This is a genomic window from Serratia sp. CY55921, from assembly GCF_052167655.1.
In the GTDB taxonomy this organism is placed as follows: Bacteria; Pseudomonadota; Gammaproteobacteria; order Enterobacterales; family Enterobacteriaceae; genus Serratia; species Serratia ureilytica.
Genome location: NZ_JBJNMU010000001.1, coordinates 1,133,672 through 1,191,342 on the forward strand (window position 1 = coordinate 1,133,672; position 57,671 = coordinate 1,191,342).

Consider the following 57,671-nt stretch of genomic DNA (forward strand, 5'->3'; position numbering starts at 1 on the left):
AAGGGATAGTTTCACCATGGAAATCAACGTTAATGGCCGGGTGGTTCCACTCGGCAATCTCGCGCCCGACACGCCGCTGCTGTACGTTTTACGCAACGATCTGCACTTGAATGGCCCCAAATATGGCTGCGGCCTGGGGGAGTGCGGCGCCTGCACGGTGCTGATCGACGGCGTCGCCGCGCGTTCTTGCTCAATGCCGCTGGCCGCCGTAGGAAGCAAGTCCGTCACCACGCTGGAAGGCCTGGGCACGCCGGAGGCGCTGCATCCGGTTCAGCAGGGGTTTATCGATGAGCAGGCGGCGCAGTGCGGTTACTGCGCCAACGGCATGATCATGACGCTGGTCGCGTTGTTCGAACGCGAGCCGGATGCAGATGAACAAACCATCAAGAAAGAGCTGGCCTACAACCTGTGCCGCTGCGGCACCCACCTTGAGATCTTCCGCGCCGCCGAGCGCGCCCGCGATCTGCTGGCTGCGCGGAGGCAAGCATGAGCCGCCTCGAACTGACCCGCCGACAGTTGTTGCAAGCCGGCGGTGTGGTGATGGTCAGCAGTCTGCTGCCCGCGCCGTTTAACGCCTTCGCCGCCGAGACGGTTGCATCGCCTGCCGATCTGCCGCTGGATCGGGTGGACAGCTTTATCAGCCTCACCGCCGACGGCCGGGTGACGGCCTTCAATGGCCATGTCGATCTCGGCACCGGCATTCGCACCGCGCTGGCGCAGATCGTCGCCGACGAAATTTGCGTGCCGTTCGAGCACGTCACGATGATCCTCGGCGATACGCAACGCACGCCGGATCAGGGGCCGACCATCGCCAGCGCCACCATCCAGGTCACGTCGGTGCCGCTGCGGCAGGCGGCGGCGCAGGTGCGACATATGCTGACGGCGCTGGCGGCCAAAGCCTTCGAACTGCCGGCCGACCAGCTGACGGCGGCGGCGGGACAGGTGTTTGTGACCAAGCACCCGGGGCGTTCCTTGAGCTATGCGCAGCTGGCGAGCGGGCAAAATCTGCATGTGACGCTGGATAAAAACGTGCCGCTGAACGGTGAACAGCAGGGCCGCTATGTCGGCCGCGCCGTCGCCCGGGTCGATATTCCGGCCAAGGTCAGCGGGGGGCTGACCTACGTGCACGACCTGCGCTTGCCCGGCATGCTGCATGGCCGGGTGGTGCGTCCGCCTTACGCAGGCGCCGACAGCAGCGCGCCGCTGGGCGGTGGCCTGTTGTCGGTGGATGAAAGTTCGATCGCGCACCTGCCGGGCATCGTGAAACTGGTGGTGATCAATGATTTCATCGGCATTGTGGCCGAGCGCGAAGAGCAGGCGATCGCCGCCATGCGCCGGCTGAAAACCGAATGGAAACCCTGGGCCGGCCTGCCGGACCTGTCGCCGGAGGCGCTGCCCGCCGCGCTGGAAGCCAACCCGAAAACCGACCGCGTGCTGCGCGATGATGCGGGCACGGACGAGGCGTTGGCATTGCTGCATACCGAAGTGCAGGCGGACTATGTCTGGCCTTACCATCAGCACGCCTCAATCGGCCCCTCCTGCGCGGTAGCGGAGGTCAAAGACGGGCGGGCGCAGGTGTGGTCCGGCACGCAAAACCCGCACGATCTGCGCAAAGATATCGCCAGGCTGCTCGAGCTGCCGTCTGAGCAGGTGCACATCACCCGCATGGAAGCCTCCGGCTGCTATGGCCGCAACTGCGCCGACGACGTCTCGGCGGACGCGGCGCTGTTGGCGCGGGCCACCGGCCGCCCGGTGCGGGTGCAGCTGATGCGTGAACAGGAATCCGGCTGGGAGCCGAAGGGCACCGGCCAACTGATCCGGGTGCGCGGCGGCCTAGACGCGCAAAATCGGGTGGCGGCTTACGAGTTGAAAACCAGCTATCCCTCCAACAATGCGGTGACCTTGCCGCTGGTGTTGACCGGCAAGGTGGCCAACCGGGCCGACGTGCAACAGATGGGCGATCGCACCGCCATTCCGCAATACGCGTATCCGCACATGCGGGTGATCTGTCAGGACGCCGCGCCGATCGTGCGGGCGTCGTGGATGCGCGGCGTTTCGGCGCTGCCCAACGTGTTCGCCCATGAATCCTGGATCGACGAGCTGGCCTGGCGCGCCGGCGAGGACCCGATCGCGTTTCGCCTGCGTTACCTGAACGATCCGCGCGCGGTGGCCTTGATTGAGGCCCTGAAGCGCCAGGCTAACTGGCAAGACGGCCCGGCGCACCGCTCGCGCGCCGCCGGGGCCGAAGTGGTGAGCGGCCGCGGCTTCGCCTATGCGCGCTATTTCCACAGCAAATTCCCCGGCTTCGGCGCCGCCTGGGCGGCCTGGGTGTGCGATCTCAGCGTCAATCGCCTTTCCGGGCAGATCACGCTCAATAAAATCTTCGTGGCGCATGATTGCGGCCGGATGATCAATCCGGCCGGGGTGCGCCATCAGGTGCATGGCAACATTATCCAATCCGCCAGCCGGGTGCTGAAAGAGTTTGTGACCTTCAACGCGTCGGGCGTGACGTCATTGGACTGGGGCGGCTATCCGATCCTGCGCTTTGACGAATTGCCGCAGATCGATATCCAACTGATCGACCGCCCGGACGAAGCGCCGATGGGCGCAGGAGAGTCCGCCTCGGTGCCGAGTGCGGCGGCGATCGGCAACGCGCTGTTTGACGCCCTCGGCGTGCGCCTGCGCGAGGTGCCGTTTACGCCGGCGCGGGTGCTCGCCGCGCTGCGCGCTCAGGCCGGCCATTAACCCCCCGTAACGAACAAGGACAGCAAAGATGAGTAAGATGAAAAAAATCGTCGGGTGGGGCGGCGTCACGGTGATCGCCGTTGCGGTCGCCGGCGTGGTCGCCAGTTGGCAGCCGGAAATCGCGCCGCTCGCCGCCGATGCGACCCACCGTTTCAGCGAGGCGCAGATCGCGCGTGGCAAAACGTTGGCCGATCTCGGCGACTGCGCCGTGTGCCACACCCGTGCGGGCGGCGAGCGCAACACCGGCGGGTTGGCGATGGAGATCCCCTTCGGCACCATTTACACCACCAACATCACGCCGGACGTGGAAACCGGCATCGGCAGCTGGAGCTACGCGGCGTTTGAACGCGCCATGCGGCACGGCGTTGATCGGCAGGGGCGCTACCTTTATCCGGCGTTTCCTTATACCGCCTTTACCCGCACGAGTGACGACGATCTGCAGGCGCTGTACGCCTACCTGATGTCGCAGCCGCCGGTCAAGTACCGGCCGCCGGCCACCGATCTGCACTTTCCGTTCAACATTCGCCAGGGCATCTTTGCCTGGAACCTGCTGTTCCTGACGCAGGGCGCGATGCCGGAACAGGCGACCCAAAGCGCCGACTGGAACCGCGGCGCGTACCTGGTCGAAGGGCTGGGGCACTGCAGCGCCTGCCACTCGCCGCGCAACGTGTTGTTCGGCGAGAAAACCGGCGGCGAGCACCTGGCCGGCGGCGTGGCGGAGGGATGGACGGCGCCGGCGTTGACCGGCCGCTCGCCCGCGCCGCTCGCGTGGACGCAGCAGGATCTGGTCGATTTCATGCGCACCGGCTACTCGGCCAACCACGGCGTCGCCGCCGGCCCGATGGCGCCGGTGATCGAAGAAGGGCTGTCGCGCTTGCCGCAGGCCGATCTGCAGGCGATCGCCGTCTATCTGCGCAGCTATCATCCTGAAACGGCGGCGGGCGCTACGGCGACAACGTTAAACGCTCAGGCGGAGCGCCAGGTGGAGCCTCTGAGTTCGGCAGGGGCGCGGCTGTTTTCCGGCGCCTGCATGGCTTGCCATGCGCAGGAAAAAGGCGCGCAGATGGCGGGGGTGCGGCCGTCTCTGGCGCTGAACACCAACCTGTTCGCCGACGCGCCGGACAACGCCATTCGCGTGGTGCTGGACGGCATACAGCGGCCGGCGAACGCCGAGCTGGGCTATATGCCGGGCTTTCGCCATAACCTGAATGACGCGCAGATCGCCATCCTGCTCAACTACCTGCGGCAGCATTACGCCGGTCAGGCGCCGTGGCCGGAATTGGCGGCGCAGGTCAGCCGTTTGCGCGCCGAAACCGCGCAGAAATAGCCGCCTGGGGCTGGACAGCCGCGCCGCGTTGACGACAATAGACCTTTTCACATGGACAGAGGCAGTAAAATGAATACGTTAGACGCGATCCGCCAACGCCGCGCCACCAAGCAGTTCGATACGCAGCACGTGATGACGCTCGAAGAGAAAAAAGCGCTGTTGAACATTGCGCTGCAGGGCGCTCCCAGCGCGTTTAACCTGCAGCACTGGCGCCCGCTGCTGATCGAAGATCGCTCGCAGCGCGAGAAAATTCGCGAGGCGGCGTGGGGGCAGGCGCAGGTGACCGACGCGTCGATGCTGGTCGTGCTGTGCGGCGATCTGTCGAGTTGGGAATCGAAGGTAAAAACCGTTTGGGCCGACGCGGCGGAGCCGGTGCAGCAGTTCATGATCCCGGCCGTCGATCAGTATTATCGCGGTAAACCGCAGGTGCAGCGCGACGAAGTGATGCGCAGCAGCGGCATCTTCGCCCAGACGTTGATGCTGGCGGCCAAGGCGCAGGGCTACGACTCTTGCCCGATGGACGGTTTTGATTTCGACGCGGTGGGAGAGATTATCAATAAGCCGGCGCATTATCAGATCGCGCTGATGGTCGCTATCGGCAAGGCGGCGGGGCAACCTTACCCGCGCATCGGCAAGCTGCCGTTCGACGAGGTGGTGAAAACCGATCGCTTCTGAGCTGAACGGTGAATGACAAAAGGGAAGGCTTGCGCCTTCCCTTATTTTTTTATGACGCACAGTTCGTTCCAGTAACTGAAACGGATGCGCCGTTGCAGGCGGTGATGCCACATAGAACACTCCTTCTACCCTACACGGTTTAAATAAATAACACCGCGCCGGACACAAGGCGAATGCCTTATTGTGCATAGCTTGCCCGTCGGACGGGATTAACCGATTTTACCGGCCCGGTGCGCGGCGGGCGCCCATCGCCAGCCGAAGTTCATGCCCGCGGCCGCGCCGAGAATGGCCAGCGTGCCCAGCAGCTGCAACAGGCTGAGACGGTGCCCGAACGCCGCCCAGTCCACCACGATCGCCACTGCCGGGTAGATAAACGACAGCGCGCCAACCAGAGCGGTGGGGATTTTCTGGATAGCGCCATAGAGCAACGTGGACATCACCCCGGTATGCACCAGGCCGAGGGTCGCCAGCAGCAGCCAGTCGAGCGGTTCTGCGGGAAGGCGGGCCAGACCGGCGAACGGCGCCATCGCCACCGCGCCAACGGTCAGTTGAATCAACACGATGAGCTGCGGCGGCAACGCGGCCAGCTGTTTGACGATCGCTGCCGCCAGGGCGTACATCAGGGCCGCACCGAGCGCCAGCGCCACGCCCAGCAGATAGTCGCCATCGCCGCCACCGCTCTGCCGGCCGGTGACGATCAACACCATCCCGGCGAACGCCAGCAGAAGCCAGCCCAGCCGATTAGCCGTCAGTTTTTCGCCGAACAGCAGCGCTCCCAGCGCCACCAACATAAACGGTTGAACATGGTAGGTCACGGTGGCGACAGCGATCGAGGCATGCGCATAGGCGGCAAACAATAGCGTCCAGTTGAGCACCAGCGCGAGGCCCCCCAGGACGGCGAAAGCCAGCTGCCGCCGGTTGATGGCGCCTGATTTCAGTTGCCCAAGCGCGGCGCAGGTGGCCAGCATCGCCAGCGCGCCGAACGCGCAGCGCCAAAACACCACCGTGGCGGGCGGCTGCCCTAACACGATCACCGGCCAACCGACGGTGCCGGAGATCGTCATGGCGAGGATCATTTGCACTGCGCCGCGCGTTTTCGTTTTCATGTCGTTTCCCTCGCGGCCTGACCGTGCTTGTGGTGAAGTCGCTTAATCATTAAAATGAACAATCGAACATTATGATGAACATGGTTGACGGTGTTCGTCAAGTCGAACAAATGAATGGTATAACGAACAATGAGCGAGAGCCTAATGCAGAACATCACGCCGATCGGCCTCTTGTCGGCGGCAATCCGCCGTGAGCGGGAGCGATTGAACCTGTCCGTCACCGAACTGGCGAAGCGCGCGGGTATCGCCAAGTCCACGTTGTCGCAGCTCGAAGCCGGCAGCGGTAATCCCAGTCTGGAAACGCTGTGGGCGTTGGCGATGGCGCTGGATGTGCCGGTCAGCCGACTGATTTCGCAACCCAGCAGGCAGGTGCAAGTGATCCGCGCTCATGAGGGGACCGCGGCGGTGTCAGAGCAGGGCAACTACGCCGCCACGTTGCTGGCCACTTGTCCACCGGGCGCGCAGCGCGACATTTACCGGCTGCGGGTGCAGCCCGGCGAAGTCAAACTTTCCCGGCCGCATCCGCCGGGCACCGTCGAGCATGTGATCATCAGCAGTGGACGGGCGCGCCTTGGCCCGGCGGATCAGCCGCAGGTGCTGAGCGCCGGGGATTACATCAGTTACTCCGCCGATCGCGAGCACGTTTTCGAGGCCCTGGAGCCGGAGACCACCGCTGTGATGCTGATCGAGCAGGGCTAGCACGGCGTTGACGGTTCGTTTATTGAAAATGATTCTCAATTATATTAGTGTGCCCGCCTGTTTTGACGCCGGGGCAGACGCGTAGCCCGGCGTCGCCGTTTGTTGCCCTTCAAGGACCGAAGATGAAAATCGCTATTCCTTCCATACTGTTACTCGCCGGTTTGACGGCGACGCACCCGGCCACCGTGTTGGCCGCTGCACCGCCCGCCGCGGCGGATCAGGGCCAGAACGACACGGCCAACAACGATTTCAGCTTCGTGCGCTATCGCGCGGATTACCGCGTTAACGCCAACGCCACCAACGTGAAGACGGAAAGCTACGAAGTGCTGCTGAAAACCAAGGCGGCGGTCGAAAAATTCAGCCAGATCCGCCTGAGCTACAGCGAGAAAATGGAAACGCTGGAGGTGGTCGCCGCCTATACGCTGACCGCCGACGGCCAGCGCCACGATGTGGCGCCCGATCGCATTTATACCCAGGAAAGCTATTCCAGCGCCACGGCGCCGCTGTATGCCGATCGCAAGGTGCGCGTCATCGTGTTCTCCAACCTGGCGCCGGGCTCGCGCGTGGTGTACGAACTGCGCCGCACGCAGAACACCCCGTATTTCCCTGACTATTTCGGCCTGTGGGAGACGTTCAGCGTTTTCGAACAGTTCGACGACGCCGAAGTGACCCTGCAGGCGCCGGCCAAGCTGCCGATGCATATCTTCACGCGCGGCGTCGAGGGCGGGGACCAACCGCAAATCCGCAACGGCCAGGCGCACTGGCGCTGGCATTATTCGCGCAGCGCGCCGATGAAGGCGCAAAACTGGGCGGCGGACAGCTGGACCTTCAGCCCGACCATCATGGCCAGTACCTACCGCGAGTGGCCGCAGTTGGCCAAGGCCTACCAGCTGAAGGCCGGCGCGGCGGCGAAGGTGACGCCGGGCATTCAGGCGCTGGCGGACAATATCACCGCCGGTATCAGCGATCGGCGCGAGCAGGCGGAGGCCCTCTATCGCTGGGTGGCGCAAAACATTCGCTACGTGGCGGTGTACCTGGGCAACGGCGGGCTGGAGCCGAATTCGGCGCAGAGCATTCTCGATAACCATTACGGCGACTGTAAGGATCACGTGGTGATCCTGGAGGCGCTGCTCGCCGCCAAAGGCATTGAAAGCTCGCCGGTGCTGATCGGCATGGATGAAGGCCCGATCCTGCCTAAAGTGCCGCTGCTTGGCCGCTTCAATCACGCCATCACCTACGTGCCGGAATTCAAACTGTACCTCGATTCCACCAATCCCTGGGCGCGTTTCGGGCAACTGCCGGAGGGCGATTTGGGCGCGCCGGTGCTGCTGACACGCGACGCCAGGCTGGCGCGCACGCCGGGCAGCGACGAGCAGCCGGTCAAGAGCGCGCTGAACGTCGATTTCGTGTTCGACAAGGCGGGCAATCTGCGCGGACAGACCGAGCGCCGGCTGAGCGAAGTGGAAGAAATTGACCTGCGGGGCTACTTCTCGCAGATCAACCGTCAGAATCGGGCGCAGGCCGAAGCGACAATCATGTCCGCTTCCGGCATCGACGGCAACGGCGAAGTGGCGATGAACAGCGATCCGCTGGATCTCAAAAAGCAGTTCGGCTATCGCTTCCGCTTCAAGGCGGACGACTACGTCGATTTCGGCGTGGTGGGCGGCATGACGTTGCCCAACCCGCCCGGCGGCAAATCGTTCCGCACGCTGTATACCACCACGGCGGCGCCGGGCAACGAAACGCCGTTCTACTGCACCGCGCAGCGCTATGACGAAACCTACCGTCTGCAGCTGCCGGCCAACGTGCCGATCATCGCCATTCCGAAAGATCGGCAATTCCGCAATGCGGCGGGCGACTATCGCGTCGAGTGGCGGCGCGACGGGCAGCAGGTGACCGTCAATCACCGCCTGCAGGTGAATGCCATTCGCGGCAAGGAAGCGCTGTGCCAGGCGCAGGATTACCCGGCATTCCGCGAGCTGTTCCAGCAGGTGCGGCGCGGTTTCCGCGGCCAGGTGGTGTACGGTGAATTGGCCAACGGCAAATAGGCCGCTGCCCCGCCGCGCCAAGCGGCGGGGCGCACGCCTCAGTTGAACTCGCTCGCGACCTCGGACCACAGGCTGACGCGGCAGCCGCGCGCCGCGAAAGCGTCCATCTCGCGTTTGATGCCGCCGCTCTCTTGCCAACCCGGCAAGTCGAGCACGATCAACTCATCCATCGCCGCCATGAACAGGGCGTCGATCGGCGCCCACAGCTTGCCGATGGCGGTTTTGTCTAGCTCTTGCAAACACTGGTTGATCGGATGCGACATGCTGACCTGGCTAGAAACGGCGCTGCCGGCTCGCACGATAGCGGCGGCGACGTCGTTGCAGGCGATAAAGCGTTGCTGCACGACGTTGGCGTCGGTGTGGCTGTAGGGGCAGGCTAAAAATATTTTTCTCATTAGCGTTTGTTCTCTCAATAATTGTTGTCAGGGACGAAAAAAGGGCGCAGCTTCCCCGTGAGGCGGCGCCCCGTTTATTTTTATGGCTTAGGGGTAAATTTAACGAGCGGCGGCGGCGATGGCCGTCGATTGCCTTTGCGTCTGTTCTTTTTCCAGCAATTCAGCCTCCGGCACCGAAATTTTTATGGCGATCAGCACGGCGATCATGCCACCGAGGAATTTGCCCATCATGATCGGCAACACCAGCGAAGGTTGGAAGTTGGCGGTAAACGCCAGGTGATCGCCCAACGTGGCCTGTGCGCAGATGCCGAAGGCCACGCACAGCACCTTATCGCGGGCGCGCATGCCTTTGAACAGGTGATAAACGGCGATGATATTGGCCAATACCATAATAAAGCCCAGCGCGCCGGTATCCGATAAACCGAGCTTTTTACCGATAAAATGCATCGGCTTGCGGCAATAGCGCTGGAATAAATAACAAATGGGGAATGTGCCCGCCAACATAATGCCGATATAACCGGCGATCTCGATAGCGCGGAATAATTCGTCTTTGTCGGCAAATAATGGATCGAATACCCAGCCGCCGAACACCTTTTTAAACACACCGGTGAAATGCTCGATGATGCACAGCGCCAATACCAGCTTGATAAAGGCATCCGCCGCCTTGCCGAAGATCAGGAATCCTTTCACCATCGCCGCCGGCCGCAGCTTCAGCCCCAGCGCCAACAGGAAGCACAGGGCGAACAGCGGGGACAGCAGCCGCAGCGCCTGCAGCAAGTCCAGCTGCAGATAGTGCGCGGCAGGTGACGTGGTGGAGATAATCTCCCTGACCGGCAGGTTATTGAAGGTGATGGTCACCAGGGCGATCAGCACGGCGAACGGAATGCTGATCAGGCCTGCCATGGCACCCAGCGCCAGATATTTATGGTCGTCGCGGTTCAGCATGATAAGCCCGACCGGGATCAGGTACACGATGCTGGCACCCGAGGTGTAACCCACCAACATGGCGACGATCCACATGTCGCGGTTGGCGGCAATGGCGTCGGCCAGCTGATAGCCGCCCATGTCCACGGCGATCACCGCCAGCGCCGCGATCGAGGCGTCGGAGCCGAGCGCCGAGAAGAAGGGGCCGATGCTGTACATGATCAGGTAAGAGATGATCGGGATTGCGGCCATGATGCCAGCCTGGGCGAGAAACACCGGGCCGATGGCGTGAATGCCGTTGACGAATTCGCGTCCCAGCTCGCCTTCCGGTTTGACGATCGACGCCAGCGCACCGATCAGAGTGCCGGCCATGATGATATAGATGATGAAATTACCGAACTCAGCCATGGTGTTCCTCCTGCAATGAACGTAAGCCGCGCGAGCGCGCGATGATTTCCTGATAGCGGGCAAACCAGCCCGCCATATCGACCTCGGCGGGTTCCGTCACTTCATAGCGGTTGAGCACCTTGAGCGGATGTTCCACCCCCAGTCCTTTACGCGCCAACAACGCAACGCCTTGGGCGGTGATCTCCTTATTGGTGGGAGAGACGATGCGCTTTTGGATCAGGTTGGCGAGAAACTGCGTGAAATAGCGGTTGGCGGACAGGCCGCCGTCCACCGAAATGCTGTCGCCGATCGGTTTCAGTTTATCCATGGCGTTGATCACCTCGGCGGAACGCATGGCGATGCCTTCGAGGATCGACTGCAGCAGATCCTTGCGCTCGGTCTCCAGCGACAGCCCGGCCCACATCCCGGCGGCGGAGCGGTCCCAGTACGGGCAAGCCAGTCCGGAGAGCGCGGGCACAAAGGCCAGGCCGCGCGCGATGGCCGGCTGAGAGGGGAAGTCGCCGAATTCATCGAAATCGTTGAACAGGCTGATCTTTCTCGCCCAGTTAATGGCGGAGGCGGCGTTATAAACGCCGCCGTCCAGGCCATACACCGGCTCGCTGTCGGGCAGCTTCCAGCACAGCGTGGGCAACAGGCCGGACTCGCCGGCATCGATCGGGCGCGGCCCGGTGATCGCCTGTAAAAAGGCGCCGGTACCGAAGGTGATCTTCATCTGCCCCGGTTGATGGCAGCCGTGGCCGTATGTACCGGCAAACTGGTCGACGATGCAGGCCGTCAGCGGCACCGGTTTGCCGTTGAGCGCGACGTCGCCGAAGTGGCCGATGTTGTCTCTGACCTCGGGCAGGCTGTCGATCGGCACGCCGAACAAACGGCACAGCTCCTCATCCCACTGCAGGGTATGAATGTTGAACAACGAGGTGCGCGAGGCCGAGTTATAGTCGGTAAGATGCCGGCCGCACAGGTGGAACAGGAAGAAGGCGTCCATGGTGCCGAGCCGCAGGCGGCCGCGTTGCGCCAATTGCCTGGCGCCCGGGGCGTTGTTCATCAGCCAGCCCATCTTGCTGGCTGAGAAGTAGGTATCGAGCGGCAGACCGGTTTTCGCCGTCACCAGCGGCTCAACGCCTTCGCGTTTCAGCCGCTGGATCTCCGGCTCGGTGCGCTGATCTTGCCAAACGATGGCGTTGTACAGCGGCAGGCCGCTGTCGGCGTCCCAGGCCAGCAGGCTTTCGCCCTGATGCCCTAAACCGATGGCATCCACCATGTCGCACTGGCTGAGACAGCGGCGGATATTCGCCAAAATCTCCAGGGCGTCGTGTTCCACCCAGCCCGGATTGGGGGTGATCTGCTTGTGCGGCATGCTGGCCGGTGAATGGTGCCTGCCGTCTTCGCCGAACACCACGACCCGGGTGCCGGTGGTCCCCTGATCAATCGCGGCATAACGTTGATTCATCATTGCTTCGCTCTCTTATAGGTTTTGTTTTTTTATTGTGCCTGGTGTTGGTTGTGTGACTGTTTTAATAATCTATCTTCAATTTCACACATAAAAGCAACATAAATCACAAGATAAAATAACCCCGCGTGATCGACCTCATACTTTTTGCTTATCACCGCCTTTTGCGGCTTTTTTTTGGGAGTTATGTTGTTTTTGTCATTTCAAATGCGGTTATTGTGTGGTTTTATTGTGGTTATCACATCAAAACGGGACATCAGCATGATGGAAGAACAAACGGGTTGGGACATTGTCGTGATTGGCGGCGGTGTGGTCGGGTGTGCGGTATTCCGCAAATTCTGCCTGATGGGCGCTCGTACGCTGCTGTTGGAAAAAGGGGGCGATATCCTGTCCGGCGCCAGCAAAGCCAACAGCGCGCTGCTGCATACCGGCTTCGATGCGCCCAGCGGCAGCCTGGAACTGCATTGCATGCAGGCCGGGTACCGGGAATTTATCGCCATCCGTGAACGAATGAATCTGCCGCTGTTGCCCACCGGCGCGCTGGTCGTGGCCTGGGACGAGCAGCAGTTGGCGGCGCTGCCCGCGATTGTGCAACAGGCGCACGACAACGGCGTGCTGGACGTGGCGCAGATCGACGCCGCCGAGCTGTATCGCCGTGAGCCGCAGCTGGCGCCCGGCGCGTTGGCGGCGGTAGAGGTGCCGGGGGAGAGCGTGATCGATCCCTGGAGCACGCCGCTGGCTTACCTGACGCAGGGCGTTAAACACGGCGGCGACTATCGCTTCAATACCGAGGTGACCGGCGCCGAACGCTTGCCGACCGGCTGGCGGCTAACCAGCAACCGGGGCGAGTTTCACGGCAAAATCGTCATCAACTGCGCCGGCAATCAGGGCGACCGGGTAGAAAGTTTCTGCCATCAGCCCGAGTTTGAAATTCGCCCGCGCAAAGGGCAGTTCCTGGTGTTCGACAAGGCCGCCGCCGGGCAGGTCAACGCCATTATCCTGCCGGTGCCGACGGCGATCACCAAAGGGGTGCTGCTGTCGAAAACCATCTTCGGCAATTTGCTGCTCGGGCCGACCGCCGAAGAACAGCAGGATCGCGAGACGGCGACGGTGGACGAAACCAAAATGCGCGAGCTGATCGAACAGGGGACGCGATTGCTGCCCACGCTGGCGAATTACAGCGTCACCGCCAGCTATGCCGGATTACGCCCGGCGACTGAACAGAAACACTACCGCATTCAGCACTATCCCGATCGGCAGTGGATCTGCGTGGCGGGCATTCGCTCCACCGGCCTGACGGCGGCGCTGGGCATCGCGCAATATGTGGAACAGCTCTATCGCGACCACTTTACGCCGTGCTTCACGCCAAAAACGCCGGAGACCGTGTATTGGCCGCAAATGCCGATGCTTGCCGACTACGCGCTGCGCGATTACGCGCGCCCGGACAACGGCGGCATCGTTTGCCACTGCGAGCTGGTGACCCTGCGGGAGATCGAGGCGGCGTTCGATTCCGCCGTGCCGCCAGAGTGCATCGGCGGGCTGCGGCGCCGCACGCGCGTGATGATGGGGCGCTGCAACGGGTTTTATTGCAGCAGCCGGGTGGCGGAAATGGTAGGCGATCGTTTTGGCCAAACGCTGGCCGTAGGGAGCATTGATGAAAACTGAGTATCAGGTGGCGATTGTCGGCGCCGGGCCGGCGGGGATCGCGGCGGCGACCGCGCTGCGGCAAGCGGGGATCGAGGATGTGGTGCTCCTGGAACGGGAACGGCAGGCGGGCGGCGTGCCCAGACACTGTCGGCACCCCACCTTTGGGCTGCAAACGTTTTATAGGCCGATGCTGGGATCCACCTATGTCGATAAAATACTGGCGCGCGCCGGGCAGGTGGAGATCCGTACCGGCGTGACGGTGCTCGCCATCAAGCCGGACGGCGAGCTGACCATCACGGACTGCCGCGGCGTCAGCACCTTGAAAGCGCAGCGGGTGATCCTGGCGACCGGCGTGCGCGAGACGCCGCGCCATCCGCGACTGGTGAGCGGGCTGCGGCCGCAGGGCGTACTCACCGCCGGTGCGCTGCAGCAGTTCGTCTATCTGCGCGGGCTACAGCCGGGCAAGGCGCCGGTGGTGATCGGCACCGAGCTGGTCAGTTTCTCCGCGCTGTGGACGCTGCGTAACGCCGGCGTGCGCGCCGTCGCCATGATTGAAAGCGGCGGCAGACCCGTCGCCTGGCGTCTGAGCGCGCTCTATGCGCGTCTGATGGGAGTGCCGATCCACTACTATTCACGTGTGACCGATATTGCCGGCCGCGATCGGGTTGAATCCATAGAAGTGGAAAATCGCCAGGGGGAGAAACGGCGCATCGCCTGCGACAGCCTGATCTTCACCGGCCGCTTCACCGGGGAGTATACGCTGATCCGCCAGAGCCACCTGGCGCAGCGGCCGGACAGCGGCTGTCCGTTGACCGATCAGTTCGGCCGCTGTTCCGACGCCGCCTATTTCGCCGTCGGCAACATGTTGCACCCGGCGGACATGGGCGACCAGTGTTATCAGGAAGGGCTGCGCGTCGGCGAGGCCGTTGCCCATTCGCTGCAGCGCACGCTGCCGCCGGCGCGGCAAATCCTGCCGGTGCGGCACGACGAACGGATACGTCTGACTGCGCCCGCCCGTGTGGCGCTGATCGGCAATCCCGCCACGGTCACGATCAATATGCGCGTGGAACAGGCGGTGTCCGGTTCGGTGGTGGTGCGGTTGGGGGAGAAAGTGCTGTACCGCAAAACGCATCGTTGCCTGCCTGAACGGCGGATCCTGCTGCGCAATATCGTCTTGCCAGCCGAGGCTGAGCGTGATGCGCTGCACATCAGCATAGAATCCGCCGGGTGAACGACGGCAACGGCTTGCGTCTAACGCCCTGAAACCCGTAGTATTCCGTCAGTTAACGCCGCAAGTCTCGGCGGAGGCAGTCACTCTTACTAAAGGCAGCGAGTGTAATGTGAATGGATATCTCTAATTCCGTGGAAAGGCGCAATGAAATACTGGCGCTGATCCAGGCCAACGGCCGGGTTTACGTGAATGAGCTGGCGGATAAATTCCAGGTTTCGCAGGAAACCATTCGGCGCGACCTGAACAAGCTGGAAGACTATCGGCTGATCAAGAAGATCCACGGCGGCGCGGTGAGCAGCCAGTTTAAATTCGAGCATGAATTCAACGAGCGGGCCAAAATCGCCGAGGCCGAGAAGCGCGCCATCGCGGAGAAAGCGGCGACGCTGCTCCAACCGGGCGATACGGTGTTCGTGGATTTCGGCTCCACCACGCTGGAGTTTGCCCGGCAGTTGGCGACGATCGATCAACTGACGGTCATCACCAACTCGCCGCTTATCGCCAACGTCTGTCTGGAAAATGACTCCATTGACGTGGTGCTGATCGGCGGGCAGTTCATCGACTCCAAAATGGCGTGCCTGGGCGCGATCGCATTGAATAATATCGAGGCGTTTTTCGCCGACTACGCCATCATCGGCGCCGGCGCGGTCAATCTGCAGACCGGCGTGATGGATCAGAACGTCAATGAAGCGGCCATCGCGCGCAAAATGATTGCCCAGAGCCGCAAGTGCATCGTGCTGGCCGACGAAAATAAGCTGCGCGGACATGCGATGACGCTGGTGGCCAAATGGCCCGAGGTCGATTATCTGGTGACCTCCGACAGCGGTAACGCATTAGAAGGCTTGGTTTTCCCCGCCAACGTTAATGTGTTGGTGGCGCAGGTCTAGTGCCGACATCCATTGCCGGTTCTGTTTACCAGGACAGTGTCCGGCAATGGCGTTTTAGCTCATCGATGAACACCCTGACTTTTTTCGGCACGTATTTTCTGTTGGCATAATATACCCACATCGGCGGTAGGGGCCGGCAAATCCCGGGCATGATTTCTACCAACGAACCTGCATCAAGCTCCTGTTTTACCCGGTGACGCAAAAAGACGTGTGCAATGCCAATTCCGGCGCGGGCCGCCTCAATAATCGCTTCCGTATTATCGGTAATGAAAATGCCGGGCATATCGAGATCTTGCGTTTTTTCGCCATCGCGCAGTGACCATTTATGTAAAACGCCGCGATCGGGAAAGCGAAAGCGTATGCAGCGATGTTGCTGCAGCTCGCCAATATTATTCGGCGCACCATATTGTGCAATATATTCCGGTGTAGCGATTAATGCACATGGCAGAGCCGGTGTTATTTGCACACCGATCATGCCCGGCAGCAATTTGTCTGCCAGACGAATGCCGATATCAATGCGTTCCTGAATAATATCCACCAGATGATCTTCGTAATTTATTTCCAGCGATATCTGTGGATAGCGACGATTGAATTCCGCCAGGAAAGGGGCTTTAAGCAATTCCTTCGCCATCTGCACTGCAGTGATGCGCAGATGCCCTGACGGCATGTCCTGGCTCTGATTCAAGCCTTCGCGAGCATTAAGTATATGTTGATAAAAGGGCGCTACGTTGTGATAAAACCATTCGCCGGCTTCGGTGAGGCTGACGCTGCGGGTCGAGCGGTGGAACAGCTTGACCGCCAGCTCGGTTTCAAGCTGGCTAATTCTCTGGCTCACCGCGGCGGGTGTCACGCTCAGCATCGCAGCCGCCCGTGAAAAATTGCCGGTTTCTACCACGGTGAGGAACAGGTGAATGCCATTAAGTGGGTCTTGTCTATTCATTAGATAAACTAACAACTGTTGTCAGAAGAGTGGGCATTGTTCATATCCTAACGCAACTTTATAGTTTTCCCCACTTTCGCATTAATGGGGTTTCCGCCATGTCAGTCTCGTTATCGTTGGATCATGCCCAGCGAATTATCGCCATCGGGGTCGCGACTGCACAGCAGTTGGGAGTGGCAGTATGCATTTCCGTCTTTGATTCCGGTGCCAACCTGATCGCCTTTGTACGCATGAACGATACCCCGCTGGGGGCCATCGATTTGGCCCAAAGAAAAGCCAAAACCTCGGCGTTGTTTCGCATTCCCAGCGCCGATTTGGGGCTGCTTTCCGGCTCGGGACAGGAGCTGTGGTCTATTGAACACAGTAATCAGGGGCTGGCTTCTTTCGCCGGCGGGATGCCGATTTATTCATCCGAGGGTGAATTTATTGGCGCAATAGGTATTTCAGGAGCCAAATCATATGAGGATGCACATATCGCTGAAAAATGTCTGCAATAAAAACGTCGACACAACACATTATTAATTACGCCATTCATTATTGACTGCTAACCATTCTGCTTCGGCAGAAGGAGGGCGCATGCATGAAATAACCCGCAGGAAATTTATTATCGGCAGCGGCGCACTGGCGGCGGCGGCGGTATTGCCGACGACGACAGACGCTGCAAATAGTATCAAGATGAAAAGAGGAAATAATTCCATGGTAAAGAAAACAGTATTAATTACGGGCGCGGGATCAGGTTTCGGCCAGTCCGTTTCACTGGCGCTGGCTGCCCGAGGGCATCATGTGATCGCCGGAGTGCAACTTACGCCGCAAGTGACCCAGCTGTTGGAACTCGCCAGGCAGCACGGCGTTTCGTTACAGGTTGAAAAACTGGATATACTGGAGCCCCGCGATCGTGAATATGCCTGGCAATGGGACGTCGACGTATTGTTCAACAATGCCGGGATCGCCGAAGCCGGCGCGGTTGCGGAAATGCCCATTGACGTGCTTCGCTCTCAGTTTGAAACCAATGTGTTTTCCAGTATGGCCCTGACACAAGGCTTCATTAAGCGGATGGTCGCCCGCAGAAGCGGTAAAATCGTGTTCGTCTCTTCGGTGGCGGGGCTATTAACCGGCGCGTTCACTGGCGCTTATTGCGCCTCCAAGCATGCGCTGGAAGCCATCGCCGAGGCTCTCCACATGGAATTGGCTGAATTTGGGGTGAAGGTCGCCACGGTGAATCCGGGGCCTTATCTGACCGGTTTCAACGATCGCATGATGGAAAGCTTCAGGAAATGGTATGACCCAAAGGTGAACTTTATCGATCACAGCAAGCTGAAATTTCCTTTCGACCAGTTTGATCCGCAGGAAATGGTAGACAAAATGGTCAGCGTAATTGAAGAAGATGATGGACTGTTCCGCAATCTGTTGCCGGAGTCTTTCATCCAGGTAGTGAAGGATGATCAAAGCAACGGCTGGACACGCAAGCAGTGATGAGGGATGAGGGCCGGCTATCGCCGGCCTCTTTTTTAATTCACCACCAGCCCCACGCCGCGGCCGCGCGGATCGGACGCGGTTTCCGGCGTGCGGCCATCGACGCGTATGACCTGAATATCCCCCATGTTCCAGCCCTGGTCTTCGAGGGTGTAGCCCATGGCCTTCAGCTCGTCCGCCGGTTTGCCGGTCAGCGGCGCAAAGCTGTCATAGTAGACGGTGTCCTTCGGCAACAGCTGATGGTGCACGCGCTGGGCGGCCACCGCCTGCGCCAGCGGCAGATGGTAATCGTAGAGATTGTTGATCACCTGAAAGATCGAGGTGAAGATGCGCGATCCGCCCGGCGTGCCGATCACCAGGGTGACGTCGCCGTCGCGGGTGATGATGGTCGGGCTCATCGAGGAGAGCATGCGTTTGCCCGGCTCGATGGCGTTGGCGTCGCTGCCCACCACGCCAAAGGCGTTGGCGACGCCGGGTTTGGCGCTGAAGTCGTCCATCTCGTCGTTGAGCAGGAAGCCGGCGCCTTTGACCACCACGCCGCTGCCGAAGTCCCAGTTGAGCGTATAGGTGTTGCTGACCGCGTTGCCGGCCGCATCGACGATCGAGAAGTGGGTGGTTTGGTGGCTTTCCAGCCCCGGCCGCACCTGCTCGGTCGGCGAGATCGCCGTCGGGTTGATCTCGGCGGCGCGTTTTTGCAGGTAGTCAGGGGCGATCAGCTGCGCTTCCGGCACGTTAGTGAAATCCGGGTCGCCGAGGTAGTCGGCGCGATCGGCGAACACGCGTTTTTCGATTTCCGCCAGCAGGTGGATATAGCGCGCCGAGTTCAGCGGCACGCCCTTGAAGTCGGCGGCGCGATCTTCTTTTATCCCCAGCAGCTGCGCCAGCGCGATGCCGCCGGAGCTGGGCAGCGGGGCGGTATACACGGTGTTGCCGCGCCAGCTGATGCGCATCGGTTCACGCCATTTCACCCGATAGTCGGCCAAATCCGCCGCGCCGATCAGCCCGTTATCGCGCTGCATTTGCGCCACCAGCAGGCGGGCGGTTTCGCCGTGATAAAAATCGTCGGCGCCCGATTTGGCGATGCGCTCAAGGGTGGCGGCCAGCTCCGGCTGTTTGAACACCGTGCCGGGCTTCATGGCGCCGAAATAGTCGCCGAAGTTGGTTTTACCGGCAAACAGCTTGTTGGCGTCTTCGCGGTACTGATACTGCTGATCCGCCACGGTGAAACCTTGCCGGGCGTAGCCGATCGCCGGCGTCAGCAGTTCGGCCCACGGCAGCTTGCCGAAACGCTTGTGGGCTTCCCACAGCCCCAGCACGGTGCCCGGCACGCCGGCGGCGCGACTGCCCACCAGGCTGAGATTCTCGATCACTTCGCCTTTCTCGTTCAGATACATAGTTTTGCCGGCGGCCTTGGGCGCCACTTCGCGGTAGTCGAGGAAATAGGGTTTGCCGTCGACGTACAGCGTCATAAAGCCGCCGCCGCCGATATTGCCGGCTTCAGGGTAGGTGACCGCCAGGGTAAAGGCGGTGGCGACCGCCGCATCGACCGCATTGCCGCCGGCCTGCAGAATGTGCGCGGCGACTTTTGCGCCATACTGATCCGGAGCGGCGACCGCGCCGGCGGTCAGATCGGCGGCAAAGGCGGCGGGAACGGTGCAGGCCAGGGTCACACTCAGAGCTATCGTTTTCAATAAACCGGCAGACATAGAAGATCCTTTTAGCGATGTTCAGTTATCAGGTGAATTCAACTAATTATTTTTGAAACAGCGGGTTAGCGCGTTTTATTCGGGCTGTTGCGGCGCTTTATTGAAAGTAGCAGCGGCCAGGCGGGGCCGCCTGACCAGAGTAGCAAATCGTGATATGGCGCGTTATGCGTCGGCCGGCAGCGTCGATTGCAGCCATTGGCAGAAGTGCCGGGCGAGCGGATTGTGTTCGCTGTCGCGATGCAGCAGCCACGCCCAGTTGGCGCCGCGCACGCGTTGCTCGGTTAACGGATGCAGCAACCCGGCGTCACGCGCTTGCTGCGCCAGCAGCTGACTGACCAACGCGATGCCCAGCCCCTGGCAGGCGGCATCCAGCAGCAGGCCGGGATCGGAGAAATTCAGCCCGCTGTCGCGCTGGCCGACGTGCGCGCCGCCCGCCACCGTCCAGTGGCTCCAGTCCATTTCGCGTTCGCCGTGCAGCGTGACGCGCTGCTCCGCCGCCAGCGCCAATAGGCTGGGGTGGCAGGCGGGATAAAGCCGGTCGGTGCAGAGAACCTTAAAGGTGCAGTCCGCCTGCGCGCTGAGATCGTCGCGGATCGCCAAGTCGATGCTGTCCGTCGCCATATCCGGTGGCTCGAAGCTGGTGAAGAGCCACAGATCTATCTGCGGATGCCGCTGGTTGAACTCGCCCAGCCGCGGCGTCAGCCAGTGGCGGGCAAAGGCCGGCGTCGTGTTGACGATCAACTGATTGGGTTTGCGGTATTGGTCCAGACGACGAATGCCGACGGCCAATTGTTGCAGCATCACCTGCGCGGTGCTGAACAGATCGTGGCCGGCATCGGTCAGCGTTACGCTGCGGCCGGTGCGGAAAAACAGCGGCTGTTCCAGAAACGCCTCGAGGCTGCGGATCTGCTGGCTGATCGCCGACTGGGTAAGGTGCAGCTCTTCGGCGGCCTGATGAAAACTGCCCAGACGCGCCGCCGCTTCAAAACCGCGCAATGCGCTTAACGGGGGCCAGTGTTTTAACATTATCAATAAGCCTGTCTAATCAGATATCCACTAAATATATCGTTTGTCGCAGCGGCAGGGGAAGACTAGCATGAGATTCAATTCCCGGAGAGCGAAAAAACCGGTTAACCAGTTGAATTTAAATTAATTAAAAGAGGGCATTTATGTCAACGCGCCGCACCTTTATCAAGCAGCTTTCGGCGGTGGCCGGCGTTGGCTTGACGGCATCATTGGGTATTTCGTTACGCGGTCACGCAAAAGCTGCGCTTAATCCGACCTGGCGCTTGCCGGATGAAGGGGAACCGCAGCAGAGGGCGTTTATCGCGTTCGGCGCGCAGCGCGCGATTTGGGGCGACTTCACGGCGGACGTGCGGGCAGCGCAGGGGCGTATCGCCCGCGCCATCGCCGAATTTCAGCCGTTGACGGTTTTTTGCCGCGAGCGTGAACGGCAATTGGCCGAGGCCACCTGCGGCAGTCACAACGTCAGCTATGTCGTCACCGAGCTGGATGATATCTGGATGCGCGACATCGGCGCCAATTTCGTCGTCAATGATGCCGGCGAACTGGGCGCGGTGGATTTCAATTTCAACGGCTGGGGCGATAAGCAGCAACATGCCAGGGATGCGCGTCTGGCAGGGTTTGCCGCCAGGCGATACGGCGTCCCTCAACCACGCCGCAGCGCACTGGTAGGCGAAGGCGGCGGCATTGAGGTGGATGGGCGCGGCACCGGCATCATGACCGAGAGCAGTTGGGTGAATGCGAACCGCAACCCTGGCTGGAGCAGGGATCGGGTTGAGCAGGAGCTGAAGGCGATGCTCGGCCTGCGTAAAATTATCTGGCTGCCGGGCATTAAAGGCCGAGACATCACCGATGCCCACGTCGATTTTTACGCCCGTTTCGTGCGGCCGGGCGTGGTGGTGGCCAATCTGGACACCGACCCGGCCTCTTACGATCATGCGGTCACCCAGACGCATCTGGCGATCCTCAAGACGGCGACCGACGCCGACGGCCGCACGCTGCAGGTGCATACGCTCTCGCCGCCGCGGGCACCGCGCGACAGCCGTTTCAGCCGCCGCAATCCCGATTTCGCGGCGGGCTACATCAACTATTTCGTTATCAACGGCGCGGTGATCGCCCCGGAGTTTGGCGACCCGCAGGCGGACAAGGCGGCGTTTGAACTGCTGTCGGCGCTCTATCCGCAGCGCAAGGTGGTGCAGTTGGAGATCGACGCGATCGCCGCCGGCGGCGGCGGCATTCACTGCGTGACCAGCCAACTGCCGGCGCCTGGCAAACCAGACTAGTGAATGTTCAAAAAATGCGCACGCGGTTGTTTGTCGCCATAGGCTGTGGTTGGCTGAGTGGAAACAGAAGGAGGCCATAATGAACGACTCATCCTTGAGCATTCCCACCTGGTATCGCGATCCGCACGCAGAGCAGGCCATGGCCGAAGGCCATGCGCCCATCTGGCGGCATCTGCTGAGCCTGGTGCCGGAACGCGAACTGTCCGGCGTCAGGGTGCTGGACTTCGGCTGCAATCAGGGCGGTTTTTTGCGCCTGTTGCATCAAATTCGGCCATTTAGTGAGGGGATCGGCGTTGATATCGCCCGCCAATCCGTCGAACAAGCCAACCGCCTGAAAGGAAACCTGCCGATCGTTTATCAGACCGACACGCGGTTGACGGGTTATGAGAACCACTTCGATATCGCCTTCAGTCATGAAGTCATCTACCTGATTGAAGATATCGCGCAGCATGCCGCCGATATGCTGCGGGTGCTGAAGCCGGGCGGCGTTTATTATGCGGTGACCGGTTGCCACACCGACAACCCGCTGTGGCCGCAATGGCGCGAAAGGGTGGCTGAACAGACGCATACCGTGGTGCAGGATCGTTCTCTGGACGATTATGCGCGTATTTTCTCCGCCGCGGGGTTCCAGGTCTCTGCCCGCAGGCTGGGTTTTTCCGGCTTCGTTCCCTATGAGCCGGACGGCTGGATGCCGACTATTTCGGCAGCGATCGACTACTATTGGCACACCAAAACGGTGTTTAGACTGGTTAAACCCTAAAAATCCCACGCGGCGCTCGGTACGCCGCCGCTGACGAGATAAGATGACGAAATTTATGATGGACCAAGACGCTAAAACAATGGACTTTCGTTTAATCACACGGTTGTCCCTGCTTATGGGGGCGCTCTTGACGCCTGTTGGAGGGGCCACTGCGGCCATGCTTACGCTCGAGAATCAGGATCCGGCGGCGGTGTACCTTATTCAGGATGCGAAGCTGATTCAGGAGCGTGAGGGGGTGAAGATCGCCGAGCGCTCATACCGTTATTTCGAACTTAAGCTCGCCGACAATCTCCAGTATGAAGGTTATATCACCCGCTGCGCCGACGACTATGCCGATAAATTGAATGAACAAGATCGGCGTGAATTAAACCGCTGCACTGAGCAGGTGATCGACGACCTGGATCGGTTGATGGAAAAGACCGCCAACGTGACGTTCTACGATGGCGGCACGCAAAACGTTTATCGGGGCGAAGAACATTCAACGCCTTATTATTACTATTCGTTCGCCCGCGTGGCCAATTATTATCAAACCGACGATGGGCGCCATCCCCTGTATGGCCTGGTTTATCGCTGCAAGCAGCCGGCGAGCGATGCTCATCGGGAGCAAGAGCCTGATACAACTGAAGCGGCGCCGCCCCCGGCTGAAGTGGAACGCTTTATTGCATTGGCTAAAAACCGCTGCGCCAATGTGCTGAAACCACGCTGAACGAGATTGCGCCACCGTTTACCGCTTCGAAAAGATTTTACGCAATCCTTACGCAACCCTTTCAGAAGCGCATTCCGGCATTCGATATATTGAGAATAGTCATTCTCAATAGGATCGTATTGCAATGCAGAGGAAAACGCTTTTGGCGCTGGGGCTTTCGCTGTCGCTGGCCGCCTGCGATGGGCAAAACGCCGGCGCGCCGACGGGCGCAGGCGGTGAACGGGAGGTCGGCGTCGTCACGCTGCGCGGCCAGTCTGTAACCCTGAGCAGCGAGTTGACCGGCCGGGTTAACGCCACCATGACCTCCGACGTGCGGCCGCAGGTCGACGGCATCATCAAGCAGCGGCTGTTTACCGAAGGGGCCGAGGTGAAAGCCGGGCAGGTCTTGTATCAAATTGACCCCGCCAGCTATCAGGCCAGCTACGATCAGGCCGCCGCCCAGCTGAAAAACGCTCAGGCCACGGTGCAATCCACCCGGCTCAAATCGCAGCGCTATGCGGCGCTGGTGAAAGAGAACGGCGTTTCCAAACAGGACGCAGACGACGCCAAAGCCGCGTATCTGCAGGCCGTGGCGTCGGTGGCGCAGTATCAGGCGGCGCTGGAAACGGCGCGCATCAATCTCGCCTATACCCAGGTGCGGGCGCCGATCGCCGGCCGCATCGGCATTTCGTCGGTGACGCCGGGCGCGCTGGTCACCGCCGGCCAGACTGATGCGTTGGCCACCATCCGTGCGTTGGATCCGATCTATGTCGATCTGACCCAGTCCAGCGCCCAGTTGCTTAAACTGCGCCGTCAGCAGGCCGCTTTGCAGCGCGGTGCGGTCACGCCGGTCGCCATCAAGCTGGAGGACGGCACGCCTTATGCCCACGCCGGCAAGCTGGAGTTGAGCGAGGTGGCGGTGGATGAGGCCACCGGTTCGGTCACGCTGCGCGCGGTGTTCCCCAACCCCGAACATGAGCTGTTACCCGGCATGTACGTCCACGCCACGGTGGATAACGGCGTCGATCCCAAAGCCATCCTGGCGCCGCAGCAGGGCATCACCCGCAACGCCAAAGGGGAAGCCACCGCGTTGGTGGTAAACGAGCAAAACAAAGTGGCGCAACGCACCGTCAGCGCCGAACGGGTGGTGGGCAGCAACTGGCTGATCGACAGCGGGCTGAACGACGGCGATCGCCTGATCGTCGAAGGCACCAGCAAGGTGACGATCGGCGCCGCGGTGAAGCCGGTAGACGTCTCGGTCGACAAAACCCAACGCGGGGAGCAATGATATGGCGCAGTTCTTTATCCGGCGTCCGGTATTCGCCTGGGTGATCGCCATCATCATCATGCTGTGCGGTCTGATGTCGATCAATTCATTGCCCGTCTCGCAGTACCCGGACGTCTCACCGCCGCAGATCGCCATCTCCGCCACCTACCCGGGCGCGGACGCGGAAACGCTGGAAAACAGCGTCACCCAGGTGATTGAGCAGCAGCTCACCGGCCTGGACGGCCTGCTGTATTTCTCGTCGACCAGCAGCGCCAGCGGCTCGGTCAGCATCAACGTCACCTTTGAGCAGGGCACCGATCCGGATATCGCTCAGGTGCAGGTGCAAAACAAGGTGCAGCAGGCGGAAAGTCGTCTGCCGAGCGCCGTTACCGCGCAGGGCGTGACGGTCAAAAAATCCCAGAGCAGCTTTCTGCTGATCGTCGGGCTGTATGACGAAAGCGACAAGGCGACGATGGCCGATATCTCCGACTATCTGGTCAGCAACCTGCAGGATCCGCTGTCGCGCATCGAGGGCGTCGGGGACGTGCAGGTGTTCGGCTCGGAATACGCGATGCGCATCTGGCTGGATCCGACCAAACTGGCGAGCTTTTCGCTGATGCCTTCCGACGTGCAGACGGCGATCGAGGCGCAAAACACCCAGGTGTCCGCCGGCAAGATAGGCGATCTGCCGGCCGCCGCCGACCAGCAGCTGACCGCCACGGTGAAGGCGCAGTCGCGGCTGCAAACGCCGGAACAGTTCCGCAATATCATCCTGAAAAGCGACAGCAGCGGGGCGCTGGTGCGGCTGGGCGACGTGGCACGGGTTGAGCTGGGCAACGAAGACTACTCCGCCAGCGCGCACCTCAACGGCCACCCGGCGGCGGGGATCGCGGTCAAGCTGGCGGCGGGCGCCAACGCCCTGAGCACCGCCAAGCTGGTAAAGGCAAAGGTGGCGGAATACCAAAGCGCCATGCCGCAGGGCTACAAGGTGGCCTACCCGAAAGACAGCACCGACTTCATCAACATCTCGATCGAAGAGGTGGTGAAAACGCTGTTTGAAGCGGTGGCGTTAGTGGTGGTGGTGATGTTCGTGTTCCTGCAAAACCTGCGCACCACGCTGATCCCGACCATCACCGTGCCGGTGGTGTTGCTGGGCACCTTCGGCGTGTTGGCGGCGTTCGGCTATTCGATCAATACCCTGACGCTGTTCGGCATGGTGTTGGCGATCGGGCTATTGGTGGACGATGCCATCGTGGTGGTGGAAAACGTCGAACGCGTGATGCGGGAGGATAAGCTGCCGCCGCGCGAGGCGACGGAGAAATCGATGCGCGAAATCACCGGCGCGCTGGTCGGCATCGCGCTGGTGCTGTCGGCGGTGTTTCTGCCGATGGCGTTCTTCGGCGGCTCCACCGGGGTGATCTACCGTCAATTCTCGATCACCGTCGTCTCCTCGATGGTGTTGTCGGTGGTGCTGGCGTTGACGCTGGCGCCGGCCTTGTGCGCCACGTTGCTGAAACCGGCGCACGATGCGCAGACCGACAAAGGCTTGCTGGGCAAATTCAACCGCGGCTATGACCGGCTGCAGGAGAAGTACGCCGACAAAGTCGGCGCAGTGATCCACCGGCCGACGCGTTATCTGCTGCTGTACGGCCTGCTGTTGATTGCCGCGGCCGTGATGTATCTACGCTTGCCGACCGGCTTTCTGCCCAACGAGGATCAGGGCACGGTGATGGTGCAGTACACCTTACCGGCCGGTGCCACCAACGCGCGCACCTCGGCGGTGAGCGAGGCGGTGACCGCCTATTTCCTCGACCAGGAAAAGGCCAACGTCAGCACCATTTTCACCATCAACGGTTTCGGCTTCAGCGGCAGCGGGCAAAACGCCGGCATGGCGTTCGTCAGCCTCAAGGACTGGAGCCAACGCAGCGGCAGCGAAAACACCGCCGACGCCATCGCCAAACGCGCCATGGCGCACTTCGCCTCGCTGCGCGACGCCCAGGTCTTCTCCATGAGCCCGCCGGCGATCGACGGCTTTGGCCAGTCCGACGGCTTTACCTTCGAGCTGCAGGCCAAAGGGGCGACCACCCGCGCCGAGCTGCAGGCGATGCGCGACCAGATCGTCGCCGCCGCCGGCAACAATCCGGCATTGCTGGCAGTGCGCGCCAACACCTTGCCGGACACCCCGCAGCTGCAGGTGGAGATCGACAACGGCAAGCTGCAGGCGCTCGGTCTGAGCGCCGCGGACGTCAACAGCACCCTCAGCAGCGCGTTCGGCAGCACCTACATCAACGACTTTATCGACCGCAACCGAGTGAAAAAGGTCTATATGCAGGGCGACGTAGAGTACCGCGCCAAGCCGGAAGATCTCGACAAATGGTTTGTGCGCGGCACCAACGCGGCGGGCGACAGCAGCATGACGCCGTTCTCCGCCTTTGCGTCTTCGCACTGGATCTACGGCCCGGAAAACCTGTCGCGCTATAACGGGCTGTCGTCGTTCGAGATCACCGGGCAGGGCGCCGCCGGTGTCAGTTCCGGTACGGCAATGAGCGAGATGGAGAAACTGGCGGCGAAATACTCCGCCGGCAGCAGCTACTCCTGGAGCGGGCTGTCCTATCAGGAACGGCTGACCAGCGGCCAGGCGTCGTCGCTGTACGCCATTTCGCTCATCGTGGTGTTCCTGTGCCTGGCGGCGCTGTATGAGAGCTGGTCGATTCCATTCGCGGTGATGTTGGTGGTGCCGATGGGCGTGGTGGGCTCACTGCTGGCGATCACGCTGCGCGGGCTGGAAAACGACATCTACTTCCAGGTGGCGCTGCTCACCATCATCGGGCTGTCGGCAAAGAATGCCATTTTGATCGTCGAGTTCGCCGAGGAGATGCACCAGCGGGGGGAAACGCTGATTGGCGCGGCGGTCCACGCGGCGCGCATGCGCCTGCGGCCGATCCTGATGACCTCGCTGGCGTTCACCGCCGGGGTGCTGCCGCTGGCGGTATCCAGCGGCGCCGGCGCCAACAGCCGAATTGCCATCGGCACCGGCATTATCGGCGGCACGATCACCGCCACCGCCTTGGCGATCTTTTTCGTACCGCTGTTTTATGTGTTGGTGCGCCGCATGTTTACCCGTCGGCCCGCCAACTCGCCGTCGCAGGCAGGAGAATAACGTGTTGCAACGAGTCATGATGTTAACTTTACCGCTGCTGCTGAGCGGGTGTCTGTCGCTGGATCCGCACTACCAGCGCCCGGCGGCGCCGGTGCCCGCCAACCTGCCGCAGGGCGAGGCCGCCGGCAAGCAGGCGTTGAGCTACCCGGACGTCGCCTGGCGCGACTATGTGCAGGACGCCAGGCTGCGGCAGGTGGTGGCGATGGGGCTGAACAGCAGCCGCGATCTGCGTGAGGCGATCGCCAATATCGCCTCGGCGCGCGCCCTGTACGGTGAGCAGCGCTCGGCGCTGTTCCCGACGATCAACGCCACCGCCGACGGCAGCCGCGGGCGTTCGCTGAGCGGCAACGGCAATGCCACCGCCATCAGCCAGAGCTACGAAGCGCAGGGCGGCGTCAGCGCGTTCGAGCTGGATCTGTTCGGCAAGAACGCCAGCCTGTCGCGGGCGGCGTTCGAAACCTATCTGGCCAACTCGGAAGCGGCGAAAAGCACCCGTCTGACGCTGATCGCCGATATCGTCACCGACTGGGTGGCGGTGGCGGCCGAGCGCAGCAATCTGGCGGTGGCGCAGCAGACGATGGAAAGCGCCAAACGTTCGCTGGACGTGACGCGCAACAATCAACAGCACGGCATTTCGTCGCTGGTCGACGTGGCATCGGCGGAAACCGTTTATCAACAGGCGCGTTCGGACGCCGCCAGCTACGCCACCCTCGCCGCGCAGGCGAAAAACGCGCTGGATTTGGCGGTGGGGCAAAGCGTGCCGGAAAACCTGCTGCCCGGCGGTATCGATGCGCTCGGCGAAATCATGCGCAATCTGCCGGCCGGGGTGTCTTCGCAGGTGCTGCTGACGCGGCCGGATGTGCTGCAGGCCGAGCATAACCTCAAATCCGCCAATGCCAACATCGGCTCGGCGCGTGCGGCATTCTTCCCGTCGATCAGCCTGACCGCCAGCGGCGGCGTGGGCAGCGGTGAACTCTCGTCGCTGTTCAGCCACGGCGCCGGCGTCTGGTCGTTCGCCCCGAGCATCAGCCTGCCGATCTTCAGCGGCGGCTACAACACGGCTCAGCTCAACTACACCCAGGCGCAGAAAGACCTGTATGTCGCCACCTATGAGAAAGCGGTGCAGACGGCATTTCAGGAAACCGCCGACGCGCTGGCGCGCAAAGCCACGCTGCAGGAACAGCTGGCGGCACAGACCGGCTATGTGGCGGCGGCGCAGCAATATTATCGCTTGGCCGAACTGCGTTACCGCCAGGGCGTGGACAGCTACCTGACGCTGCTGGACGCGCAGCGCACGCTGTATACGGCGCAGCAGTCGCTGATCGCCGCACAGCAGACCGCGTACGACAATCAGGCGACCCTGTATAAAGTGTTGGGCGGCGCTCAGCCGCTAATCGTCGACCGCGCACGCCGCGAGTTGGGCGGCGCGCGGTTTACTTATGGAAAGTGTAAAGAAACGGAAAACCCGCGCGGCGGCCCGAACTCGCCGCGGCGGGCAGAGTCAGACAGATAATTGCATTCACCTTTTCTTCATATCGGCTCGAGGTCGTCATGGCAGAAGACATTCAGCAACAGGTCATCGCGCTTATCGCCGCATTCAACGCACCAGGGCGGCAGAAGAAGGGGGCGGTCATCACCCCGGAAACCGAGATTAACACCGCGCTCAACCTGTCGTTCAGCGACTCCAACACGCTGATGCGCCGCTACTTCGATACCTTCGGCGTCGACAGCAGCAATTACAACCACGAGCTGTATTTCCAGCCGCCGAGCAATACCGGGCGCTGGTTTTCCCCCTCCGCCTGTAAAGAACACACCCGGCCGCTGTGCGTATCGATGCTGGTGCGCTCGGCGCGCGCCAAACGCTGGCTGTACGACATCCATTTTCTTATCGAGCAATTGCGCTAGCGCCAGGTTACTGCTCCAGCAGCTCGGCGAACTTCGCCAGCCACTGCGGATGCGCCGGCCAGGCCGGGGCGGTGACCAGGTTGCCGTCGACATGCGCCTGATCGATGCCGATCTCCGCATAGTGGCCGCCGCCGAGCCGCACCTCCGGGGCGCAAGCCGGGTAGGCGCTGCAGGTGCGGCCCTTCAACACCCCAGCCGCCGCCAGCAGCTGCGGGCCGTGGCAAACGGCAGCGATCGGTTTTTTGGCGGCGTCGAACGCCTGCACCAGCGCGATCACGTCGGGATTCAGGCGCAGGTATTCGGGCGCCCGACCGCCGGGGATCAACAGCGCGTCATAGTGTTCTTCTTTGGCGGCGGCAAAGTCGGCGTTCAGGGTAAAACGATGACCGGGTTTCTCGCTGTAGGTCTGCGCGCCGTCAAAGTCGTGGATCGCGGTCTGGATGTAGTCGCCGACGGCTTTGTCGGGGCACACGGCATCCACCCAATGGCCAAGCATTTGCAATGCCTGAAACGGCACCATGGTTTCGTAATCTTCGGCGTAGTCGCCGACCAGCATCAGGATTTTTTTCTTGCTCATGATCACAACTCCAGCAGGAGGGGGAATGCCTAAGGTATAGCCCAGCGCCCCTGGGAATGCGAACCGTAAAGCGCCTATCTATACTCGTGATACTGCGGCGCTTTCTCGCCGCTCAACCCAGGGAGGATCCCCGATGCTGAATCTGGCTACCTTGCTTGAAGAAAGTGCGCGCACCTGGCCGGAACGGCCGGCGGTGATACAGGACGATATACTGCTCAGCTATCGGGCGCTGAATGAAATGGCCAACCGGGTGGCGAATTTGTTGGTCGCGCGCGGCGTGCGGCCCGGTGAACGGGTGGCGCTGGCCTGCACAAACCGGCCGGAGTTTCCGGCTATCTATTACGGCATTCTCAAAAGCGGCGCGGTGGTGGTGCCGCTCAATATTCTGCTTAAGAGCGCAGAGTTCGACTATTACCTGGCGGACTCGGCGGCGGTGGCGCTGTTCTGTTTCGAGGGCAGCAGCGGCCTGCCGTTGGGGGAAGAGGCGCTGCGGGCGGCGGCGAAGGCGGAGCAATGCCGTGAGGTGTTTATCATCGGCGATCGGCTGCCGCTCGAAGGCGAACGTTTCAGCACGGCGATAGCCGCACAGGCCACCGAGTTCGCTTCGGCCGCGACGCTCGAAAGCGACACGGCGGTGGTGCTGTATACCAGCGGCACCACCGGCCGGGCCAAAGGGGCTGAGTTGACCCACGCCAACCTGGTGCTTAACGCGCTGGGATCGGTGAGGCTGTTCGACGGCTCGGAAACGGATCCCGATCGCCATCTGGTGACGTTGCCGCTGTTCCACACGTTTGGTTCGACGGTGCAGATGAATGCCGGATTTTCCGCCGCCGCCACCCTGGTGCTGGTCGAACGCTTCGACGCCGCGCAGGCCATCGCGCTGATGCAGCGGCACGGCATTACCTTTTTTGCCGGCGTGCCGACCATGTATTGGGCGTTGTTGAATGCGCTGGATGAGCATACGGATATCGAGCGCCTGCGCAGCACGCTGCGTATGGCGGTGTCCGGCGGGGCCAGCCTGCCGGTGCAGATCCTGGAGGATTTCTCGCGCCGCTTCGGCGTCAACATTCTCGAAGGGTATGGGCTGTCGGAAACCAGCCCGGTCGCCACCTTTAACCATCCGCACCGCGTGACCAAACCCGGCTCTATCGGCCAACCGATCTGGGGCGTGGAGATTCGCTTGCTCGACGTCACCGGACAACCGATCGACGGTGTCGATCAGGTGGGAGAGATCGCGGTGCGCGGCTACAACATCATGAAAGGCTATCTGAACCGCCCTGAGGCGACGGCGGAAGTGCTGGAAAACGGCTGGTTCCGCACCGGCGATCTGGCGCGCCGCGATGCCGACGGCTTCTATTTCATCGTCGATCGGGCCAAGGACATGATCATTCGCGGCGGGTTCAACGTCTATCCGCGCGAGATTGAAGAGGCGCTGATTCGCCATCCGGCGGTGTCGTTGGTGGCGGTGATCGGTGTCGAGCATCCTTCGCTGGGTGAAGAGATCAAAGCGGTGGTGGTGTTGAAAGAGACGGAGGAGCCGATCGAGGAAGAGGCGCTGATCGCCTGGAGCCGGGAGAGGCTGGCGGCGTTCAAGTATCCGCGTATCGTCGAGTTTGTCGAACGCTTGCCGATGACCAGTACCGGTAAGGTGTTGAAACGCTGTTTGCGCTGAGGAAAATCCGGCCTGCCGGGGCAGGCCGGGAAACGGGCATCAACCTGGGTAGATGCCACGCTCTTTACGTGCGGTCAGGATGCGCTCGCAAGCCACGATATAAGCGGCGGTGCGCAGGCTGCACTCTTTCTCTGCGGCCTTGTTCCAGACGTGGACCATCGCGTCGGTCATGATCTTGTCCATACGCTCGTTGATCTCGGACTCGCTCCAGAAGTAACTCGCCATGTCCTGCACCCACTCGAAGTAACTGACCGTTACGCCGCCGGCGTTACAGATAACGTCCGGAACCACGGTGATGTTACGGGAACGCAGAATGTCGTCCGCTTCTGGGAAGGTTGGGCCGTTAGCCCCTTCCAGCACCAGCTTGGCACTGAGGATTTCGGCGCGCTGACGGGTGATCTGGCCTTCCAGCGCCGCAGGGATCAGGATGTCCATGTCAACCGACCAGAACGCTTCGCTTTCGATCTCGCTGGCGCCTGGGAAACCGGCGATCTGCTTGTGCTTGGCCTGGTATTCGGTCAGCGCGGCCAGATCGATGCCGTTGGCGTTGAACAGGGTTGCGGAGTGGTCCTGGATGGTGACGACGCGAGCGCCGACGCCGACGAACAGGCGAGCCGCTTCGCTGCCCACGTTACCGAAGCCTTGCACCGCCACTTTGGCGCCTTCGATCTGCACGCCCAGACGCTTGGCCACTTCGCTGCCGGTGACGAACACGCCGCGGCCAGTCGCTTTCTCACGGCCCAGGGAGCCGCCGAGGTGGATTGGCTTACCGGTTACCACGCCGGTGATGGTGGTGCCGTGGTTCATGGAGTAGGTATCCATCATCCAGGCCATCACTTTGGCGTTGGTGCCGACGTCCGGCGCAGGAATGTCTTTCTGTGGCCCGATGATGAAGCCGATTTCGCTGGTGTAGCGGCGGGTCAGTCGCTCCAGTTCACCTTCAGACAGTTTGAACGGATCGACGCGGATGCCGCCCTTGGCACCGCCGTACGGCAGGTTGACCGCGGCGCACTTGATGGTCATCCAGGCGGACAGGGCCATCACTTCGTTCAGATCGACGTCAGGGTGGAAGCGGATACCGCCTTTACCCGGCCCGCGCGACAGGTTGTGCTGTACGCGGAAGCCTTCGAAGTGACGGATGGTGCCATCGTCCATCTGCAGCGGGATATCGACAATCAAAGCGCGTTTAGGGTGACGCAGCGTATCAACCCAGCGTGAGAGGTCGCCGAGGTAAGGGGCGACGCGATCGATTTGTTGCAGATATGTAGCCCAAGCGGTGGTGCTGCTGTCTGAAGCGTAGGATAGCTTTTCCATAACCAACCTTTATATTTTAGAGGTATTTATTTCGTTTAACCGTGGATTAGCAAGCGCATAACACTTTGCGCCGCTAAATTTACCACTAATTATGCCGGTTGTTAGCCCCCCGCTCATCGGGCCAGCGGACGGTTTTTCGCCGCCTGCAGGGCGGTAAATGAATAGTTAATTACTTTTCGCCGGTCGTTAGCGGGCGCATGCATACTTTATGCATATAAAACGCATAAAAACCCTTTATATCTATTTTTCAGAAGCTTGAATGTGATCAAAAAGTTTCATTTTATTTAACTGCTATGTTGACAATGGCGTTTCCCCTCGGCAGCGTTAAAATCCTGTTAAAACGCCGTCTGCCGCCGCGTTTTGCCTTGGCAGCGAGAAGCATGATTCGGGGCTGTTTTACTGTATTGCGGCAGAAGAGTGGGCTGAAAAGCGTGTTCACCTGAAACGGACGGGTGACCGCGAGCGGCCGGCCACCCGTTCTGGTTTGGCGAATCAGCGTTTAAAGAAGACCGCGCCGCGGTGGCGTGGTCATCCGATACGCATTAGGCGCCGGTATGCTGATAGCGTTGTAATTCCACCGGTTCAGCGCCGATACTCGCCAGATATTCTTTGACGGACGCCGGCGCGGAAGCTTGCGTAAATTGGTAGATGTTTTCATCCGCATCCAACAGCGTCTCCCATTTTACAATGTTCACCCAGCGAGGCTCATTGTCTACGCTGATGCCCGAGTCACGCGAAATAAACCCGTTTTGGTTCGAGATAAATTCCTCTTCAACGCGCTTGTCCAATACGGCAAACGCTTCAGGGCTGAGTGAGGCCGGCAGTTTAAAACTTGAAATTTCAATAATGTAGCTGTTGGCGGAACAGTCCGCCTTGGATTCATAATTCATAATAAAAGTCCTTTAAATTAAATTGCTTATACAACTCAAATTAAGCTGCATCCTTATTGCAGTACTGCAGGTTAAATTTATTCCTGATGTCTGAAATAAATAATTAGGAATAATCTGAATTGGCGCTTTGCTTTATGCAAAACATGATGATTTGTATGAGATTTTTCTTGCATAAGGGAGTTTGCTAATCAACTCACCAACGGCCTGAGGCAATAATTCAATAACGGTGGTGCGGTTATTAATGTCATTGGCAAGGGGGGCGGTTTTTAAATAAAAAACGGTAGGTGAACGGCGTGGTTAACCTATTTCCTTTTCCACTTTGAAGGGGCGTGCGTTATTTCGCCGGCGACCGGCAATGGCCAATCATGCCCCCCGTCGGGATAAAAGGTCACTTGCGGCGCAGCCGGTAGTGAGGGGGGAACCAACGCCATCCGCTCGGCAAGCGGCGGCAACTGCGGTATGCTAAGCGGCTGAACAACAAACCAAACCGGGCTATACGGAGACACCCCAGCGTGGCGAATTCTTCTTCTCAACTTGAACTGTTGCGGTCGGTCGCCGACGGCATCGCGGCCCTGTTTTTCCCGAATGCGGAAGTGGTGATCCACGATTTGGCCGCCAACAAGATAGCTTACCTGGCGAACAACCTGTCGAAGCGCAAACCGGGCGACGACGCGGGGCTGGAAGATTTCACGTTTGATGGCGGCGCCAACGTGACCGGCCCCTACGAAAAGCTGAACTGGGACGGCAAAAAGATGCGCTCGGTGAGCATCGCCGCGCGCGACGAGCAGGGCAACCCCAGCTATCTGCTGTGCATCAACCTGAGCACCGCGATGTTCGAGGACGCCCGCAACGCGCTGGATATGTTCCTGTCGGTCACGCGATTGCAGCCGCAGCCGCAACAGCTGTTCAAAGACGACTGGCAAGAGAAGATCAATACCTTCCTGCATGACTGGCTGCGGCGCGAGAACGCTGCGCTCGGCGCGCTGAGCCGCGAACAGAAACGGCGGCTGGTCAGCGATCTCTATCATCAGGGGGCGTTCAAGGCCAAAAGCGCGGCGGACTATATCGCCAACGTGCTGTCGATGGGGCGCGCCACGGTGTACAAGCATCTGCGGGAATTGAAGCAAGAGTAAACGCGGCGGGAAAGGTGGAAGAAAGGGGCGGCGATGGCCGTAAACCTGACTGGCATTTTTTATCCGGTCTCTGTCAGCGCCGTGCAGGAAAAATTGCCGTAAATACCCCGAATTTCTCTGTTACCACAATGAACGGCAATTGGAGGGGCCGAAGGCGCGGCCCCTCCACCCGCGCCTTCGCTTAACACCGTCTGTCCGCTACGCGGATACCCTCGCCGTGTCTGCGTTGTCGGGCGGGTCGGCTGCGACAAACGTCCCTGTTAGTCTCGCCTCAACCGGCCTTCCCTGGCCGGTTGCCCCTGACAACGCCGTCTTGCTCGGCAGCCAGTGATGCGCGCTCAAGGTCAACACCTGAGCTGGCAGCTACTGGGAAATCTGCCGCTGATGAGGTTGTGGTAGAGAAGTTGGAGATGAGCGCGGTGTTGGGCGCCCTTGAAGACGCCGAACGCAGGTATAGCGCATTAGGCGAAACCGCCATGGACGGCGGTTTCAGGTGAGACAGGCAGGGACGCCTGTCGCAGCCGGCCTCAATGCGCTATGGCGGAGAGAGGACAAATCTGCCTGGAGCAGATTTGAACGCTGCTTGCAGCGGCCCCGAAGGGGCGAGGCCCAGGGATGGGCTGAGTAACGTTGGCAAAGCCAACCGTCTGATAGGGCAAAGGCGCGGGTTGCAAGGGACCGCGCCTACGGTCCCTTGCTCGGTCGAGGCGCATGAGTTTCATGGTGCATCTCACATTTATCGACCGAAATACGTCACCAATACCTTCAGAAAAAAGCTAACTGACAAGCATTACGGCGCTGGCCGCCCCTTTTCGTTACCAGCGGTAGTTCACCGAAGCGATGACGCTGCGGCCGCTGCCGTAGAAGCAGGCGTACTCGCCGCTGCAGGATGAAACGTATTTCTTGTCCGTCAGGTTCTGCACGTTGAGCTGCAGCGCCGCACCGCGCAGCGCCGGCGAGGCCTGGCCGAGATCATATTTCACCATGGCGTCGTACAGCGTGTAGTGCGGCACGTCGTACTGGCCGGTGGCGTCGGCCGGCGCATCGCCGATGTAACGCACGCCGCTGCCGACGGTCAGGCCATTGAGCGCACCGCTCAGGAAGCTGTAGCTGCCCCAGGCGGACGCCGCGTGGCGCGGAATGCCCGCCGGGCTGTGGCCGATTTCGTCCGCCGAGTTGGAGTCTTTGGTCACCACGTCGGTGTAGGTGTAGGCGGCGATCAGCTTGATCTCCGGCGTCGGCTGAGCGTGCACTTCCGCCTCAATCCCTTTGGATTTCACCTCACCGATCTGCTCGTAGGCGGAGGTGAGACGGTTGTAAGACGCCACATTGCGTTGGGTGATGTCGAACCAGGAAAGGGTCAGCAGGGTGTTGCCGCCCGGGATCTGGTACTTCACGCCCACCTCGGTTTGTTTGCCGGTGGTCGGCTTGAGCGGGTCGGCGCCCGGCGCGCTCGGGTACAGGTTAGGATCGAACGAGGTGCTGTAGCTGACGTACGGCGAAATGCCGTTGTCGAAGGCGTAGAGCAGGCCCGCACGGCCGGTGAACTGGGCATCGTTGTAGGTCTGCTCTTTGCCGCCGCTGGTGCGATCGCGGGTGTTGACCTGCGACCAGTCCTGACGGCCGGACAGCAGCAGGTTCCAGTTATTCCACGCCAGCTGGTCCTGCAGATACACCCCGACCTGATTCAGCGTCTTCAAATCGCTGGAAGCCAGCGCCAGCGTGCTGCCATCGATGCTGGGACGAACCGGGTTGGCCCAGTCGATCGGGTAATCGTTGCCGCGATCGCGATACATCTTCGAATCGATATGGCTGTAGCGGTAATCCAATCCGCCCAGCACCGTGTGTTTCACCTCGCCGGTGTCGAACAGGCCCTTCAGCTGGTTATCCACGCCAAACTCGTTGGTCATCTGCGTTTCATGCTGCGCCATGCGGGTGACGGTGTGGTCGTTGACCTTCGAGTTTACGTTATAAACCAGATATTTATAGTCCTCATCACGGTGGGTGAAACGCAGGTTCTGGGTAAACGACAGCGCATCGCTGAAGTTGTGCTCGAGGCTGTAGCCGATCGACGCCTGCTCGCGCCGCGACTTGTTGAAGCTGGGTTCGCTGATGTTGAAGTCATAGGGCACATAGCCCGCGCTGGTCGGGAACAGTGTGCCGGCGCGCGGCAGGAAGTTGCGCGATCCGGCTTTCGGATCGTTCTGGTAGCTGGTCAGCAGCGTAAAACTGGTGTCTTCGTTCGGCAGCCAGGTGAAGGCCGGGGCGATGGCCACCCGTTGCTGCTTGCTGTCTTTGACAAACTCATGTTCGGTTCTGGCGATACCGTTCAGGCGATAGAACAGGGTGTTGTCGTCGTTGAGTTTGCCGCCGAAGTCGAACGCCGTTTCCGCCAGATGACGGTTGCCGGTGCTGAATTTAACTTCGTGAATGCTCTGGGCGGTAGGGCGTTTGCTGGTCATCACCACCACGCCGCCGGGGCTGACCTGGCCGTAAAGCACGCCGGCCGGGCCGTGCACCATTTCCACGCGCTCCAGCAACCAGGGATCGATCTGCCCGGCGCCGCCGTTTTGGCTCGAGAGGCCAAAGTGCAGGCCGTCGAGCAGCTTGGGCGCGTAGCGGAAGCCGCGGCTGATCACTTCGTCATTGCGGTTGGAATTGCCGCGATAGGTGGTGACCACCCCGCTGGTGTAGTTCAAGGCGTCGGCGACCGACGCCGGTTCCTGGTCGTTCATTTGCTCGCGCGTCACCACCGAGATGGACTGCGGGGTTTTGCTCAGCGGGGCGGCGGTTTTGGTGCCGGCGGCGCTCTCTTTGGCGACGATCCCTTTGACGGGCGCGGTCACGCTGCTCTGCGCGTCGGCGGTCACCACCATCGTCTCGTCCGCCGCGGCAAAAGCGTTTTGCGCGAAGGGCAGTAGCGCCAGCGTCGCCCCCAGCAACAGCCGGTTGGCGGACATCGCCTCTGCACTATCGTTTTCTATCCCTTTGTTTCTAATATTCATTATCTCTCCTGCATGCCTACTTTTGTGTGTAATGCCACCCTGATAAACCCCGCAATGCCGATGAATACGGTTTCCCTCGTCGACGCGGAGACGTCGCGTTTGCACGACGGCAAAAATCCGACAAATAGTATTGAAAATGATAATGAGTATCAATACGATTGTCAGGTTTTGTAAAAGTCACGCACGTTATGTAAGGGGCGCTATGGAGTTTTTGCCGGAAAAGAGGCCAGAACACGGCCATGAGGGATTGGCGGCGCACTGGCTGCGTGAGGCGGCGGCGGGGCAACCCGCATGGTGGCAGAAGGTTGCCGCTCATGGCACGCCTGTCGTCGACGCGCACGATGAACAGCACGTCAGAATGACCTGGCTATGGCGCGATCCTGCCGGCGACGAGCGGCTCTCGCCGATATGCCGCGTCTATGCCGATATCAACGGCATTACCGACCATCACAGCACGACCCCCAGCAGCCTGAAAAGGCTCCCCGGCACCGACGTTTGGTACGGCGCGGCCGTTGTCGATCGCCGCTGGCGCGGCAGTTACAGCCTGATCCCGATTACGGCGCGAGATCTTCCTCCCGTCTTTAGCGACGACGAAACGTTGCGCGATCGCCAGCAGCGCGCCTGGTGGGTATCGCTGTTCCCGTTGGCGATCGCCGATCCGCTGAATCGCACCTCGCTGGGGCCGGTTTATCGCCCGCGCGCCGTTTCCCTGGCTCAGGGGCCGGACGCGGACGACCAAAGCGCCTGGCAGGCCGCCGATCGGCCGTTGGATGAAGCGCGGCTACAGCTTTTTCACTGGCACAGCGAACGGCTGGGCACCCGGCGGCGCGTGTGGCTGTATGCCGGCGGCGAGGCGGCGGACAACGCGAACCGCCCGCTGGTGCTGCTGCTCGACGGCCAGAACTGGATCGAAAGGCACGCATTGCTGCCGGTGATTGAGAACGAGACCGCAAAAGGGCATCTGCCGCCCGCGTGCTGGCTGCTGATCGATGCGATCGATGGCGAACACCGGGAAAACGAACTTCCTTGCAACGCCGCCTTTTGGCAGGCGGTGATCGACGAACTGCTGCCGCAGGCGCAGCGGCGCGAACCGTTCAGCGAAGAGGGGGCGCGCACCGTGGTCGCCGGCCAGAGCTACGGCGGGCTGGCGGCGTTATACGCCGGCCTGCACTGGCCCGAGCGCTTCGGCCATGTGCTGAGCCAGTCCGGCTCCTTCTGGTGGCCCACGGTGCAATTCGTTACCCAGTTCGAAAAACGCCACGAGTTGGAGGAAGGCTGGTTGATACGCCAGGTTCGGCAGCGCGGCGCGACCGCGCCGACGCTCACCGTGATTCAGCAAGCCGGCGATCGGGAGGCGGACATCGAATTCGTCAATCGCCAGATGCACCAGGCGCTGACGGCGGCCGGGCATCGTGCCGACTACCGCGTGTATTCCGGCGGACATGACGCGCTCTGCTGGCGCGGCGGTCTGGTGGACGGCGTGCGCCGGCTGCTTTCCGCAATGAAGTAATTCCACATTTTGACAGACAGGTAAGGCAAATGACTCAGGAACAACAAAACCCGTTCGATGACGAAAGTCTCCGTTTCTCCGTGTTGGTCAACGCGCAACAGCAGTACTCGCTGTGGCCGCAGTTTGCCGATACGCCGCCGGGATGGCGCGTGTTGATGGGGCCGGCGTCGCGCGGTGAATGTATCGACTATATCGAAGCGCACTGGCAGGACATGCGGCCGGCGTCGTTGAAAGCGGCGGATGCGCCGCGTTAATCGCCGCACAGCCACATCGCTACATTCCGTTTGAGGAAAAGGACAGACACCATGTCAGAAACGCTTTCTTTGCCGGATACTCAGGTCGAGTATCGGGATTATCCGCTGGTTGCGGCGCAACCGGGGATCTGGATCGCCGACCAAATCGCGCTGCGGCGCAACAGCTTTGCCGTGGCGCACTACACCGAACTGCACGGCGATATCGATCGTTCGGCGCTGGAGCGCGCGATTCGCCAGGGGCTGGCGGAGGCGGATACGGTTCAGGCGCGCTTCTTTGAGGCGCAGGACGGCCAGCCGGTGCAACGTTTACCGCTGAACGCGGATCCCGCGCGGGTGCTGGCGCCGGAGTGGTTTGACTTCAGCGCGCGGCCAGACGCCGAACAGGCGGCGCTGGCGCTGATGCACGACGATCTGGCGCAGGATCTGCCCGCGGACGGCGAGCGCCCGCTCTATCGCCATGCGGTGATCCGCATCAGCGCCGATCGCTGGTTCTGGTACCAGCGCTTTCATCATCTGACCCTGGACGGCTTCAGCTTCGAGGCCATCACCCGCCGGATCGCCGATATCTACCGCGCGCTGCGCCACGGGCTGTCGCCGGCGGCCTCGCCGTTTACCCCGTTCGGCAAGGTGGTGGAAGAGTTTCAGCAATGGCAAACGTCGCCCGCACGCCAGCGGGCGGCCGAATTCTGGCGGCAGCATCTGCGCGATCTGCCGTCGCCGCTGTCATTGGCGACGGAAAACCGCGAGGTCGAACCGGGCGCTCGGCCGCTCAAACAGGCGCTGGTGCTGCCGGAGTCGCTGTTTGACGAAGCGCTGCGCGATGCGGCGCTGCAGTCGTTGCAACCGGCCGATATCGTCACGGCGGCACTGGCGATGTATCTGGCGCGCATGAGCGGCGAAACCCGGCTCTCCATCGGTTTTCCTTTCATGCGCCGCATGGGCTCGCAGGCGCTGGCGGCGATCGGCCCGGTGGTTAACGTGCTGCCGCTGCTGCTGAACGTGACGCCGGAGATGTCGCTGGCGGACGTCTGCCAGGCCACCGCGGCGCAAATCAAACAGGTGCGGCGCCATCAGCGCTATGAGGCGGAGCAGATCAAACGCGATCTCGGCCTGGTCGGCGGCCATCAGGAGCTGTACGGCCCGGTGGTCAACGTCAAGGTTTACCACAGCGCCTTGTCCTTCGACGGTCAAGCGGCCGTTACCCATACGCTGGCGATGGGGCCGGTCGACGACCTCGAGTTTGAGATCGGTTTTCGAAGCGGCGTGCTGACGCTGTCGTTGGTGGCCAACCCGGCCAAATACGCGCCGCGCACCTTGCAAGGCCATGCGGAGCGCATTGGCCATTGGCTGCAGCAACTGGCGCGGCGGCCGCATCAGCCGAACGGTCAACTGGCGCTGGTCAGCGAAGGGGAGCTGCGCCAACTCGCGGCCTGGGGGCGCGGCGCTGAGCTGACGCCGCCGGCGGGCATGGTGTCGATCATGGACGCTTTCCAGCGTCAGGTTGAGCGACAGCCCGAGGCGTTGGCGGTGACCTGCGGCGATGTGCGCCTCAGCTACCGTCAACTCAGTGAACGGGTGATGCAACTGGGGCGCGTGCTGATCGAAAGCGGCATCGGCGCCGAAGACGTGGTCGCCATCGGCATTCCGCGCTCGGTGGACACGCTGGTCGCGCTGTTTGGCGTGTTGGCCAGCGGCGCGGCCTATATGCCGCTCGATCTGGATTATCCGCGCGAACGTCTGGCGCTGATGTGCGACGACGCGCGGCCGGTGATGCTGCTGACCCACAGCGACACGCGGGCCAACATGCCGGATCTGCCGCAGATCATGTGCCTCGATGAGGCGCAATGCCGGGCGCGCTGCGCGGCCGCCGAGGCCGCGCCGATATCGGACGAAGAGCGGCGCGCGCCGCTGAACGAGGCGCATCTGGCCTACATGATTTACACCTCCGGTTCGACCGGCAAACCCAAAGGCGTGATGTCCACGCACCGCGGGCTGCTGAACCTGTTCTTGTCGCATCAGGCCTCGCTGTTCGGCCCGGCGATTGAAAAATTCCAGGCTCGCCGCGGGCGGCGTCTGCGCGCCGGGCATACCGCTTCGTTCTCTTTCGACTCCTCCTGGGAGCCGCTGTTCTGCATGATGATGGGCAGCGAACTGGTTATCTTCGATGAAGAGCTGCGCCGCGACCCCTGGGCGTTGCTCGAACAGACCCAACAGACCCCGATCGATCTGCTGGACATCACGCCGTCGTTCCTCTCGCAGTTGGTGGATTGCGGCCTGCTGAAGGGACAGTTTCCGCTGCCGGCGTTTGTGATGATCGGCGGCGAGGCGGCGACACCGACGCTGTGGAACCTGATGCGGCAGCATCCGGAAGTCGAGATCCATAACTATTACGGCCCGTCCGAATACACCGTCGATACCCTCGGCGCGCCGGTCACGGCCGCAGACCAGCCGGTGATCGGGCGCCCCCTGGCCAATACCGAAGTCTGGCTGCTCGACAGTCGCCTGCAGCCGGTGCCGATCGGCGCGGCGGGGGAACTGTACATTTCAGGCAAGGGCATCGCGCGCGGTTACCTGCGCCGCCCGGATCTGACGGCGGCGCGCTTTGTCGCCAATCCGTTCGCCGACGGCGAGGTGATGTACCGCAGCGGCGATCTGATGCGTTGGAGCGCGGACGGCCAGCTGGTGTTCATTGGCCGTACCGATCACCAAATCAAGGTGCGCGGCTTCCGCGTCGAGCTGGGTGAAGTGGAGAGCGCGCTGGCTGCCTTGCCGGACGTGGGGCGGGCGGTGGTGATCGCCGAGCCGATCGGCGCTACCTATCGCCTGATCGGTTACTGCTCGGTGCAGGATGACGCGCGGCGCGCCTCACCCGCGCTGCAGAGCGAGCTGCTGGGGCAGTTGGCGCAGCGTCTGCCGGATTACATGGTGCCGGCGATCCTGGTGGTGATGCCGGAGCTGCCGCTTAACGTTAACGGCAAGATTGACCGTCAGGCGCTGCCCAAACCGCAGGAGACGCTGGCGCAAAGCCTGCGCGAGCCGGCCACCGAGCAGGAAAGGCTGATTTGCCGCGCCATGGCGCAGCTGTTGGGGATGGAGCGCGTCGGTGCCGACGACGATTTCTTCGCGCTCGGCGGCGACAGCATCTCGGCGATGGGGCTGGGCACCGCCCTGCGGCGCAACGGGTATCTGCTGCGGCCGCGTGAGATCTTCGCGCTGCACACCCCCGCGCGCATGGCGCAGGCGATGCAGCCGCTGGCCGTTGGATCTCAGGCCGCGCGCAGCGTGCAGCAAGGCCCGATCGACGGGCTGCCGATCCTGCACTGGTTTGCCGAGACGGGCGACATGCATCGTCTCTTCGCGCACGGCGTTTTCCTGCGCGTGCCTGCCGAATTGCAACCGGCACAGCTGCGTTATGCGTTGGAACAGCTGCGTACGGCACACCCGGCGCTGGGCGCGCGGATCCGCGACGGCCAGTTGGTGGTTGAAACCGCCGCCGCCGGTGAATTGATGCAGCGTCATCCCGTATCCGGCGATCTGGAAACCGCGGCGGAACAGGCGTTTGATGCCGCGCTGGCGCGCCTCAATCCGGCCGAGGGCAGCATGATGCAGGCCATCTTGTTGCAGCGTGACGGGCAGAGCCTCGGGCTGGTGCTGGCGATCCACCACCTGGTGGTTGACGGCGTTTCCTGGCGCATCCTGCTCGACGAACTGCGGCAAGCGGCCGACAGCGCCATGCAGGGGCAGCCGATCGCGCTGCCGCCGGAGGAAACCTCGCTCTATGAGTGGTCCGCGCGTTTACGGGCCGACGCCGAACGCCGGGAAACCGAGCTGCCGTTCTGGCGGCAGATGCTGGCGGACGGCGTGCCGCGCTTGGGGCGCCGCGCGCTGGATCTGCAGACCGATCGTCTCGCTTCGGTGAGCGAACGGCGCACGCTGCTCGACAGCCGGCTGACCGCCGCGCTGCTGGGCGCCTTGCCGCAGGGATACCGCGCTCAGGTCGAAGAGATCATGCTGTGCGCGCTGGCGCTGGCCTGCCGGCGTCATTTCCAGGCCGCTTCGCTGCGTCTTTCGCTGGAGTCGCACGGCCGCGCCGAACTGGACGATAGCCTCGATCTGGCGCGCACCGTCGGCTGGCTGACGGCGGAGTACCCGCTGTGCATCGAACTGCATGACGCCGAACACCACGAGGCCGTGCGCGCGGTGAAACGGGTGACGCGCGCGGTGGCCGATCGCGGCATCGGCTATGGTCAACTGCGCTATTTACATCCGCAGCGTGACGAACTGGCCGCGCTGGCGCAGCGCAATGCGCCGGAGATTTTGTTCAACTACCTCGGGCGCTTCGGCCAGGATGAGGGACACTGGACGCCGCAGCGCAGCCGGACCCGTTTCCGCGACGCCTTCGCCGTGGCGCAGGATACGCAGCAGGCGCTGTGTTATGGGCTGGAAGTGAACATCTTTGTCGAAGAGCGGCGCGACGGCGCGTGTCTGGCGATCAACTGGAGCTGGCTGGAGGCCATCTTCAGCGCGAGCGACATCGAGGCGCTGCATAGGGGCATCGAGCAGGCCGTGCGTGCGCTGTGCGAGTTTGCTGAACGGCATCCCGAACGCGCAGCGGCAACGTTGACGGCGGCCGAGATCGCCCAACCGAACGTCGACGATGAAACGCTGCGCGCCTGGGAGCGGGAGTATGGGCCGTTGGCCGATGCGCTACCGCTGTTGCCCTTGCAGCACGGCTTGCTGTTCCATGCCCAGACGGCGCAGCAGGGCGGCAGTTATAACTCGCTGACGCGCCTGAGCCTCTGCGGCGAACTGGACGCGCCACGGCTCCAGCAGGCGCTGGATGCGGTGATCCGCCGCCATCCGCAGCTGGCCGCCCGGTTCAACCGCGAGGGCGAACCGCTGCAGCTGATACCGCAGGAAAGCCATTGGCCGCTGGACAGCCTCAGGCTGCCGCCGCTGTCCGCCGAACAAGAAATGCAGGCGCTGAATGAGCTGGAGCAGATAGAGCTGCAGCGCGATCTGTTTAACCAGCCGGGCGCGATGCTGCATGCGCTGTGGGTCAAACACGGCGAGAGCGAACGCTGCACGCTGTTCCTCAATGCCCACCACCTGATCGTCGATGGCTGGTCGACGCCGGTGGTGCTCAACGATCTGATGCTCGCATTGCGTGAAGGGATAACGGCGTTGCCGCCGCTGCGTTCGAACTATGCCGATATCGTGCGCCGCCTGGCCGCGCGGGATGCCGACGCCTCGCGCCGCATCTGGCGCGAGACGCTGCAGGACGTACGGCCAACGCTGCTGTTTGGCGAGACGCAGGACGACCGCGTGTTTGAGCTGGAAATGACGCTGCCGCCGGCGGAGGAACAGCGTTTGCTGACCCTGTGCCGCGAACGCGGGCTGACGCTCAATACTGTGATGCAGGGCATCTGGGCGCTGCAGCTGGCTGGCTGTTGCGGCCATCAGGACGTGGTGTTCGGCTCGCCGGTTTCCGGGCGGTTTGGCCAGATCGACGGCGTGGAAGAGCACGTTGGCCTGTTCAGCAACACGCTGCCGGTACGCGTACGGCTGGAAAACGGCCGGCCGTTGACGGAACAGCTGACCGCTCTGCAACACCGGCAGATTGAACTGCTGGAGCACGACGATTTGGGATTGGGTGAGATCCAGCACCTGGCCGGCGCGGGCACGCTGTTCGATACGCTGTTGGTGGTAGAGAACTACCCGGACAACGATGCCTTGCTCGGCGGCACAGGTTCCCTGCGCTGCGACGCCATCCGCAACAAAGGCTATACCCACTATCCGCTGACGTTGCTGGTGCTGCCCGGCGAGCGTCTGCGTCTGCTGATGGAGTACCGTGACTCGGTGCCGCAGCCTGAACGCTTCGCCGCGCGGCTGATGGCGCTGCTGCAACAATGGATTGCGCAACCGGATCTGCCGTTGCCGCGCTGGCAATTGCAAACCCCGCAGGAACAGGCGTTGATCGCGGCGGTCAACCGCACCGCACAGGCGGTAGCGGACACCACCTTGCATCAGGCGATCGCCGATCAAGCTCGGCGCACGCCGGAACGCATCGCGTTGCAGGATGCCGGGCACACCCTCAGCTACCGTGACATGCAGCGCCAGGCCGCACTGTTGGCCGAACAGCTGACGGCGGCGGGCATTCAGCCGGGCGATATCGTCGCGGTGGCGTTGCCGCGTTCCGTGCGCCTCAGCCTGGCGCTGACGGCGATTGTGCAAACCGGCGCCGCCTGGCTGCCGCTGGATACCGGTTACCCGGATGAGCGTCTGGCCTACATGGTGGCAGACGCCAAGCCACGGCTGATTATCACCGAGAGCGCCTTGGATGCCCGTTTTGCCGCGCTGGCGCCGACGTTGCGGTTCGATGCGCTGGACGACAGCGGGCGCGAACCGATGCAGCGCGCACCGGCGGGGAACGGCGATTATCCCGCCTACGTCCTGTATACCTCGGGCTCTACCGGGCGGCCGAAAGGGGTGGTGGTGAACCACCGGGCGATCGTCAACCGTCTGTTCTGGATGCAGCACGAGTATGCGCTCGATGCGCAGGACGTGGTATTGCAGAAAACGCCGTGCAGCTTCGACGTTTCCGTCTGGGAGTTCTTCTGGCCGCTGATGGTCGGCGCGCGCCTGGTGATGGCGCCGCCGGAGGCGCACCGCGATCCGCAGGCGCTGACGACGTTGATCGACGACTATGGCGTAACCACGCTGCATTTCGTTCCGTCCATGTTGGCTATCTGGGTTGAGGCGCTGAACGAACGTGCGCCGCAGCGCGCCGCCGCCAGCCTGAAACGCGTGTTCTGCAGCGGTGAGGCGTTGTCGTGTGAACTGGCATCCCGCTACCAGGCGTTGGTCGCCGCGCCGCTGCATAACCTGTATGGCCCGACGGAGGCGGCGGTTGATGTCACCTATCAACCGGCGTCCGGCGAGGCATTGGCGGCGGTGAGCGGCGCCGGCGTGCCGATCGGCAAACCGGTCTGGAACACCCAACTGAGCATTCTCGACGCCATGCTGCGGCCGGTGCCCGTCGGCTGCGCCGGCGATCTCTACCTGCGCGGCATTCAGCTGGCCGACGGCTATCTGCATCGGCCGGGATTGACGGCGCAGCGGTTTGTCGCCGATCCCGCCGGCAACGGGGCGCGCATGTATCGCACCGGCGATATCGCCCGCTGGCTGGAAGACGGCAGCGTCGAGTATTTGGGGCGCAGCGACGATCAGCTGAAGATCCGCGGCCAGCGCATCGAACTGGGCGAAATCGAACAGGCGCTGCTGGCGCAGCCGGGAGTAGCGCAGGCGGCGGTGCACGCCATCGAACTGGGTGAGGGCGCGACGGGGCTGGGCGGCGCCGATATGCGGCAGTTGGTCGCCTGGCTGATCGCCCAGCCGGGCGTGACGCTGGATACCGCCGTCCTGCATCAGGCGCTGGAGGCGCGTTTGCCGGCGCACATGATGCCGGTCAGCTATGTCATGACCGACAGCTTCCCGCTCAGCGCCAGCGGCAAGCTGGATCGCAAAGCGTTGCCTCGGCCGCAGCTGAGCCCGCAGAGCGGCCGCGTGCCGCACAGCGACAGCGAGCGCCTGCTGGCGGCGCTGTTCAGCGAACTGCTGGGGCGCGAGACGGTGTATGCCGACGACGACTTCTTCGCGTTGGGCGGCCACTCGCTGCTGGCGATGCGCCTGGCGGCGGAGCTGCGTCGGCGCGTCACCCGGCCGTTGAGCGTCGGGCAGATCATGTTCGCCCGCAGTCTGGAGAAAATGGCGCACCTGCTCGATGATGCGCAGGCCGCCGGCTCGGCCGAGAGCCGCGGCGTCGGCGAGTGCCTGCAGCTGCGGGCGGGCCAAGGCCCGGCGCTGTTCTGTCTGCACCCGGCTTCCGGTTTCGCCTGGCAGTACTCGGGGCTGAGCCGTTATCTGCCGGGGAGCTACCCGATCATCGGCCTGCAGTCGCCAAGGCCGGATGGTGCCATCGCCACCTGCGAGGACATTGAGCAGATGGTCGATCGTCATCTCGCCACTCTGCGCCGCCTGCAGCCGCAGGGGCCTTATTACCTGCTGGGCTATTCGCTCGGCGGCACGCTGGCGCACTCGATGGCCGCGCGTTTGCAGCAGCAGGGCGAAGAGGTGGCGTTCCTCGGCATGCTGGATACCTATCCGCCGGAAGGCCAGGACTGGACCGGCCCCAGCGAGGAAGAGGCGCAGAAGGAGGTGGCGCAGGAACAGGCCGAGTTTATGGCGGAAGATCATGGCGATCCGGCGCTGATGGCGGAGAAGGCGGCGATGTTCGACAGCATCGTCGCCAACTATCGTGACGCGGTGCGCCTTCTTTCTCAGGCGCGCAGTCAGCGTTTCCACGGCACGGCGACGCTGTTTGTCGCCGATCGGACGCTGCCGCCATTGATGGACATCAACGCCGTGTGGGCGCCGTATCTGGATCGGCTGATCTGTCATCACCAAGGTTGCGAGCACGCGGACATTCTGTCGCCGGCCTCGCTGGAGACGCTCGGGCCGCTGTTGCATTCGCTGCTGACGCGGCAATACGGGTTGGTATAACGCAACCGGGCCGGGGCGTGCGCCACGGCCCGTACTAAAACATGATATGCAGGACACTATGGCCAGACCTTCTTTTTTTCTTGATTTCAGTTTGCTGAGAAGCAATGCGCATTTTCGTGCGATTTTCTGCGCCCGCATGCTGTCGGTGTTTTCCCTCGGCATGCTGGCGGTGGGGGTGCCGATTCAGATCCAGGCGATGACCGGCTCCACGTTGCAGGTGGGCGTGGCGGTGGCGCTGGACGGCGTAGGCATGTTTATCGGCCTGATGTTGGGCGGGGTGCTCGCCGATCGCTACGATCGCCGCAAGCTGATCCTGTTCGCGCGCGGCACCTGCGGGCTGGGCTTTGTCGCCCTGAGTCTGAATGCCTTCGCGCCGGCCCCGTCGCTGTGGGCGCTCTATCTGCTGGCGGCGTGGGACGGGTTCTTCGGCGCGCTCGGCATGACGGCGCTGATGGCGGTGATCCCGCTGCTGGTCGGGCGCGAAAACCTGGCGGCGGCGGGGGCCTTGAGCATGGTGACGGTGCGCATCGGCGCGATCCTGGCGCCGGCGCTGGGGGGGATCATCATCGTGTTCGGCGGCGTCGGTCTCGCTTTCGCCGTCGCGGCGGCAGGGACGCTGGGCACCCTGGTCCCGCTGGTGCGCCTGCCGACGCTGCTGCCGCAGCAGCAGGAGCCGGAACACCCGCTGCGCGCGCTCGCCAGCGGCTTCCAGTTTGTCTGGCGCAATAAGGTGGTCGGCTCGGTGGTGTTGCTGGGGATGTTGATGAGCATCGTCGGCGCCGTCAGGGTACTGTTTCCGGCGCTGGCGCAGGACGCTTACCACGTCGGCGCGTCCTCTATTGGCCTGATGTACTCCGCAGTGCCGCTCGGTGCGATGCTGGGCGCGCTGACCAGCGGCTGGGTGGGGCGTTTCCCTCGCCCTGGGGTGCTGATCCTGATCGCCGCTATCGTCGCGTTCACCGCCATCGCGTCACTGGGGCTGTTCAGCCATCTGGCGCCGGCGCTGCTGGCGCTGGTGTGTTACGGCTACGCCAATGCCATCGCCTCGCTCTTGCAGTTCATGCTGATCCAGAGCAATACGCCGGATCATCTGCTGGGGCGGGTGAACAGCCTCGGCACCGCGCAGGACGTGACCGGCGATTCGATCGGCGCGCTGGGGCTCGGTTTACTGGGCAGGGTGTTCACCCCATTGATGAGCGTGCTGTCGTTTGGCGCATTCGCCGCAGTGCTCGGCGTGCTGGTGGCCTTCAGCGTGCGCACGCTGCGCCAGTGCCGGCCGGCGGACGCGTTGGTTGAGCACGATGAGCCGGCTCCGGCAACCTCAGCAGCGGCGGACAACTGACCCCTCACGGCGCCGGCTGTTCCGGCCGGTGCCGCTCCCCCCAGTCGCACATCATGTCGATCACCGGGATCAGCGAACGCCCGCGCTCGGACAGGCTGTACTCCACCTTGGGCGGGATCTGCGGATACTCCTTTCTCACCACCAGACGGTCTTTTTCCAGCTCTTTCAACGTCGAGCTCAGCGTCTTATACGAAATGGTGCCGATGCAGCGCTGCAGTTCGTTGAAGCGCAATACCGGCTTATACAACGCCAGCCAGTAGAGAATAATCATTTTGTATTTACCGTTGATCACCGACAGGGTGTAGCCATAACCGGTGTCTTCAAGGCTGATGCCCGTAGGGCTGCAGTGGGATTCGGCGGTCATTTACACTTTCTCCAGGGTAAGTATGTGTCGTGAGTGTGCGTATTTTACATTCTGTCAGCATACCCTAAGATGCGTCGAAACACCTGACTGGAGAGATCAGTATGAAAACGTTGGTGGTAGTGACACATCCCGATATGGCGAACTCGGTGGTCAACAAACGTTGGCTGGAGGAACTGCGGCGCTATCCGGCGCTGTATACCGTGCACGAACTGCATCAGGCCTATCCGGACTGGCAGATCGACGTCGCCAAAGAACAGCAGTTGATTGAAGCGCATGACAACATCGTGCTGCAGTTCCCGATTTACTGGTTCAGCAGCCCGCCGCTGCTGAAAAAATGGCTGGACGACGTGCTCACCTACGGCTGGGCCTACGGTTCTCGCAGTGGCTATAAGATGCAGAACAAGAAACTGGCGCTGGCGGTCACGGCGGGCGTGCGCGCAGAAGATTACGCGCGTGAAGGGCGTTATCGCTACTCGCTGGAGGAGATCTTCCGGCCGTTTGAAGTGACCGCCGATTATGTGCGGGCCGACTATGCTTCGTTCTTTGCCTTTTACGGCAAGGAAGCCGCTTCGGACGGGACGGCAGAGCAGGTTCAGCAACACGAGTTGGACAGCAGCGCGCAGGGCTATCGGGCATTTCTCGCCGCCCTGAATTAAGGGCACGCCCCGGATGCGCCCGGGCGTGCGCATCCGGCTACTCGATGTGAACGCCGAAACCGTCTTGCCCCGGCGCGAGATGCGCTTTCAGCGTCAGCTGCGGGATCAGATAGTCACCGGCGTTCTGCCGCCGGAAGCGGATTGGCTCGGCGTTCCACAGATTATCCAGCCGCTGCCCGAGCTGCTCGCACAGGGCGGCAAAGCGTGCCTCATCGGTTTTGCCGGCGCGGTAGGTGACGAACGGCGGCAGCACCTCGAACCCTGGGTAGTGCAGCATGCCGTGCTGGATCGGGAACAGGATATCGTCGATCGGCCCGTTGATGCCGCGCGGGGCGTAATGGGACTCCCAGCCGCCGGCGGTGACGATCAGCATCGCCCGTTTGCCCGCCAGCGTCCCCTCGCCGTAACGGTCACCCCAATGGGTGTCGGAATGCTCACCGACGCCGTAGGCAAAACCATAGGCATAGACACGCTCGAACCAGCCTTTGAGGATCGCCGGCATCGAGAACCACCACAGCGGAAACTGCAGCAGCACCACGTCCGCCCAGCGCAATTTTTGCTGCTCCCGTTCGATATCGGCGCTCTGCACGCCGTTAGCAAACGCGCGCTGCGAATCCAGCGAAGGATCGAAACGGGGCCCTGATGCGCCTTCCAGGCTGTCGTCGGCGTCAAGCGCCGCTTTCCACTTCATGGCGTACAGATCGGACACCTGTACCTGATGGCCGGCCTGCGCCAGGCGATCAACGGCGAAGTTTTTCAGTGAGCCGGTCAGCGACAGCGGCTCCGGGTGGGCGTAAACAATCAGCACATTCATAACAGCTCTCCTTGGTGTGAGAGCTGCAGGTTAGGGCGTTAGTCGGTATATTAGAAATGAATTACCGTTATCCCAGGTATAACCATGAATAATTTAAGGCGGCTGGATCTCAACCTGCTGGTGACGCTCGACGCGCTGCTGGCGGAGCACAACGTCACGCGCGCGGCGCAGCGGCTCAATTTCTCCCAGCCGGCGGTCAGCGTGCACCTCGCCAAACTGCGGGCGATCTTTGACGATCCGCTGCTGTTGCCCGGCCCGCGCGGCATGCGCCCGACCGCCAGAGCGGAGCAGCTGCGGGAACCGTTACGTCAGGCATTGGCGGCGCTCGAGTTGGCGGTGACGCCGGCGACGCCGTTCGATCCCGCCGTGGCGACCGATACCTGGCGCGTGGCCGCCTTCGACTACGGCGAATCCACCATCGTGCTGCCGGCGCTGAACGGTTTGCGCACGGCGGCGCCGGGCACCCGGCTGGCGGTGCTGGAAATCCCGCCGTCACGCATCGCCAAACGGGCGGAACAGGGGGAGATCGATCTGGCGTTTCACACCCGCGAAGGGGCGCCGCCCGGTCTGCGTCAGCGCACGCTGTTCAGTGAACGCTATGTGCTGGTGGGCCGGGTCGGCCACCCCAAGCTGCATGCCAGGCTGACGCCGGCGCAATTTTGCCAATTGGAGCAGGTGATGGTCTCGCCGGACGGCGGCGGGTTCTATGGCATGACCGACAGGGCGTTGGCGGACGTGGGGCTGAAGCGGCGGGTGGTGCTTTCCGTGCCACATTTTCTGTTCGTTATCTCGGTGCTGACGCAGTCCGATTTGGTGGCGATGCTGCCGGAGCGGCTGGTGCGCAACCAGCCTTTATTACAACGGCTCGAGCCGCCGCTGGCGGTGCCGGGCTTTGAAATGACCATGCTGTGGCACGAACGATCGCACCGGGATCCCGCTCACCGGTGGCTGCGCGAACATATCGTGCGTTCAGTGTGAGCGGGTTGGCGGGTTAAAGGGAGAAGCGTTTTTTGACTCTGTCGATCGGCGTGCCATCGCTGAGCGGCACCTGCGGCAAACGGTCGTAATCGCGAAAGCCCATTTTGTGATAGTAGGCGAGGCCACCGACGTTATCCGCCCGAATGGTGGCGTTGATGTGCTTGAAACCGTGCGACTTCGCCGCCGCTAATGTGGCAGGGAACAACGCACTGCCGACGCCGCGCACCTTCGGCGACAGGCGGGAGAAGGTGGCAATATCTGCGGTATCGGGCGGCAGGGCATCATCTGCGCTCAGCGCCTGGAAGCCCACCAACAGCCCATCCACCTCCGCGACCTGGCAGCTCAGCGCATTGCTGCCGCTGATGAACCATTCGCTGAATTCGGCGGGGGTGAGGGGCGTTTCTATCGCCGTCGTGCCGCCGGCGCCGATCACGTCATTCAATAACTGCGTCAGGGCTTCAGCGTCTTGCGGGGTTACCGTTCTGATCTTCATTGCGTTGCTATCTCCTATGATGAATCGGCTGGAACCATCGAAAGAAGATAGACGCAGGCGTCCGATAATGAAATATCAGAACGTGCCGGACCAAAAGACAGTGAGAGGAATTACATGAACAGGAAGCGGTCGGCCAGCGGAACCCCACGTTCGAGGCGCGGCGGCAACGCGTCGTCGCGATCGTCAGGCCGAGCAGCCTGCGGCGCGGCGTCTTCGGCTTTTTCAATCATCAGCTCGCCGAGCAGGGCCAGAAAACGAGTGAGCTTTTGCATATTCCCTCCGGATCCTTGATTACATTGAGAGTGATACTAATCGCCGCTCAACCGAATGGGAAAAACTTAAAACTCATATCCTAAGAACCGGATCGCATATCGCCTGACCGGGCGACGGTTGCCCATCGCCCGGTGTACGGTTTAGAAGGTGACGTTAACCTTGGCCCACAGGGTGCGGCCCGGCTCATTCACCGCGCTGTTGGCCGAATACCCGAAGGCGCTGTTGCCCGCCAGGTTGAGGTGTTCGCTGTAGGTCTTGTTCAGGATGTTATCCAGACCGGCGCTCAGCTTGACGTTTTTATTCACCTTGTAGGCGGCGTTAGCGGAAAGCACGCCGAAGCCGGCGCTTTCGGCAAAGTCTTTGCCTACCACGTTGCCTTCGTTGATCGCCACGCGGTGTTGGCTGCTGACCAAACGCCACAGGCCGGTGCCGCTCCAGTCGCCGTACTCATAGGTGAGCCCCAGACGCGCCTCCAGCGGCGGGATCTGCGGCAGCGGCCGGCCGTCGCTGGTGTTTTTGCCCCAGGAGTAGGCCAGGCTGGCGTCGGTTTTCCAGTGCTCGCTCAGTTGATAACCCATGCCCATTTCGCCGCCCATGATGTTGGCGTTGACGTTATCGGCCTGGCTGAGACGCGCATTGTGCGGATCGTATTTGAACAGGATGAAATCATCGACGCGGCCCACATAAGCGGAGACCCAACCGTTGAAGCGCTTGCCGTTGTATTGCGCGCCGATGTCGAGCTGCGTGGTTTTCTCGCTCTTGACGTTGGAGAACGGATCCTTGCTGCCGTTCGGGCCTAGCTTCGGCGAGAACAGCTCCCAGTAATCCGGGAAGCGTTCGGTATAACCGACGCCGGCATACAGCATCAGCGGTAGCTCGGCCAGCGTATGCTCCAGGCGCATAAAGCCGCTCGGCAGGGTATCTGAACGTTCCACATCGCGGCCGCTGCGGAAGTTCTCCACCAGGGTGCGATCGAGACGCGCGCCGCCGATCAGCTTATCCTGATCGCTGGTGGACCACGTCAGCTCACCGAAGGCGCCGTAGCTGTTGAACTGGGCGTCTTTTTCCCAGCTACCGCGGCTCATGCTGCGGTGGGTATTGGTCTGCGTGTCCAGGCCGCTTTCAAGCTTCACGTCCTGCCACTGCCAGGTGCCCATCACGCGGCCGCCGACGGTGCGGCGATCGAGCTGCATCGTCATGCCGGAAGACATCATGTGCCCGCCGTGGCCCCCCATGTTCATGCCGCCATGCCCACCATGGCCGCCCATGCCGCCGCTGCCCGGCGAGCGCAGGGTCACGTTGTCCATCACGTGGTTGGCGTAGTTGTAGTAGACCTGCGCTTCCAACTTATCCAGCACCTCGCCGATGTTGGATTTCTCCACCCGCATGCCCAGGCTTTCGCGTTTGAACTGCGAACCGTCCATGCTGCGGCCGGCATAGCGCGCTTCGCCGTTGCCGCGCCCCATCGTCACTTCCAGCAGCGTGTCGGCATCCGGCGTCCAGCCGAGCGCCAGATCGCCGTTCCATTTGTCCCAGCGCGATGGCACGCGCGTATTCGTTCCGTCCTGGTAATCGTTGGCGCGCGACTTGTTGGCCATCACCCGCAGGTAACCTTGTTCGGCGCCGAGGCTGGCGTCGATATTCTCGTCCCAGCGGCCATTGGAGCCGGTCAGCACGCTGGCGTTGCCCTTGATGCCCGGCTTGTCGAAGCGCGGACGTTCACGTTCGAAACGCACCGTGCCCGCCGACGAACCCGGCCCCCACAGCACCGTCTGCGGCCCTTTGGTGATGGTCAGCAGATCGAAGCTTTCCGGCGAGATGTAAGAGGTGGGCGCATCCATTCTCGATGGGCAGGCGCCGAGCATCTCCGAACCGTCAGTGAGAATTTTCAGCCGCGAACCGAACATACCGCGAAATACCGGATCGCCGTTGGTGCCGCCGTTGCGGATCTGCGAAAAACCGGGGATGGTTTTCAGATAGTCCGAACCGTCGCTGGCGGGCACCGGCTGACGCGGGGTTTTCGGTGACGTCACGATGGTCAGCGGAGAGTAGAGCGGTGCGGTGACGGTGATCACGTCGCCATCATTAACCTGTGCGTCTGTAGGGTGCTGATGCGCCTGCGCCGCGTGGCCGGCCAGCAGGAACAGCGGCATGGCGGTGGTGATTGCGCGGGTGACGGCGTTCTTTTTATAAGCGGGTTTAAACATCATCTTTCCTTAAGCTAACTTTTTTCCATTATTCTCCGGCGATTTATTCAGGCGTGGGGATGCCTGGCGAAAATCACCATCGGAAAATACGGGGGTTAATTCCCTCAACGTGGAAATAACCGGGCTAATAATGTCGTCTCAATGCATAACCATTGGGCGTATTAATTCCGCCATGTTGAAACGATCAACGGCAATACAGAAACGGCAATGGGGTATTGTTAAATCAGAGGAAAGAGACGGGCGGCGCGCGCGGCTGTAATTCGGTATGAACGACGTGGGCAAACAGGGGAACGAGATAATGAGTCGGCGGCGGGCGCGAGGCCAGAGATTGAGACCAGAACAGCGGGGCGTGGCTCACGTCCAGCAGCGGCGCGTGCAGCAACAGCACGCAGTAGCCGCAGGCGCTGTCGTCCATCATCATCGCCATGTTGTGGTGGCCGCCGCCGTGCTGCATCATCGGCGATGCGGCCTTTTCCGGCGCGGCCGGCGGCGAATGCATATCATGATGCATCGGCTTCGGCATCGCCATGCCGCAGTCCGCCATGACGGTCGTTTCAGCACTTCCGGCGCGCGCATGCTCCAGGGATCGCGAGACCACCGGCGCAATGAACAACATCAGAATGGCGAACATCCCTAACCAGGCGGCGGCCCGGTTACGTGATGCAGGGGGCTGAATTAACGACACAATCAACCTAAAAAAGGGTTAACACAGGGGAGGGAATTGTACTGGTTTATGTCGAAATGTTAAAACCTTTTATTTCTGGTCAACGGTCTGTTGATGAATATATTATCGAATGAGCGCTTTAATTCTGACCAACGGCTATTTTTTTTGCGCCAATAACGTGACGGGGACAATATTAATGACGGAAAAACTGGCGAGCACGATTATTCCGTTTTATGACGATCTGGCTGGCGCAGAGGAGTGAGTGACAATGTCACGGGCGAGTTCACCGGAACCCGCCCGTAACCTTACTTCGCGCTGACGCGCCAGACAGTGTTACCGACGTCATCCGCAACCAGCAAAGCGCCGGTCTTATCGATAGCCAACCCCACCGGGGCGCCATAGAGTTCCTTCTCATCATCGGAGACAAAACCTGTCACCACGGCCTTGAGCTTGCCGACCGGTTTGCCTTGCTCAAACGCCACATAGCTGACCCGGTAGCCGTTCAGCGGCGAGCGATCCCAACTGCCGTGCTCGCTGATAAAAGCGCCGCCGCGATAGTCGGCCGGCAGAGCGCTCGCGGTGTAGAACAGCAGCCCCAGCGGCGCGACGTGTGAGCTGAGCGCGTAGTCCGGCTTGATGGCTTTCGCCACCAGGTCCGGCCGCGGCGGCTGTACCCGTCGATCGACGTGCTGGCCGAAATAGCTGTAAGGCCAGCCGTAGAAACCGCCGTCTTGCACCGAGGTCAGGTAATCCGGCACCAGATCGGCGCCGATTTCGTCACGCTCGTTGACAATCGCCCACAGCTTGCCGCTTTGCGGCTCCCACTGCAGCCCGGTCGGGTTGCGCAGGCCGCTGGCGAAGATGCGGCTGGCGCCGGAGGCGGTGTCCACTTCCAGCACGGCGGCGCGCCGGTACTCTACGGCCAGGCCGTTTTCGGTGATGTTGCTGTTGGAACCGACGCCGACATACAGCTTTTTCCCGTCCGGGCTGGCCAGCAGGGCCTTGGTCCAGTGATGGTTGATGGTGTCCGGCAGATCGGCCAGTTCTTTGCCCGGATCGCTGATGCGCGTTTCGCCTGGCTGATAGGCGTACTGCATGATATTGCCGGTATTGGCCACGTACAGCGTATTGCCAATCAGCTGGACGCCGAACGGGGAATCGAGCCCCTCGAGGAAGACGTGCTTTTCCCAGTTGCCGCCGGCGGTTGGGCGCAGCAGGGTGA

General features: G+C 61.9%; 44 protein-coding genes (1 of these 44 cut by a window edge). 26 read left to right on the forward strand and 18 right to left on the reverse strand.

Annotation, left to right across the window (positions count from 1 at the left end; genetic code table 11):
• The first annotated feature begins 16 nt into the window (after positions 1 to 16).
• The 4 genes from ACJ8M3_RS05405 (at position 17) to ACJ8M3_RS05420 (ending at position 4,747) form a co-directional block, all read left to right on the forward strand.
• A complete protein-coding gene (locus ACJ8M3_RS05405) occupies positions 17 to 490 on the forward strand; it encodes a (2Fe-2S)-binding protein (protein ID WP_333550464.1) in 474 nt (157 codons plus the stop codon).
• On the forward strand, positions 487 to 2,745 hold the full coding sequence (locus ACJ8M3_RS05410; RefSeq protein WP_176589185.1) for a xanthine dehydrogenase family protein molybdopterin-binding subunit: 2,259 nt from the start codon (positions 487 to 489) through the stop codon (positions 2,743 to 2,745). The genes ACJ8M3_RS05405 and ACJ8M3_RS05410 overlap by 4 nt, the downstream gene beginning before the upstream one ends.
• 28 nt (positions 2,746 to 2,773) lie before the next feature.
• Positions 2,774 to 4,072, forward strand: a complete 1,299-nt coding sequence (locus ACJ8M3_RS05415) for a c-type cytochrome (protein ID WP_096242269.1) — start codon at positions 2,774 to 2,776, stop codon at positions 4,070 to 4,072.
• A gap of 69 nt (positions 4,073 to 4,141) precedes the next feature.
• The gene (locus tag ACJ8M3_RS05420) at positions 4,142 to 4,747 is read left to right on the forward strand and encodes a nitroreductase family protein (protein WP_033650353.1); all 606 of its coding nucleotides are present in this window, start codon (positions 4,142 to 4,144) and stop codon (positions 4,745 to 4,747) included.
• A 209-nt stretch (positions 4,748 to 4,956) separates the two neighbouring features.
• Here the strand turns inward: ACJ8M3_RS05420 and ACJ8M3_RS05425 are convergent, their stop codons facing one another.
• On the reverse strand, positions 4,957 to 5,853 hold the full coding sequence (locus tag ACJ8M3_RS05425) for a DMT family transporter (protein ID WP_046687078.1): 897 nt from the start codon (positions 5,851 to 5,853) through the stop codon (positions 4,957 to 4,959).
• 129 nt (positions 5,854 to 5,982) lie between these two features.
• On the opposite strand from ACJ8M3_RS05425, the gene ACJ8M3_RS05430 reads away from it, so the two are divergent.
• Both ACJ8M3_RS05430 and ACJ8M3_RS05435 read left to right on the forward strand, forming a co-directional pair.
• The gene (locus ACJ8M3_RS05430) at positions 5,983 to 6,552 is read left to right on the forward strand and encodes a helix-turn-helix domain-containing protein (RefSeq protein ID WP_033643138.1); all 570 of its coding nucleotides are present in this window, start codon (positions 5,983 to 5,985) and stop codon (positions 6,550 to 6,552) included.
• Positions 6,553 to 6,674: 122 nt separating this feature from the next.
• Positions 6,675 to 8,600 (forward strand): DUF3857 domain-containing protein, encoded by a 1,926-nt coding sequence (locus tag ACJ8M3_RS05435; RefSeq protein WP_046687077.1) that lies wholly within the window; start codon positions 6,675 to 6,677, stop codon positions 8,598 to 8,600.
• Positions 8,601 to 8,638: 38 nt separating this feature from the next.
• On the opposite strand, the gene ACJ8M3_RS05440 is transcribed toward ACJ8M3_RS05435, so the two are convergent.
• The 3 genes from ACJ8M3_RS05440 to ACJ8M3_RS05450 form a co-directional block, all read right to left on the reverse strand.
• On the reverse strand, positions 8,639 to 8,995 hold the full coding sequence (locus ACJ8M3_RS05440; protein ID WP_442514621.1) for a DUF1937 family protein: 357 nt from the start codon (positions 8,993 to 8,995) through the stop codon (positions 8,639 to 8,641).
• Between the two features lie 99 nt (positions 8,996 to 9,094).
• Complete coding sequence (eutH, locus tag ACJ8M3_RS05445) at positions 9,095 to 10,327, reverse strand: ethanolamine utilization protein EutH (protein WP_033643135.1); 1,233 nt, start codon at positions 10,325 to 10,327, stop codon at positions 9,095 to 9,097.
• Entirely contained in the window at positions 10,320 to 11,780 is a 1,461-nt protein-coding gene (locus tag ACJ8M3_RS05450) for an FGGY-family carbohydrate kinase (protein WP_046687076.1), read from the reverse strand. The genes eutH and ACJ8M3_RS05450 overlap by 8 nt, the downstream gene beginning before the upstream one ends.
• A 258-nt stretch (positions 11,781 to 12,038) precedes the next feature.
• Here ACJ8M3_RS05450 and ACJ8M3_RS05455 point away from each other — a divergent pair, with 258 nt between their 5' ends.
• From ACJ8M3_RS05455 to ACJ8M3_RS05465, 3 genes are all read left to right on the forward strand, one after another.
• The gene (locus ACJ8M3_RS05455) at positions 12,039 to 13,442 is read left to right on the forward strand and encodes an NAD(P)/FAD-dependent oxidoreductase (protein ID WP_442514622.1); all 1,404 of its coding nucleotides are present in this window, start codon (positions 12,039 to 12,041) and stop codon (positions 13,440 to 13,442) included.
• A complete protein-coding gene (locus ACJ8M3_RS05460) occupies positions 13,432 to 14,655 on the forward strand; it encodes an FAD-dependent oxidoreductase (protein WP_033643132.1) in 1,224 nt (407 codons plus the stop codon). The genes ACJ8M3_RS05455 and ACJ8M3_RS05460 overlap by 11 nt, the downstream gene beginning before the upstream one ends.
• A gap of 113 nt (positions 14,656 to 14,768) precedes the next feature.
• Entirely contained in the window at positions 14,769 to 15,539 is a 771-nt protein-coding gene (locus ACJ8M3_RS05465) for a DeoR/GlpR family DNA-binding transcription regulator (RefSeq protein WP_033643131.1), read from the forward strand.
• Positions 15,540 to 15,564: 25 nt separating this feature from the next.
• Here ACJ8M3_RS05465 and ACJ8M3_RS05470 read toward each other — a convergent pair whose 3' ends face one another.
• On the reverse strand, positions 15,565 to 16,479 hold the full coding sequence (locus ACJ8M3_RS05470; protein WP_046687074.1) for a LysR substrate-binding domain-containing protein: 915 nt from the start codon (positions 16,477 to 16,479) through the stop codon (positions 15,565 to 15,567).
• 98 nt (positions 16,480 to 16,577) lie between these two features.
• Between ACJ8M3_RS05470 and ACJ8M3_RS05475 the strand changes: the two genes are divergently transcribed.
• Together ACJ8M3_RS05475 and ACJ8M3_RS05480 are read left to right on the forward strand one after the other, a co-directional pair.
• On the forward strand, positions 16,578 to 16,976 hold the full coding sequence (locus ACJ8M3_RS05475; protein WP_046687073.1) for a GlcG/HbpS family heme-binding protein: 399 nt from the start codon (positions 16,578 to 16,580) through the stop codon (positions 16,974 to 16,976).
• Between the two features lie 79 nt (positions 16,977 to 17,055).
• The gene (locus tag ACJ8M3_RS05480; protein WP_232096191.1) at positions 17,056 to 17,952 is read left to right on the forward strand and encodes an SDR family oxidoreductase; all 897 of its coding nucleotides are present in this window, start codon (positions 17,056 to 17,058) and stop codon (positions 17,950 to 17,952) included.
• 35 nt (positions 17,953 to 17,987) lie between these two features.
• Here the strand turns inward: ACJ8M3_RS05480 and ggt are convergent, their stop codons facing one another.
• Complete coding sequence (gene ggt, locus ACJ8M3_RS05485) at positions 17,988 to 19,658, reverse strand: gamma-glutamyltransferase (protein ID WP_046687072.1); 1,671 nt, start codon at positions 19,656 to 19,658, stop codon at positions 17,988 to 17,990.
• Between the two features lie 162 nt (positions 19,659 to 19,820).
• The gene (locus tag ACJ8M3_RS05490; protein ID WP_033650363.1) at positions 19,821 to 20,684 is read right to left on the reverse strand and encodes a LysR substrate-binding domain-containing protein; all 864 of its coding nucleotides are present in this window, start codon (positions 20,682 to 20,684) and stop codon (positions 19,821 to 19,823) included.
• Between the two features lie 143 nt (positions 20,685 to 20,827).
• Between ACJ8M3_RS05490 and ACJ8M3_RS05495 the strand changes: the two genes are divergently transcribed.
• From ACJ8M3_RS05495 to ACJ8M3_RS05525, 7 genes are all read left to right on the forward strand, one after another.
• Positions 20,828 to 21,964, forward strand: a complete 1,137-nt coding sequence (locus ACJ8M3_RS05495; protein ID WP_089197072.1) for an agmatine deiminase family protein — start codon at positions 20,828 to 20,830, stop codon at positions 21,962 to 21,964.
• Positions 21,965 to 22,043: 79 nt separating this feature from the next.
• The gene (locus tag ACJ8M3_RS05500; RefSeq protein WP_047575157.1) at positions 22,044 to 22,724 is read left to right on the forward strand and encodes a class I SAM-dependent methyltransferase; all 681 of its coding nucleotides are present in this window, start codon (positions 22,044 to 22,046) and stop codon (positions 22,722 to 22,724) included.
• Positions 22,725 to 22,767: 43 nt separating this feature from the next.
• On the forward strand, positions 22,768 to 23,430 hold the full coding sequence (locus tag ACJ8M3_RS05505; protein ID WP_127897185.1) for a hypothetical protein: 663 nt from the start codon (positions 22,768 to 22,770) through the stop codon (positions 23,428 to 23,430).
• Positions 23,431 to 23,554: 124 nt separating this feature from the next.
• Complete coding sequence (locus tag ACJ8M3_RS05510; RefSeq protein ID WP_047575160.1) at positions 23,555 to 24,697, forward strand: efflux RND transporter periplasmic adaptor subunit; 1,143 nt, start codon at positions 23,555 to 23,557, stop codon at positions 24,695 to 24,697.
• A 1-nt stretch (position 24,698) separates the two neighbouring features.
• Complete coding sequence (locus ACJ8M3_RS05515; RefSeq protein WP_046687068.1) at positions 24,699 to 27,836, forward strand: efflux RND transporter permease subunit; 3,138 nt, start codon at positions 24,699 to 24,701, stop codon at positions 27,834 to 27,836.
• A gap of 1 nt (position 27,837) precedes the next feature.
• A complete protein-coding gene (locus ACJ8M3_RS05520) occupies positions 27,838 to 29,349 on the forward strand; it encodes an efflux transporter outer membrane subunit (RefSeq protein ID WP_442514623.1) in 1,512 nt (503 codons plus the stop codon).
• Positions 29,350 to 29,387: 38 nt separating this feature from the next.
• Positions 29,388 to 29,741 (forward strand): DUF1493 family protein, encoded by a 354-nt coding sequence (locus ACJ8M3_RS05525; RefSeq protein WP_033643122.1) that lies wholly within the window; start codon positions 29,388 to 29,390, stop codon positions 29,739 to 29,741.
• A gap of 7 nt (positions 29,742 to 29,748) precedes the next feature.
• Here ACJ8M3_RS05525 and ACJ8M3_RS05530 read toward each other — a convergent pair whose 3' ends face one another.
• Positions 29,749 to 30,318 (reverse strand): DJ-1/PfpI family protein, encoded by a 570-nt coding sequence (locus ACJ8M3_RS05530; RefSeq protein WP_033643121.1) that lies wholly within the window; start codon positions 30,316 to 30,318, stop codon positions 29,749 to 29,751.
• 133 nt (positions 30,319 to 30,451) lie between these two features.
• Here ACJ8M3_RS05530 and ACJ8M3_RS05535 point away from each other — a divergent pair, with 133 nt between their 5' ends.
• Positions 30,452 to 31,990 carry a long-chain-fatty-acid--CoA ligase gene (locus ACJ8M3_RS05535; protein WP_089197069.1) on the forward strand — a complete coding sequence of 513 codons (1,539 nt, stop codon included), beginning with the start codon at positions 30,452 to 30,454 and terminating at the stop codon, positions 31,988 to 31,990.
• A 39-nt stretch (positions 31,991 to 32,029) separates the two neighbouring features.
• On the opposite strand, the gene ACJ8M3_RS05540 is transcribed toward ACJ8M3_RS05535, so the two are convergent.
• Both ACJ8M3_RS05540 and ACJ8M3_RS05545 read right to left on the reverse strand, forming a co-directional pair.
• Positions 32,030 to 33,304, reverse strand: coding sequence for a Glu/Leu/Phe/Val family dehydrogenase (locus ACJ8M3_RS05540; protein WP_033643119.1), 1,275 nt, complete (start codon positions 33,302 to 33,304; stop codon positions 32,030 to 32,032).
• Between the two features lie 542 nt (positions 33,305 to 33,846).
• Positions 33,847 to 34,194 (reverse strand): antibiotic biosynthesis monooxygenase family protein, encoded by a 348-nt coding sequence (locus ACJ8M3_RS05545; protein ID WP_033643118.1) that lies wholly within the window; start codon positions 34,192 to 34,194, stop codon positions 33,847 to 33,849.
• A 512-nt stretch (positions 34,195 to 34,706) separates the two neighbouring features.
• On the opposite strand from ACJ8M3_RS05545, the gene ACJ8M3_RS05550 reads away from it, so the two are divergent.
• Entirely contained in the window at positions 34,707 to 35,327 is a 621-nt protein-coding gene (locus ACJ8M3_RS05550) for a helix-turn-helix transcriptional regulator (protein ID WP_042784528.1), read from the forward strand.
• A gap of 815 nt (positions 35,328 to 36,142) precedes the next feature.
• On the opposite strand, the gene ACJ8M3_RS05555 is transcribed toward ACJ8M3_RS05550, so the two are convergent.
• On the reverse strand, positions 36,143 to 38,332 hold the full coding sequence (locus ACJ8M3_RS05555; protein ID WP_089197068.1) for a TonB-dependent siderophore receptor: 2,190 nt from the start codon (positions 38,330 to 38,332) through the stop codon (positions 36,143 to 36,145).
• Between the two features lie 202 nt (positions 38,333 to 38,534).
• Here ACJ8M3_RS05555 and fes point away from each other — a divergent pair, with 202 nt between their 5' ends.
• The 4 genes from fes to entS are packed head-to-tail and all read left to right on the forward strand — an operon-like array spanning position 38,535 to position 50,000.
• Positions 38,535 to 39,842: an enterochelin esterase gene (gene fes, locus ACJ8M3_RS05560; RefSeq protein ID WP_233503951.1), complete on the forward strand. Its 1,308-nt coding sequence runs from the start codon at positions 38,535 to 38,537 to the stop codon at positions 39,840 to 39,842.
• Positions 39,843 to 39,871: 29 nt separating this feature from the next.
• Positions 39,872 to 40,096, forward strand: a complete 225-nt coding sequence (locus tag ACJ8M3_RS05565) for an MbtH family protein (RefSeq protein WP_033643114.1) — start codon at positions 39,872 to 39,874, stop codon at positions 40,094 to 40,096.
• Positions 40,097 to 40,147: 51 nt separating this feature from the next.
• A complete protein-coding gene (locus ACJ8M3_RS05570) occupies positions 40,148 to 48,658 on the forward strand; it encodes an amino acid adenylation domain-containing protein (protein WP_442514624.1) in 8,511 nt (2,836 codons plus the stop codon).
• A gap of 58 nt (positions 48,659 to 48,716) precedes the next feature.
• Positions 48,717 to 50,000 carry an enterobactin transporter EntS gene (gene entS, locus ACJ8M3_RS05575; protein ID WP_442514625.1) on the forward strand — a complete coding sequence of 428 codons (1,284 nt, stop codon included), beginning with the start codon at positions 48,717 to 48,719 and terminating at the stop codon, positions 49,998 to 50,000.
• A gap of 4 nt (positions 50,001 to 50,004) precedes the next feature.
• On the opposite strand, the gene ACJ8M3_RS05580 is transcribed toward entS, so the two are convergent.
• Complete coding sequence (locus ACJ8M3_RS05580) at positions 50,005 to 50,364, reverse strand: winged helix-turn-helix transcriptional regulator (RefSeq protein WP_033643111.1); 360 nt, start codon at positions 50,362 to 50,364, stop codon at positions 50,005 to 50,007.
• 101 nt (positions 50,365 to 50,465) lie between these two features.
• Between ACJ8M3_RS05580 and ACJ8M3_RS05585 the strand changes: the two genes are divergently transcribed.
• Positions 50,466 to 51,020 (forward strand): NAD(P)H-dependent oxidoreductase, encoded by a 555-nt coding sequence (locus tag ACJ8M3_RS05585; protein ID WP_033643110.1) that lies wholly within the window; start codon positions 50,466 to 50,468, stop codon positions 51,018 to 51,020.
• A gap of 37 nt (positions 51,021 to 51,057) precedes the next feature.
• Here the strand turns inward: ACJ8M3_RS05585 and ACJ8M3_RS05590 are convergent, their stop codons facing one another.
• Entirely contained in the window at positions 51,058 to 51,834 is a 777-nt protein-coding gene (locus ACJ8M3_RS05590; protein WP_033643109.1) for an NAD(P)H-dependent oxidoreductase, read from the reverse strand.
• A gap of 84 nt (positions 51,835 to 51,918) precedes the next feature.
• Here ACJ8M3_RS05590 and ACJ8M3_RS05595 point away from each other — a divergent pair, with 84 nt between their 5' ends.
• Positions 51,919 to 52,812: a LysR family transcriptional regulator gene (locus ACJ8M3_RS05595; RefSeq protein ID WP_089197064.1), complete on the forward strand. Its 894-nt coding sequence runs from the start codon at positions 51,919 to 51,921 to the stop codon at positions 52,810 to 52,812.
• A 13-nt stretch (positions 52,813 to 52,825) separates the two neighbouring features.
• Here the strand turns inward: ACJ8M3_RS05595 and ACJ8M3_RS05600 are convergent, their stop codons facing one another.
• From ACJ8M3_RS05600 to ACJ8M3_RS05620, 5 genes are all read right to left on the reverse strand, one after another.
• Positions 52,826 to 53,305, reverse strand: coding sequence for a GNAT family N-acetyltransferase (locus ACJ8M3_RS05600; protein ID WP_033643107.1), 480 nt, complete (start codon positions 53,303 to 53,305; stop codon positions 52,826 to 52,828).
• Between the two features lie 110 nt (positions 53,306 to 53,415).
• Complete coding sequence (locus ACJ8M3_RS05605) at positions 53,416 to 53,577, reverse strand: hypothetical protein (RefSeq protein WP_162997437.1); 162 nt, start codon at positions 53,575 to 53,577, stop codon at positions 53,416 to 53,418.
• A 141-nt stretch (positions 53,578 to 53,718) separates the two neighbouring features.
• Positions 53,719 to 55,785: a TonB-dependent copper receptor gene (locus tag ACJ8M3_RS05610; protein WP_060660706.1), complete on the reverse strand. Its 2,067-nt coding sequence runs from the start codon at positions 55,783 to 55,785 to the stop codon at positions 53,719 to 53,721.
• Between the two features lie 223 nt (positions 55,786 to 56,008).
• Entirely contained in the window at positions 56,009 to 56,416 is a 408-nt protein-coding gene (locus ACJ8M3_RS05615; protein WP_071991645.1) for a DUF2946 domain-containing protein, read from the reverse strand.
• Between the two features lie 338 nt (positions 56,417 to 56,754).
• Positions 56,755 to 57,671, reverse strand: partial view of a PQQ-dependent sugar dehydrogenase gene (locus ACJ8M3_RS05620; RefSeq protein ID WP_089197063.1) — the 3' portion only. It continues 385 nt past the right edge of the window; 917 of the gene's 1,302 nt are visible here — the last part of the coding sequence; the start codon falls outside the window, past its right edge; it ends in the stop codon at positions 56,755 to 56,757.

Excerpts from the sequence above, each read along its gene's own strand:
- ACJ8M3_RS05405 (WP_333550464.1), top strand. The coding sequence starts at position 17 with ATGGAAATCAACGTTAATGGCCGGGTGGTTCCACTCGGCAATCTCGCG.
- ACJ8M3_RS05410 (WP_176589185.1), top strand. The coding sequence starts at position 487 with ATGAGCCGCCTCGAACTGACCCGCCGACAGTTGTTGCAAGCCGGCGGT.
- ACJ8M3_RS05415 (WP_096242269.1), top strand. The coding sequence starts at position 2,774 with ATGAGTAAGATGAAAAAAATCGTCGGGTGGGGCGGCGTCACGGTGATC.
- ACJ8M3_RS05420 (WP_033650353.1), top strand. The coding sequence starts at position 4,142 with ATGAATACGTTAGACGCGATCCGCCAACGCCGCGCCACCAAGCAGTTC.
- ACJ8M3_RS05425 (WP_046687078.1), bottom strand. The coding sequence starts at position 5,853 with ATGAAAACGAAAACGCGCGGCGCAGTGCAAATGATCCTCGCCATGACG.
- ACJ8M3_RS05430 (WP_033643138.1), top strand. The coding sequence starts at position 5,983 with ATGAGCGAGAGCCTAATGCAGAACATCACGCCGATCGGCCTCTTGTCG.
- ACJ8M3_RS05435 (WP_046687077.1), top strand. The coding sequence starts at position 6,675 with ATGAAAATCGCTATTCCTTCCATACTGTTACTCGCCGGTTTGACGGCG.
- ACJ8M3_RS05440 (WP_442514621.1), bottom strand. The coding sequence starts at position 8,995 with ATGAGAAAAATATTTTTAGCCTGCCCCTACAGCCACACCGACGCCAAC.
- eutH (WP_033643135.1), bottom strand. The coding sequence starts at position 10,327 with ATGGCTGAGTTCGGTAATTTCATCATCTATATCATCATGGCCGGCACT.
- ACJ8M3_RS05450 (WP_046687076.1), bottom strand. The coding sequence starts at position 11,780 with ATGATGAATCAACGTTATGCCGCGATTGATCAGGGGACCACCGGCACC.
- ACJ8M3_RS05455 (WP_442514622.1), top strand. The coding sequence starts at position 12,039 with ATGATGGAAGAACAAACGGGTTGGGACATTGTCGTGATTGGCGGCGGT.
- ACJ8M3_RS05460 (WP_033643132.1), top strand. The coding sequence starts at position 13,432 with ATGAAAACTGAGTATCAGGTGGCGATTGTCGGCGCCGGGCCGGCGGGG.
- ACJ8M3_RS05465 (WP_033643131.1), top strand. The coding sequence starts at position 14,769 with ATGGATATCTCTAATTCCGTGGAAAGGCGCAATGAAATACTGGCGCTG.
- ACJ8M3_RS05470 (WP_046687074.1), bottom strand. The coding sequence starts at position 16,479 with ATGAATAGACAAGACCCACTTAATGGCATTCACCTGTTCCTCACCGTG.
- ACJ8M3_RS05475 (WP_046687073.1), top strand. The coding sequence starts at position 16,578 with ATGTCAGTCTCGTTATCGTTGGATCATGCCCAGCGAATTATCGCCATC.
- ACJ8M3_RS05480 (WP_232096191.1), top strand. The coding sequence starts at position 17,056 with ATGCATGAAATAACCCGCAGGAAATTTATTATCGGCAGCGGCGCACTG.
- ggt (WP_046687072.1), bottom strand. The coding sequence starts at position 19,658 with ATGTCTGCCGGTTTATTGAAAACGATAGCTCTGAGTGTGACCCTGGCC.
- ACJ8M3_RS05490 (WP_033650363.1), bottom strand. The coding sequence starts at position 20,684 with ATGTTAAAACACTGGCCCCCGTTAAGCGCATTGCGCGGTTTTGAAGCG.
- ACJ8M3_RS05495 (WP_089197072.1), top strand. The coding sequence starts at position 20,828 with ATGTCAACGCGCCGCACCTTTATCAAGCAGCTTTCGGCGGTGGCCGGC.
- ACJ8M3_RS05500 (WP_047575157.1), top strand. The coding sequence starts at position 22,044 with ATGAACGACTCATCCTTGAGCATTCCCACCTGGTATCGCGATCCGCAC.
- ACJ8M3_RS05505 (WP_127897185.1), top strand. The coding sequence starts at position 22,768 with ATGACGAAATTTATGATGGACCAAGACGCTAAAACAATGGACTTTCGT.
- ACJ8M3_RS05510 (WP_047575160.1), top strand. The coding sequence starts at position 23,555 with ATGCAGAGGAAAACGCTTTTGGCGCTGGGGCTTTCGCTGTCGCTGGCC.
- ACJ8M3_RS05515 (WP_046687068.1), top strand. The coding sequence starts at position 24,699 with ATGGCGCAGTTCTTTATCCGGCGTCCGGTATTCGCCTGGGTGATCGCC.
- ACJ8M3_RS05525 (WP_033643122.1), top strand. The coding sequence starts at position 29,388 with ATGGCAGAAGACATTCAGCAACAGGTCATCGCGCTTATCGCCGCATTC.
- ACJ8M3_RS05530 (WP_033643121.1), bottom strand. The coding sequence starts at position 30,318 with ATGAGCAAGAAAAAAATCCTGATGCTGGTCGGCGACTACGCCGAAGAT.
- ACJ8M3_RS05535 (WP_089197069.1), top strand. The coding sequence starts at position 30,452 with ATGCTGAATCTGGCTACCTTGCTTGAAGAAAGTGCGCGCACCTGGCCG.
- ACJ8M3_RS05540 (WP_033643119.1), bottom strand. The coding sequence starts at position 33,304 with ATGGAAAAGCTATCCTACGCTTCAGACAGCAGCACCACCGCTTGGGCT.
- ACJ8M3_RS05545 (WP_033643118.1), bottom strand. The coding sequence starts at position 34,194 with ATGAATTATGAATCCAAGGCGGACTGTTCCGCCAACAGCTACATTATT.
- ACJ8M3_RS05555 (WP_089197068.1), bottom strand. The coding sequence starts at position 38,332 with ATGAATATTAGAAACAAAGGGATAGAAAACGATAGTGCAGAGGCGATG.
- fes (WP_233503951.1), top strand. The coding sequence starts at position 38,535 with ATGGAGTTTTTGCCGGAAAAGAGGCCAGAACACGGCCATGAGGGATTG.
- ACJ8M3_RS05565 (WP_033643114.1), top strand. The coding sequence starts at position 39,872 with ATGACTCAGGAACAACAAAACCCGTTCGATGACGAAAGTCTCCGTTTC.
- ACJ8M3_RS05570 (WP_442514624.1), top strand. The coding sequence starts at position 40,148 with ATGTCAGAAACGCTTTCTTTGCCGGATACTCAGGTCGAGTATCGGGAT.
- entS (WP_442514625.1), top strand. The coding sequence starts at position 48,717 with ATGGCCAGACCTTCTTTTTTTCTTGATTTCAGTTTGCTGAGAAGCAAT.
- ACJ8M3_RS05580 (WP_033643111.1), bottom strand. The coding sequence starts at position 50,364 with ATGACCGCCGAATCCCACTGCAGCCCTACGGGCATCAGCCTTGAAGAC.
- ACJ8M3_RS05585 (WP_033643110.1), top strand. The coding sequence starts at position 50,466 with ATGAAAACGTTGGTGGTAGTGACACATCCCGATATGGCGAACTCGGTG.
- ACJ8M3_RS05590 (WP_033643109.1), bottom strand. The coding sequence starts at position 51,834 with ATGAATGTGCTGATTGTTTACGCCCACCCGGAGCCGCTGTCGCTGACC.
- ACJ8M3_RS05595 (WP_089197064.1), top strand. The coding sequence starts at position 51,919 with ATGAATAATTTAAGGCGGCTGGATCTCAACCTGCTGGTGACGCTCGAC.
- ACJ8M3_RS05600 (WP_033643107.1), bottom strand. The coding sequence starts at position 53,305 with ATGAAGATCAGAACGGTAACCCCGCAAGACGCTGAAGCCCTGACGCAG.
- ACJ8M3_RS05605 (WP_162997437.1), bottom strand. The coding sequence starts at position 53,577 with ATGCAAAAGCTCACTCGTTTTCTGGCCCTGCTCGGCGAGCTGATGATT.
- ACJ8M3_RS05610 (WP_060660706.1), bottom strand. The coding sequence starts at position 55,785 with ATGTTTAAACCCGCTTATAAAAAGAACGCCGTCACCCGCGCAATCACC.
- ACJ8M3_RS05615 (WP_071991645.1), bottom strand. The coding sequence starts at position 56,416 with ATGTTCGCCATTCTGATGTTGTTCATTGCGCCGGTGGTCTCGCGATCC.